This window comes from Orientia tsutsugamushi str. Boryong, assembly GCF_000063545.1.
GTDB classification, from domain to species: domain Bacteria; phylum Pseudomonadota; class Alphaproteobacteria; order Rickettsiales; family Rickettsiaceae; genus Orientia; species Orientia tsutsugamushi_C.
Map to the genome: position 1 here is coordinate 461,373 of NC_009488.1, position 57,671 is coordinate 519,043.

49 protein-coding genes, 2 tRNA genes and 23 pseudogenes (2 of these 74 cut by a window edge) are annotated in these 57,671 nt (G+C 30.5%); 21 read left to right on the top strand and 53 right to left on the bottom strand.

What is annotated here, in order from left to right; all coding sequences use genetic code 11:
- Positions 1 to 382 carry the 3' portion of an HD domain-containing protein gene (locus OTBS_RS02240; protein ID WP_041621046.1) on the top strand. Its footprint begins 206 nt before the window's first position, so only the last 382 of its 588 coding nucleotides appear in the window; its start codon lies off the left edge, out of view; it ends in the stop codon at positions 380 to 382.
- A 121-nt stretch (positions 383 to 503) separates the two neighbouring features.
- On the top strand, positions 504 to 1,454 hold the full coding sequence (locus tag OTBS_RS02245) for an Rpn family recombination-promoting nuclease/putative transposase (protein WP_011944508.1): 951 nt from the start codon (positions 504 to 506) through the stop codon (positions 1,452 to 1,454).
- A 78-nt stretch (positions 1,455 to 1,532) separates the two neighbouring features.
- Here the strand turns inward: OTBS_RS02245 and OTBS_RS02250 are convergent.
- Together OTBS_RS02250 and OTBS_RS02255 are read right to left on the bottom strand one after the other, a co-directional pair.
- Positions 1,533 to 1,787: pseudogene (locus OTBS_RS02250) on the bottom strand (conjugal transfer protein TraD); the annotation flags it as partial.
- Between the two features lie 346 nt (positions 1,788 to 2,133).
- The gene (locus OTBS_RS02255; protein WP_050897503.1) at positions 2,134 to 3,270 is read right to left on the bottom strand and encodes a reverse transcriptase domain-containing protein; all 1,137 of its coding nucleotides are present in this window, start codon (positions 3,268 to 3,270) and stop codon (positions 2,134 to 2,136) included.
- A 684-nt stretch (positions 3,271 to 3,954) separates the two neighbouring features.
- On the opposite strand from OTBS_RS02255, the gene OTBS_RS02260 reads away from it, so the two are divergent.
- Positions 3,955 to 4,932, top strand: a complete 978-nt coding sequence (locus tag OTBS_RS02260) for an ankyrin repeat domain-containing protein (protein ID WP_011944509.1) — start codon at positions 3,955 to 3,957, stop codon at positions 4,930 to 4,932.
- Here the strand turns inward: OTBS_RS02260 and OTBS_RS17830 are convergent.
- From OTBS_RS17830 to rpsD, 6 genes and pseudogenes are all read right to left on the bottom strand, one after another.
- A pseudogene (locus OTBS_RS17830) lies at positions 4,858 to 6,199 on the bottom strand (TraC family protein). The gene OTBS_RS02260 and the pseudogene OTBS_RS17830 sit on opposite strands and share 75 nt — an antisense overlap.
- On the bottom strand, positions 6,180 to 6,509 hold the full coding sequence (locus OTBS_RS02270; protein WP_011944510.1) for a hypothetical protein: 330 nt from the start codon (positions 6,507 to 6,509) through the stop codon (positions 6,180 to 6,182). Before OTBS_RS02270 ends, OTBS_RS17830 begins: the two are co-directional and overlap by 20 nt.
- Complete coding sequence (locus OTBS_RS02275) at positions 6,509 to 6,886, bottom strand: TrbI/VirB10 family protein (RefSeq protein WP_011944511.1); 378 nt, start codon at positions 6,884 to 6,886, stop codon at positions 6,509 to 6,511. The genes OTBS_RS02270 and OTBS_RS02275 overlap by 1 nt, the downstream gene beginning before the upstream one ends.
- Before the next feature lie 50 nt (positions 6,887 to 6,936).
- Positions 6,937 to 7,133 (bottom strand): annotated as a pseudogene (locus OTBS_RS11275) (hypothetical protein); the annotation flags it as partial.
- A 170-nt stretch (positions 7,134 to 7,303) separates the two neighbouring features.
- The gene (locus OTBS_RS02285) at positions 7,304 to 8,206 is read right to left on the bottom strand and encodes a tyrosine-type recombinase/integrase (RefSeq protein ID WP_410517960.1); all 903 of its coding nucleotides are present in this window, start codon (positions 8,204 to 8,206) and stop codon (positions 7,304 to 7,306) included.
- A gap of 564 nt (positions 8,207 to 8,770) precedes the next feature.
- Positions 8,771 to 9,394 (bottom strand): 30S ribosomal protein S4, encoded by a 624-nt coding sequence (gene rpsD / locus OTBS_RS02290; protein ID WP_011944513.1) that lies wholly within the window; start codon positions 9,392 to 9,394, stop codon positions 8,771 to 8,773.
- Positions 9,395 to 9,571: 177 nt separating this feature from the next.
- Here rpsD and OTBS_RS02295 point away from each other — a divergent pair, with 177 nt between their 5' ends.
- The gene (locus tag OTBS_RS02295; RefSeq protein ID WP_232488869.1) at positions 9,572 to 10,282 is read left to right on the top strand and encodes an RsmE family RNA methyltransferase; all 711 of its coding nucleotides are present in this window, start codon (positions 9,572 to 9,574) and stop codon (positions 10,280 to 10,282) included.
- A gap of 41 nt (positions 10,283 to 10,323) precedes the next feature.
- On the opposite strand, the pseudogene OTBS_RS13830 reads toward OTBS_RS02295, so the two are convergent.
- Positions 10,324 to 10,419 (bottom strand): annotated as a pseudogene (locus OTBS_RS13830) (IS5/IS1182 family transposase); the annotation flags it as partial.
- Positions 10,420 to 10,581: 162 nt separating this feature from the next.
- Between OTBS_RS13830 and OTBS_RS02300 the strand changes: the two are divergent.
- Both OTBS_RS02300 and OTBS_RS02305 read left to right on the top strand, forming a co-directional pair.
- Positions 10,582 to 11,370 carry an MlaE family ABC transporter permease gene (locus OTBS_RS02300; protein ID WP_162097314.1) on the top strand — a complete coding sequence of 263 codons (789 nt, stop codon included), beginning with the start codon at positions 10,582 to 10,584 and terminating at the stop codon, positions 11,368 to 11,370.
- Positions 11,371 to 11,398: 28 nt separating this feature from the next.
- Positions 11,399 to 12,154, top strand: coding sequence for an ABC transporter ATP-binding protein (locus OTBS_RS02305; RefSeq protein ID WP_011944516.1), 756 nt, complete (start codon positions 11,399 to 11,401; stop codon positions 12,152 to 12,154).
- 170 nt (positions 12,155 to 12,324) lie between these two features.
- On the opposite strand, the gene recJ is transcribed toward OTBS_RS02305, so the two are convergent.
- The 4 genes from recJ to ccmE all read right to left on the bottom strand — a co-directional run bounded on the left by recJ (position 12,325) and on the right by ccmE (position 15,905).
- Complete coding sequence (gene recJ, locus OTBS_RS02310; RefSeq protein ID WP_011944517.1) at positions 12,325 to 14,085, bottom strand: single-stranded-DNA-specific exonuclease RecJ; 1,761 nt, start codon at positions 14,083 to 14,085, stop codon at positions 12,325 to 12,327.
- A gap of 13 nt (positions 14,086 to 14,098) precedes the next feature.
- Positions 14,099 to 14,572, bottom strand: a complete 474-nt coding sequence (gene ruvX, locus OTBS_RS02315) for a Holliday junction resolvase RuvX (RefSeq protein WP_011944518.1) — start codon at positions 14,570 to 14,572, stop codon at positions 14,099 to 14,101.
- Positions 14,569 to 15,375 (bottom strand): DUF1189 family protein, encoded by an 807-nt coding sequence (locus OTBS_RS02320; protein ID WP_232488870.1) that lies wholly within the window; start codon positions 15,373 to 15,375, stop codon positions 14,569 to 14,571. The genes ruvX and OTBS_RS02320 overlap by 4 nt, the downstream gene beginning before the upstream one ends.
- A 134-nt stretch (positions 15,376 to 15,509) precedes the next feature.
- Positions 15,510 to 15,905, bottom strand: a complete 396-nt coding sequence (gene ccmE, locus OTBS_RS02325; protein WP_041621126.1) for a cytochrome c maturation protein CcmE — start codon at positions 15,903 to 15,905, stop codon at positions 15,510 to 15,512.
- A gap of 299 nt (positions 15,906 to 16,204) precedes the next feature.
- Between ccmE and OTBS_RS02330 the strand changes: the two genes are divergently transcribed.
- Both OTBS_RS02330 and OTBS_RS13835 read left to right on the top strand, forming a co-directional pair.
- Positions 16,205 to 17,368: a zinc-binding dehydrogenase gene (locus tag OTBS_RS02330; RefSeq protein WP_011944521.1), complete on the top strand. Its 1,164-nt coding sequence runs from the start codon at positions 16,205 to 16,207 to the stop codon at positions 17,366 to 17,368.
- 305 nt (positions 17,369 to 17,673) lie between these two features.
- A pseudogene (locus OTBS_RS13835) lies at positions 17,674 to 17,790 on the top strand (transposase); the annotation flags it as partial.
- A 669-nt stretch (positions 17,791 to 18,459) separates the two neighbouring features.
- Here the strand turns inward: OTBS_RS13835 and OTBS_RS02335 are convergent.
- The 7 genes and pseudogenes from OTBS_RS02335 to OTBS_RS02345 form a co-directional block, all read right to left on the bottom strand.
- Positions 18,460 to 18,795: a hypothetical protein gene (locus OTBS_RS02335; protein ID WP_011944246.1), complete on the bottom strand. Its 336-nt coding sequence runs from the start codon at positions 18,793 to 18,795 to the stop codon at positions 18,460 to 18,462.
- A 91-nt stretch (positions 18,796 to 18,886) separates the two neighbouring features.
- On the bottom strand, positions 18,887 to 19,588 hold the full coding sequence (locus OTBS_RS10165) for a tyrosine-type recombinase/integrase (RefSeq protein ID WP_162097315.1): 702 nt from the start codon (positions 19,586 to 19,588) through the stop codon (positions 18,887 to 18,889).
- Positions 19,513 to 19,899 carry a phage integrase central domain-containing protein gene (locus OTBS_RS15910; protein WP_050897507.1) on the bottom strand — a complete coding sequence of 129 codons (387 nt, stop codon included), beginning with the start codon at positions 19,897 to 19,899 and terminating at the stop codon, positions 19,513 to 19,515. Before OTBS_RS15910 ends, OTBS_RS10165 begins: the two co-directional genes overlap by 76 nt.
- Before the next feature lie 33 nt (positions 19,900 to 19,932).
- Positions 19,933 to 19,992 (bottom strand): annotated as a pseudogene (locus OTBS_RS18190) (DUF4102 domain-containing protein); the annotation flags it as partial.
- Between the two features lie 29 nt (positions 19,993 to 20,021).
- Positions 20,022 to 20,174, bottom strand: a complete 153-nt coding sequence (locus OTBS_RS15915) for a hypothetical protein (protein WP_232488819.1) — start codon at positions 20,172 to 20,174, stop codon at positions 20,022 to 20,024.
- A gap of 441 nt (positions 20,175 to 20,615) precedes the next feature.
- A pseudogene (locus tag OTBS_RS18195) lies at positions 20,616 to 20,951 on the bottom strand (transposase); the annotation flags it as partial.
- Between the two features lie 549 nt (positions 20,952 to 21,500).
- Positions 21,501 to 21,731, bottom strand: a complete 231-nt coding sequence (locus tag OTBS_RS02345) for a hypothetical protein (RefSeq protein ID WP_232488871.1) — start codon at positions 21,729 to 21,731, stop codon at positions 21,501 to 21,503.
- Positions 21,732 to 22,838: 1,107 nt separating this feature from the next.
- On the opposite strand from OTBS_RS02345, the gene OTBS_RS13850 reads away from it, so the two are divergent.
- A complete protein-coding gene (locus tag OTBS_RS13850; protein WP_157866317.1) occupies positions 22,839 to 23,009 on the top strand; it encodes a hypothetical protein in 171 nt (56 codons plus the stop codon).
- A 220-nt stretch (positions 23,010 to 23,229) separates the two neighbouring features.
- Here the strand turns inward: OTBS_RS13850 and OTBS_RS13855 are convergent.
- Both OTBS_RS13855 and OTBS_RS15920 read right to left on the bottom strand, forming a co-directional pair.
- Positions 23,230 to 23,325, bottom strand: a pseudogene (locus OTBS_RS13855) (IS5/IS1182 family transposase); the annotation flags it as partial.
- 39 nt (positions 23,326 to 23,364) lie between these two features.
- A pseudogene (locus tag OTBS_RS15920) lies at positions 23,365 to 23,768 on the bottom strand (hypothetical protein); the annotation flags it as partial.
- On the opposite strand from OTBS_RS15920, the pseudogene OTBS_RS11300 reads away from it, so the two are divergent.
- The 3 genes and pseudogenes from OTBS_RS11300 (at position 23,760) to OTBS_RS02370 (ending at position 25,550) form a co-directional block, all read left to right on the top strand.
- Positions 23,760 to 24,558 (top strand): annotated as a pseudogene (locus OTBS_RS11300) (IS5 family transposase). The pseudogenes OTBS_RS15920 and OTBS_RS11300 sit on opposite strands and share 9 nt — an antisense overlap.
- Complete coding sequence (locus OTBS_RS02365; protein ID WP_011944524.1) at positions 24,545 to 25,084, top strand: TraE/TraK family type IV conjugative transfer system protein; 540 nt, start codon at positions 24,545 to 24,547, stop codon at positions 25,082 to 25,084. Before OTBS_RS11300 ends, OTBS_RS02365 begins: the two are co-directional and overlap by 14 nt.
- Before the next feature lie 133 nt (positions 25,085 to 25,217).
- A complete protein-coding gene (locus OTBS_RS02370) occupies positions 25,218 to 25,550 on the top strand; it encodes a hypothetical protein (RefSeq protein ID WP_011944525.1) in 333 nt (110 codons plus the stop codon).
- 105 nt (positions 25,551 to 25,655) lie between these two features.
- Here the strand turns inward: OTBS_RS02370 and OTBS_RS18200 are convergent.
- From OTBS_RS18200 to OTBS_RS02385, 4 genes and pseudogenes are all read right to left on the bottom strand, one after another.
- Positions 25,656 to 26,600, bottom strand: a pseudogene (locus OTBS_RS18200) (hypothetical protein); the annotation flags it as partial.
- 531 nt (positions 26,601 to 27,131) lie between these two features.
- Positions 27,132 to 27,227, bottom strand: a pseudogene (locus tag OTBS_RS13860) (IS5/IS1182 family transposase); the annotation flags it as partial.
- Between the two features lie 426 nt (positions 27,228 to 27,653).
- Positions 27,654 to 28,940 carry a sodium:solute symporter gene (locus OTBS_RS02380; protein WP_232488872.1) on the bottom strand — a complete coding sequence of 429 codons (1,287 nt, stop codon included), beginning with the start codon at positions 28,938 to 28,940 and terminating at the stop codon, positions 27,654 to 27,656.
- Positions 28,941 to 29,072: 132 nt separating this feature from the next.
- A complete protein-coding gene (locus OTBS_RS02385) occupies positions 29,073 to 30,335 on the bottom strand; it encodes an MFS transporter (protein ID WP_011944527.1) in 1,263 nt (420 codons plus the stop codon).
- A gap of 649 nt (positions 30,336 to 30,984) precedes the next feature.
- On the opposite strand from OTBS_RS02385, the gene OTBS_RS15930 reads away from it, so the two are divergent.
- Together OTBS_RS15930 and OTBS_RS17475 are read left to right on the top strand one after the other, a co-directional pair.
- On the top strand, positions 30,985 to 31,137 hold the full coding sequence (locus tag OTBS_RS15930; RefSeq protein ID WP_232488819.1) for a hypothetical protein: 153 nt from the start codon (positions 30,985 to 30,987) through the stop codon (positions 31,135 to 31,137).
- A gap of 122 nt (positions 31,138 to 31,259) precedes the next feature.
- The gene (locus OTBS_RS17475; RefSeq protein WP_269763908.1) at positions 31,260 to 31,388 is read left to right on the top strand and encodes a hypothetical protein; all 129 of its coding nucleotides are present in this window, start codon (positions 31,260 to 31,262) and stop codon (positions 31,386 to 31,388) included.
- A 124-nt stretch (positions 31,389 to 31,512) separates the two neighbouring features.
- Here OTBS_RS17475 and OTBS_RS17480 read toward each other — a convergent pair whose 3' ends face one another.
- From OTBS_RS17480 to OTBS_RS14845, 3 genes are read right to left on the bottom strand one after another with little or no spacing between them, the layout of a single operon-like run.
- Positions 31,513 to 32,991 (bottom strand): AAA family ATPase, encoded by a 1,479-nt coding sequence (locus tag OTBS_RS17480; protein WP_050897508.1) that lies wholly within the window; start codon positions 32,989 to 32,991, stop codon positions 31,513 to 31,515.
- Positions 32,976 to 34,082 carry a MobA/MobL family protein gene (locus tag OTBS_RS17485; RefSeq protein ID WP_269763898.1) on the bottom strand — a complete coding sequence of 369 codons (1,107 nt, stop codon included), beginning with the start codon at positions 34,080 to 34,082 and terminating at the stop codon, positions 32,976 to 32,978. Before OTBS_RS17485 ends, OTBS_RS17480 begins: the two co-directional genes overlap by 16 nt.
- Positions 34,060 to 34,293 carry a hypothetical protein gene (locus OTBS_RS14845; protein WP_162097307.1) on the bottom strand — a complete coding sequence of 78 codons (234 nt, stop codon included), beginning with the start codon at positions 34,291 to 34,293 and terminating at the stop codon, positions 34,060 to 34,062. Before OTBS_RS14845 ends, OTBS_RS17485 begins: the two co-directional genes overlap by 23 nt.
- A 274-nt stretch (positions 34,294 to 34,567) precedes the next feature.
- Here OTBS_RS14845 and OTBS_RS02395 point away from each other — a divergent pair.
- Positions 34,568 to 35,022 (top strand): annotated as a pseudogene (locus OTBS_RS02395) (conjugal transfer protein TraD).
- A gap of 87 nt (positions 35,023 to 35,109) precedes the next feature.
- Positions 35,110 to 35,682 carry a hypothetical protein gene (locus OTBS_RS02400; RefSeq protein WP_011944529.1) on the top strand — a complete coding sequence of 191 codons (573 nt, stop codon included), beginning with the start codon at positions 35,110 to 35,112 and terminating at the stop codon, positions 35,680 to 35,682.
- Between the two features lie 85 nt (positions 35,683 to 35,767).
- On the opposite strand, the pseudogene OTBS_RS02405 reads toward OTBS_RS02400, so the two are convergent.
- Positions 35,768 to 36,055: pseudogene (locus OTBS_RS02405) on the bottom strand (bifunctional (p)ppGpp synthetase/guanosine-3',5'-bis(diphosphate) 3'-pyrophosphohydrolase); the annotation flags it as partial.
- A 58-nt stretch (positions 36,056 to 36,113) separates the two neighbouring features.
- On the opposite strand from OTBS_RS02405, the pseudogene OTBS_RS11330 reads away from it, so the two are divergent.
- Positions 36,114 to 36,937, top strand: a pseudogene (locus OTBS_RS11330) (IS5 family transposase).
- Positions 36,938 to 37,031: 94 nt separating this feature from the next.
- On the opposite strand, the gene OTBS_RS02415 reads toward OTBS_RS11330, so the two are convergent.
- From OTBS_RS02415 to OTBS_RS02505, 20 genes and pseudogenes are all read right to left on the bottom strand, one after another.
- On the bottom strand, positions 37,032 to 37,304 hold the full coding sequence (locus OTBS_RS02415; protein ID WP_011944530.1) for a Panacea domain-containing protein: 273 nt from the start codon (positions 37,302 to 37,304) through the stop codon (positions 37,032 to 37,034).
- A 227-nt stretch (positions 37,305 to 37,531) separates the two neighbouring features.
- Positions 37,532 to 38,224, bottom strand: a complete 693-nt coding sequence (locus tag OTBS_RS02420) for a tetratricopeptide repeat protein (protein ID WP_011944531.1) — start codon at positions 38,222 to 38,224, stop codon at positions 37,532 to 37,534.
- Between the two features lie 252 nt (positions 38,225 to 38,476).
- Positions 38,477 to 40,174, bottom strand: a pseudogene (gene traN / locus OTBS_RS18205) (conjugal transfer protein TraN).
- Positions 40,171 to 40,491: a type-F conjugative transfer system pilin assembly protein TrbC gene (gene trbC / locus OTBS_RS02435; protein WP_011944350.1), complete on the bottom strand. Its 321-nt coding sequence runs from the start codon at positions 40,489 to 40,491 to the stop codon at positions 40,171 to 40,173. Before trbC ends, traN begins: the two are co-directional and overlap by 4 nt.
- Positions 40,492 to 40,571: 80 nt before the next feature.
- Positions 40,572 to 41,395 (bottom strand): annotated as a pseudogene (locus OTBS_RS02440) (TraU family protein); the annotation flags it as partial.
- A 52-nt stretch (positions 41,396 to 41,447) separates the two neighbouring features.
- Entirely contained in the window at positions 41,448 to 41,738 is a 291-nt protein-coding gene (locus OTBS_RS02445) for a hypothetical protein (RefSeq protein ID WP_011944249.1), read from the bottom strand.
- Positions 41,738 to 42,202 carry a TrbI/VirB10 family protein gene (locus OTBS_RS02450; protein ID WP_011944248.1) on the bottom strand — a complete coding sequence of 155 codons (465 nt, stop codon included), beginning with the start codon at positions 42,200 to 42,202 and terminating at the stop codon, positions 41,738 to 41,740. The genes OTBS_RS02445 and OTBS_RS02450 overlap by 1 nt, the downstream gene beginning before the upstream one ends.
- 111 nt (positions 42,203 to 42,313) lie before the next feature.
- On the bottom strand, positions 42,314 to 42,715 hold the full coding sequence (locus tag OTBS_RS02455) for a hypothetical protein (protein WP_011944247.1): 402 nt from the start codon (positions 42,713 to 42,715) through the stop codon (positions 42,314 to 42,316).
- Positions 42,712 to 43,236 carry a type IV conjugative transfer system protein TraE gene (locus OTBS_RS02460; RefSeq protein WP_232489035.1) on the bottom strand — a complete coding sequence of 175 codons (525 nt, stop codon included), beginning with the start codon at positions 43,234 to 43,236 and terminating at the stop codon, positions 42,712 to 42,714. The genes OTBS_RS02455 and OTBS_RS02460 overlap by 4 nt, the downstream gene beginning before the upstream one ends.
- 26 nt (positions 43,237 to 43,262) lie before the next feature.
- Entirely contained in the window at positions 43,263 to 43,598 is a 336-nt protein-coding gene (locus tag OTBS_RS02465) for a hypothetical protein (RefSeq protein ID WP_011944246.1), read from the bottom strand.
- A 91-nt stretch (positions 43,599 to 43,689) separates the two neighbouring features.
- A complete protein-coding gene (locus OTBS_RS10190) occupies positions 43,690 to 44,391 on the bottom strand; it encodes a tyrosine-type recombinase/integrase (protein WP_162097315.1) in 702 nt (233 codons plus the stop codon).
- Entirely contained in the window at positions 44,316 to 44,702 is a 387-nt protein-coding gene (locus OTBS_RS15955) for a phage integrase central domain-containing protein (RefSeq protein ID WP_050897507.1), read from the bottom strand. The genes OTBS_RS10190 and OTBS_RS15955 overlap by 76 nt, the downstream gene beginning before the upstream one ends.
- A gap of 33 nt (positions 44,703 to 44,735) precedes the next feature.
- Positions 44,736 to 44,795, bottom strand: a pseudogene (locus tag OTBS_RS18210) (DUF4102 domain-containing protein); the annotation flags it as partial.
- A 29-nt stretch (positions 44,796 to 44,824) separates the two neighbouring features.
- Positions 44,825 to 44,977: a hypothetical protein gene (locus OTBS_RS15960; RefSeq protein ID WP_232488819.1), complete on the bottom strand. Its 153-nt coding sequence runs from the start codon at positions 44,975 to 44,977 to the stop codon at positions 44,825 to 44,827.
- Positions 44,978 to 45,554: 577 nt separating this feature from the next.
- Positions 45,555 to 45,630 (bottom strand) — tRNA-Val (locus OTBS_RS02475).
- A 102-nt stretch (positions 45,631 to 45,732) separates the two neighbouring features.
- A tRNA-Gly gene (locus OTBS_RS02480) sits at positions 45,733 to 45,804 on the bottom strand.
- Between the two features lie 1,428 nt (positions 45,805 to 47,232).
- The gene (locus OTBS_RS02490) at positions 47,233 to 48,399 is read right to left on the bottom strand and encodes a reverse transcriptase domain-containing protein (RefSeq protein ID WP_080571808.1); all 1,167 of its coding nucleotides are present in this window, start codon (positions 48,397 to 48,399) and stop codon (positions 47,233 to 47,235) included.
- A 468-nt stretch (positions 48,400 to 48,867) separates the two neighbouring features.
- A pseudogene (locus tag OTBS_RS11360) lies at positions 48,868 to 49,664 on the bottom strand (IS5 family transposase).
- A 227-nt stretch (positions 49,665 to 49,891) separates the two neighbouring features.
- Positions 49,892 to 50,714, bottom strand: a protein-coding gene (locus OTBS_RS11365; RefSeq protein ID WP_157866319.1) for an IS5 family transposase whose coding sequence is annotated in 2 segments (ribosomal slippage) — positions 49,892 to 50,327 and positions 50,326 to 50,714 — 825 coding nt in all. Because the reading frame shifts where the segments join, the coding sequence is not laid out codon by codon here.
- Between the two features lie 140 nt (positions 50,715 to 50,854).
- A pseudogene (locus tag OTBS_RS02505) lies at positions 50,855 to 51,451 on the bottom strand (IS110 family transposase); the annotation flags it as partial.
- Between the two features lie 64 nt (positions 51,452 to 51,515).
- On the opposite strand from OTBS_RS02505, the pseudogene OTBS_RS11370 reads away from it, so the two are divergent.
- Positions 51,516 to 52,338 (top strand): annotated as a pseudogene (locus tag OTBS_RS11370) (IS5 family transposase).
- On the opposite strand, the pseudogene OTBS_RS02520 reads toward OTBS_RS11370, so the two are convergent.
- Positions 52,301 to 52,732: pseudogene (locus OTBS_RS02520) on the bottom strand (IS110 family transposase); the annotation flags it as partial. The pseudogenes OTBS_RS11370 and OTBS_RS02520 overlap by 38 nt on opposite strands.
- A gap of 534 nt (positions 52,733 to 53,266) precedes the next feature.
- On the opposite strand from OTBS_RS02520, the gene OTBS_RS02525 reads away from it, so the two are divergent.
- Both OTBS_RS02525 and OTBS_RS02530 read left to right on the top strand, forming a co-directional pair.
- Positions 53,267 to 53,698, top strand: a complete 432-nt coding sequence (locus OTBS_RS02525; RefSeq protein WP_050897511.1) for a site-specific integrase — start codon at positions 53,267 to 53,269, stop codon at positions 53,696 to 53,698.
- Positions 53,677 to 54,171, top strand: coding sequence for a peroxiredoxin (locus OTBS_RS02530; protein ID WP_232488874.1), 495 nt, complete (start codon positions 53,677 to 53,679; stop codon positions 54,169 to 54,171). The genes OTBS_RS02525 and OTBS_RS02530 overlap by 22 nt, the downstream gene beginning before the upstream one ends.
- Positions 54,172 to 54,567: 396 nt before the next feature.
- On the opposite strand, the pseudogene OTBS_RS13865 reads toward OTBS_RS02530, so the two are convergent.
- Positions 54,568 to 54,657, bottom strand: a pseudogene (locus tag OTBS_RS13865) (IS5/IS1182 family transposase); the annotation flags it as partial.
- 1,086 nt (positions 54,658 to 55,743) lie between these two features.
- Between OTBS_RS13865 and OTBS_RS15965 the strand changes: the two are divergent.
- Positions 55,744 to 55,986 (top strand): hypothetical protein, encoded by a 243-nt coding sequence (locus OTBS_RS15965; protein ID WP_041621134.1) that lies wholly within the window; start codon positions 55,744 to 55,746, stop codon positions 55,984 to 55,986.
- A gap of 326 nt (positions 55,987 to 56,312) precedes the next feature.
- Here the strand turns inward: OTBS_RS15965 and OTBS_RS02540 are convergent, their stop codons facing one another.
- Positions 56,313 to 57,671: the 3' portion of an Npt1/Npt2 family nucleotide transporter gene (locus OTBS_RS02540; protein ID WP_041621135.1), read on the bottom strand. The gene runs 117 nt beyond the window's last position; only the last 1,359 of its 1,476 coding nucleotides appear in the window; its start codon lies beyond the right edge, outside the window — the gene reads right to left on this strand; the stop codon is at positions 56,313 to 56,315.

Consider the following 57,671-nt stretch of genomic DNA (forward strand, 5'->3'; position numbering starts at 1 on the left):
CACCTTTAAAACTGATATAATTATTACTGCAATATTACACGATGTAATTGAGGATACAAAACTAACCAAAGAAAAGATAGCAATGGAATTTAATAATAACATTGCCGAGCAAGTTCTAGCTCTTATAAGAAACATATGTGGTAAGAAAACCAGTTCCATGAAAATGATTAAAACATTAGTGAATCAAGATAAAGTAGAGCTATTACTAATCAAACTATTGGACAGATTGGATAATATTAAAACTATATTCATAAAGCCAGCCAAAAGAAGACAAGAAATCATACTAGAAACGCAGCAAGAATTTATACCTCTTGCTGAATACCTTAAATTACCAGAGATTGCTATAGAGCTAAATAAATACTGTGAGCTTTATGCTACCTAATAAACTAAAGTTTAATAGGGGGTTAATGTAGTGAATTGCAGAAATTAAAATTCAATAAGAGAATGTTCATGTAAGTTATTTTGTTGTATAATTTAAAAAGAATAGAAAATATGAAAAATATATGCATTTATCAAGATTTTTAGATCCAAAGAATGATGTAGCATTTAAAAAGATATTTGGATCAGAAAAAAACAAGGACATACTAATACATTTTCTGAACGATATATTATTGTTTGAAGGGAATAGAGAAATAACAGAAGTAGAGTTTTTAGGTACGATATTAGACGCTGATATAGCGTCCAAAAAAGAATCAATAGTAGATGTTTTGTGTAAAGATAAAAACGGAGCGCAATATATAATAGAAATGCAAGTAGATCCTACACAAGGATTTGAAAAAAGAGCGCAGTATTATGCAGCAAAAGCATATGGTAGGCAACCAAATAGAGGAAAGGAAGGAAAATACTCAGACCTAAAGGAAGTTATATTTATAGCTATAGCAGATTATAAATTGTTTCCAAACAAAGAAGACTATATATCAAGGCATGTAATATTGGATAAAAAGACATATGAGCATGATCTAAAGGACTTTTCATTTACCTTTATAGAATTACCAAAATTTAAAAAAAATAGAGTGGAAGAGTTAAGTGATATAACAGAGAAGTGGTGCTATTTTTTTAAACATGCAAAAGAAACAACATTAGATGGATATCATAAAATAATAGGTGAAGATTTAATAATCAAAAGAGCGTATGAGGCATTAGATCAGTTTAATTGGAGCGAAGACGAACTAATAACCTATGAACAAGAGTTAAAGCGTATATGGGATAATAAAGCAGTAGAAGATTATAAACTCGAACGCGCTAAAGCTGAAGGTATAAAGCTCGGTGAGGCTAAAGGCATAAAGCTCGGTGAGGCTAAAGGTAAAGCTGAAGGTAAAGCTGAAGGTAAAGCTGAAGCAAAAAAAGATTTTGCAATAAAATTATTGAAATCTGAATTATCAGTTGAGACAATTGCTGAATATACGGATTTATCAATACAAGAAGTATTAAATTTAAAAAATAGCGTAAAATAATAAGAAATATACAACATACAAAATTTTACCTTTAATGTGTTGTATGCTATTTCTATTAAATCATATAGATGCCTTATATCACACTACAAGTTCTATACTATACTGAACATTGAGAAGGGTATTCTTTAAGGCCTCAATATCTTTAACATGGCCGCACCATTCTTGACGAAAGCTATTCCATTTTAAGCCATGAAGGCGAATGTGGCGCTTAGTGTTTTCATCTAGTTCAGAGGAAAATTTTAAAATCACAGCAGCTTTATTTTGCTGTTCCTTATCAAAAATATTTTTACCGATTGTAGTCCAATGATTCTGAACATTTGGATGTAAAGATAGCTGGTTCAAAAAAAAGTAGCGTTATTTTTTGAACTCTAAGATTTATGTGAGTAGACCTAACCAATTGCTCAATTAGGCCCCTCCTCAGAACCGGACTTGCAGAATTACCGCATCCGGCTCTCAAAAATAAGATAAGCATTATGCCTTATTTGTTTTCTAGAACATTGAGACAATCTTTCCAATTTTAGGAAAATTTACTTTTTTAAGTATCTCGGTTAGTCTTTTCCAATTCATCTTACGTTTTCCTCCCATTCTATTAAACCAGTTATATATTGCACGTGTACTTTGGTTGATAAATGAACTTACTCGTCTTTTGTTATCCGATATACCATGATAGTTGATCCATTCACCTAATAACTCTAATGACTTGTGATAATGTTTGTGTTTTATCTTGCTTGTTTAGCTGACTACGCAAATATTTTCTCAGTCCTTTCAGTTTCTCAGTAAAACGATCTCTCCTTGAGGTATATTTTAGTCTCCATGTTATGCCAAATCTTGATTTTCTCCAATAGCAAGTAAATCCAAGAAAATTATAACTTGAGATCTTCTTGTCTTGTTTGGCTAAATTTGCAGCATGGTCTCTACCAGATTTAATCATTTGTGATTTAGCTTCATTGATATTTAGCCCATACTTATTTAACCTTTTAGGCAAAACATCATAAAACCTTTTCGCATCTGTTTCCTTTTCAAAGACAAATACCATATCGTCGCAGTACCTCACCATTCCTGTTTGTCCCATTAAGTTTTCTTTGCTGATTTTTGCAAACCAGCTATCTATAACATAATGCAGAAAGACATTTGCCAGAATTGGTGAAACTATTGATCCTTGACGACAACCTTCTTTGTTAGTAACTATAGTACCATTTTCTATGATTGGTGTTTCAATCAGTTTCATAACTAGTCTTAGAAATTCCATCAACTCACAATGCTTGATTGTATTGAAACACTTTGTTATATCAATCTCTACTATAGCCCCTTTATTGAAGTTATACGTAAGTCTATTTAACTCCCTTAAAGCGTCGTGTGCATTTAATTTAGGTCGAAATCCATATGAATACTTTAAGAATATTTGCTCAAACACAGAGTTTAGTATCTTGCTTACTGTAGACTCGATTATCTTATCTTCAAAACATGATATTACCAAATGTCTTTTGCCTCCATCTTCTTTTGGAATTTCTGTTATTCGTGCAGGTTTAGCCTGATATTTCCCATTGCAAATTCTAGTAAGAAGCGAGAGCAGATTTGCTTTCAACTTCTTACCATAATCCTCTTTGGTTATACCATCTATTCCTATCGCTTTCTTGCTATCGAGTTCCTTATATTGTTCTTCTAATATCTTTAAATCAATGATATGTCCAAGATTATTAAACTTTATGTCTTGATTTAGATTATTAAACTTTATGTCTTGATTTTTCGATGATAGCAACTTTATACGCTCAAGTTTCGTTAACCATGTATTTCTGTCTATGCTGTGTACAGCCATTGTTTCCCTCTTGCATTCTTACTTTTCTGCTAACCCTTTGCTCCACCCACATTACTAGGTTTCATCACTACTATGGCTAACTCAGCCATCCTTACACCATCTCCAAAGCCTTATGTTTCATCACTTGTACTTTGAATACTTACTTAATTACGTAAGAGTTATAAGGACTTCTCAAGTTGTGTCATTAATCTTTACAAACTCGCTGACGCCTGCGACCCCGGTGGTTGAAAATTTTTGGATTTTTACTAGTTTGACCTCCAATCTTCTTTTGCCTACTATGTGCTAGAACATATCGGCTTCCACTACATCTCACTTTCAGGGCTATCACGTTCACCATTTGGTTTCGGCTCGAATGTTTCACTGTCTACGCTTTACTACTGTCGTTACCTTCAGCAGCACAAGACTCGCTATATGGTGGATCTAGCTTCTCCTTCCATAACTGGACTTTCACCAGTAAGATTAATTCACCTTTTCTTGACGCACAGACCGAATCTTTTACGTCTATTTCGATATTTGTCAGCAATAATTTTGAACTACGTCAACCAGTTTCGAAAGAGATCTATTAATAAGGTAAGAGGTTTAAGTCAATTTTAAGTTGTGTTACTATTCATTTAATACATAATAATATCAACATTTAATGTGTAATAACTTTTGAAAGTATAATATAATTTTAGTAGAAGAATTATGTATAAGTTTTTACCGCTTCGTGCTCGTTTATTATATGCTACTGCAAGGAATACTTTTAGTATTCGAAATAAGCATATCTTGCCTTATATTGCTAGCCAAGGCGATATAGAATTATTACAGCATCTCATAGACCATGGAATCGATGTTAATACTACAAATCACTGGGGCAACACTGCGTTACATGTTGCTTCTAACAATAGAAACATACCTATGGTCAAGCTTTTATTAGATAATAATGCTGATCCAAATCTACAAGATTGCAAAGGTAATACTCCATTACATTTAGCCACTGCCAATGGGCACATTGATATTATACGTCTTCTGTTAAATCATGGACCTGATGTTAATTTACTAAGTGGAACTAATGACACTGCTTTATGGATAGCTTGGATTAAATTTTCTGAGAATCCAAGGCAATATTTCGAAATAATAAGATTATTAATTAGTCGCAGTGCTATAATTGAACATCTTAAGTTAGTAGATACTAATTCACAAGGTTTTTTACAAAGTAAAAGCCTTATTAGTGAAATAAGTTCTTTAAATGCATTCGAACAGCAATGTCATGCAGAAATAAAACAAATGAAGTTTTTCTGTGTTGGCTCAAGTGGTTTTTCTTTTTTTGATATGTTTGTTCTGAAAAAAGATATAAATACAATAGCAAGATGTGCTAATAATCTTGCTATTGTAGAACATATGTATAAATTTGACATGCACTTTTCCTTAATTGAAGAAGCTGTTGAAGAAGGAAAAGTAAGAGCTAAGATGTTACATGGAGCAGTTGAATCAATAGATGAGATATTTGAATCCAATCAGGATAATCGTCAAGAAAGTCCTACATCTTGGCTTCAATTGCCACCAGAACTAAAGTTGATGATATTAGAGAATTTAAGTAATAATGATTTAATAAAACTTCAACACACTAATGAAGTAGAAGCAGAAGCAGGAGGAGCACATGCTATATATGAGAAAGAATAGCACAGATATTAAAGCCATCTGTAGCATTGGTTGTTGCAAATCGCTTGTTCCATACTGTGGAGCTGCCATAGTAGCTAAAATAGACGGAAAATTAGATAAAAAGTCGGATCTAGCCTCTATAGACTTTGCACTATCATCTTCTGGTACTTCGGAAAATGGATTAATTGATACAGGATTTTTCATGTCAAATTCTATGTAGCTACCGCCTAGAATCAAGCATGTACGCTTAAATGATCTTCCGTAATCAAGAACAAAAACCTTACCACCAACTCCTAGAACCGATAGCATTAATTCTTGCATAAAAACAGATTTTCCAGACCCTGGAACTCCAGCTATACAAAGGTTAAAGTTCTCATTTGGAGCTACTCCATGCTTATTTAATGTAGGTAATAAAGCTCCACCAAAAGGTGACCAATACATTATTTGTCCTCGTCTACCATCTAGTAACATACCTGGAGAGCTTAAATCACCTTTCCATTCACCAATGATTGGCAATAATACTTTACTCTCTACAGAAACAGTTTTTATGCCTCTAACTAAGCTAGAAAGCGCTACTCCAACTCCTGCTGTTTGCAGATAATTTCCACTCTGCAGGCCTCTTTCTTGCTTCTAGGCTGATAAATATTTGATCATCATTTACATTTACGCAATCATCATTCTCAAATAACGAAAAATCTCCACTTAGAATTTGTTCAGACAATATTTCATACTGGTTAATATTTGAATGTTCTTCTTCAGGCCAGCCAAATATTACTCTCAAAAACTTTAATAATTGCTGTGCATTCACATTTTCAGTACTTAATCCAATGGACCTAAACGTATCTTTTAAAGCATCCCGTCTGCGAATCATATCATCTATATTTGCATTTAAATTAGGTATAGTTACTGAAATCAACAATACTATATCCTTTACAGAGCCTGACTTTTGAGCTTGATCACGCAAAAACTCTGTTCTTTTATTTGCTAACTCAATAAATATCTCTCCTTTACGATATGACTGCCAGTTGCTTAAAAAATTCTCTATATTATTACTACCAATCATCAATACTTGCAGGCTACTTTCAGCAGGTAAATTTTCATCGCTTTTTAGAAATTCAGCAATTTCATTTTGAGCCGAAACACTAGCTTCAGCCAATGGGCATGCAAGCAATACAAAGCCTATTGAGCTACGATTAAAGAATAGCTGAGTCTCCTCATCATACGATTCATAAACAAAATGTTTAGAGAATCTTTTTCGATCAAAATCCTTATGTATGCTTGCGTTCACCTTGGCTCTGTTTTGGTTTAAATAAATTAATAAGATATTTTTTTGATTTTTTCGGTGAAGTGTTAACAACAGCTACACCTTGAACTGCTTTAGCTCGCTTACAGTATAGAACACAACGCCTTTTTGATTTAACTTTTGATGTTTCAACTTTCTCAACATTATCAGGGTCAAAAACTCCTTGAGCAGCCATTTTCTTTATTTCATATAAAGACTTACATTTTTGCCCTTTAGGAATTTTACAATCAAAATTACTTTCGAAAAAGAAGCTGGTTAGGCTCATACAGCCCAATAGCAATAATAAAAGCTTCATTATAAATGCTCCTCTAACTTTTGTGATTGGTTAAATTGATTATGAGAATTAACTTTTTCATGGCTAGTTGATGGTACATAAGTTGAATTTTTTAACTTCTTTTTGTGCTCGCATAAGTCAAAACCTTTTTTAAACACAACATCTATGACTCTACCTGAGGCAACAACAATGACTGGGCTCATGGAATCAGCTCGTTTTATAGCAAAATCAGCCAACTTATCAAAAGCATTGCTAGCTCCAGAGTAAGCTCCAGACTGAAGCGCATCTCCAACACTTAACTCTATATTCAACATTGTAGCTGTTGTCATATCAGGCTTAATAGCCTTAGCCTGAAGAAATTTAGCGATACTACTAAATACTCCATTTAATGCTGCCATTCTTAACTAGCACTTTAAGCTAGTTTTATTTTTTTCTTAGTATTTCTACTTTATTTTTTAGAAAGTTTCGCTGTTAATTCTTTTGTATTAACGTCATTACTGAACAAATTGTTATTGTTTTGTGTTCTCCTATTACCGTTAAATAAAGCTTGTTTTCTTCTTCTCGTGGAGCAATAAACAAAAATCCAGACTCATGAACTACAACTTCAGCTGCATTTTGAGGGTACATAAAAATATCATTATTTTTGATTTTGCATAATTACCTTCAGCCACAATTGTAGCACGAGATTTCTCATTCTGCTATTATAATGTTTAAATTAGCTAAATATCTTCAAACACAGATTTTGCCTGCAATAATTAGTTTACATACATGCATTTCTTACTCATGCTAAGTTTCATGTTATTTCAGTATTTATTTCAAATATCAATTCTTGAACAGTCTCTTATCATTTGTGTCACCTTAGACATATATTGTCTTACTGGCTCTAAACTAACTTTGGTATAAATACTCGTTGATTTTATGTCACTATGATTCAATGCTGCACTAATTATATACTGACCAGCGCCTGCATCCCCCATACAACTTGCAAACGTCCTTCTTAGATCGTGTATTCTGAAATTTTTTATGCTTGCCTTTTCACAAATTATCTTCCATGCGGTATTTGGATGCGATAAGTGTCCGCTTTCGCTAGTAGAACTTGGTAGTACCCATTTACTTGTAGATATTAATTTTCTTGCTTGCAATATTTCCATTGCCTCATCTGTTAATGGTATATTTTGCGCCTTTCCGTTCTTAGTTTTTGGTATATGCCATATTTTTCTTTCAAAATCTATATTGTCCCATTCCATCTCTAACACATTACTTTTTCTAGCTCCAGTATATAACGCTAGTAATGCAAAATCTCTTATCAATGGACTTGCTTCTCCGCATAATACTTGTAAAAATCTACCCATTTCATCGTAACTTAGACGTCTCTCTCTTGCTTGCAGTTTATGCTGCTCTATCCCTAGAGTAGGATTGTTTTCTATTAATCCCCATTTTATTGCCTTATTAAATATAGTGCGTAAGGTTGCTAGCAATGCATTTGCTGTGGCATATTTTCCCTCTTTGCTGATATCATTGAATATTGGTTCAATATCACTCATTCGAATCTTGCTTATCTTTTTTTCATATAATGCTTGTGCATAAGTATGTACTCTGTCAGCATTCTCTTTCCAGTTTATAGTATATATTTTGGCATACTCTTCAATATACTTATAACACAGCTCTTTGAATGTAATCTCTTGTCTTTCTTTTATACGATTCTCATTTTCTTCTATCTGTTGTTGACATTTTTATCAACCTTGAGTTGGTATGTATTTTTCAACCATCATCTTAACCTTTAGATTGAAAACTGGCCCCCAATTTCCTGAATTTTTTTTCTACCTATTTTCTACCTTTCTCCTTAATTTTTTTGTTATATTGACAAATATAGTTAAAGTTGAAGCTTGATTAAAAATATTAATAAAAGTTAACATAAGTTAATAGTAGGTTCTATAAAGTGTAGAAGTTAACAAAAATCAACTTTTCTTCTTCCTTATACTTGATCTGCTTTTGCGCCTTGACCTAGTTATATCTGCAAACTTATTGGTCTATATAAAGAAGTGATTTGATGATGTATAAAGCAAGTAATATGCTCAGCACATTCAAAGCTAGTTCATTTATGCTTAGTTGTATAGGTGGGTAGTATGGGCGCATGTAAAAATATGATTGTGTAAGCGGCTTTTTATTATTGCTACTAGCTTACTTTCCAGAAGAAATCAATTAAATTAGTTTAGAGCCAGTAAGACAATAATAGAATTTTCTAAACTTATATATTTTTTAGATTTATACATATTAATCTGCTAAGCAGAATAAAACTCAACAACTAAATTTATTTGCGGGTCAAAAGGATATGGTACTTCACTAATAGAAGATGGCATACGAATAAAATTACCAATGAATTTTTCATCATCAAAAGCCAAGTATTCAGGTATTCTTCTTGCCTTCTTTGAAATTGCTCCTATTACTATAGGAATTTGTTTAGCTTGCTCGCTTAACTCAATAGAATCACCAGCTTTAACCCTATAACTTGCAATATTAATTTTTTTGCCATTAACTTTAATATGCTTATGGCTCACCAACTGCCTTGCAGCAAAAATTGTTGGAGCAATGTTTAACCTGTAAACTACAGCATCAAGCCTTCTTTCAAGCAACCCAACTAAATTCTCAGCTGTGTTTCCACTCTTTTTTCTTGCAATCTTGAAAGTATTCCTAAATTGCTTCTCTGATATACGGCCATAATGAGACTTCAATCTTTGCTTTGCTATAAGATGCTTACTATAATCTGATGGCTTACTGATACTTGAAGAATTGCCTTGTTGGCCAGGTTTATAATTTTTATTATTAATTGCATCCTTCTCATGCCCCCAAACACTAGTACCTAGCCGCCTACTAACTTTATATTTAGATTTAATAACCTTAGTCATTAATTACACTACCCCTATAGTATAAAATTTTAATTGCTTGAGCAGATAATAATTTAAAAAAATAAAAATGTCAAATATCGATTGATTAATTTATATTATCAATATTTAATACATTTCAACATTCCAAATTAGAATATGAAACTTAAAAAATTACACAGGATATATAGCAGTATACCATTGAGTAAAGCTGGTACTATCAAACTCTCAAGAGAGCAAGCTAACTACATAATCAATGTACTAAGGTGTAAAAACAATGATCAAATTAGAGTATTTAATGAACTAAATGGAGAATATTTAGCTATTATTCATCATAATAACAACAAAGAAGTATTATTGCAAATTATAAATCAAACTAAAGTAGTTGCAAAAGAAGTTGATGCAAATAACTCGCATTTAGTTCTTGCTCAGTGTATTATTAAACCAGAAAGAATGGCCAGAGTAATTGATATGGCAACTCAAGTAGGAATAACAAACATAGTACCAATCATAAGCGAATATTCTCAACATCTAAAATTTAACACAGAAAAATATAATAAAATCATCATAGAATCTTGCAGACAATCAGAACGATTAACCATACCTATTCTATCATCTCCAGTAACATTATTGCATTTTTTAAGCCAAAGTAACTCCGAGTGCATATTATGTGCTAATGAACAGGAAAAAATACAACAAATACATCATATTCCGGCATCAATACTTTCTAAAGCTTCAATTCTAATTGGGCCAGAGGGCGGTTTCTCTGAACAGGATCAAAGCATATTAAGGAAAGCAGGAAGATTAATAAAATCGATAAGCATTGGAAGAAATGTTTTAAGATCTGAAACTGCTGCAATATATCTTTTATCGCAGTTACAATTATTAAAAATTATGCACGTGCGTGCATAGTAATTACGAAGATATTAATATTAGACCTCTTTCGAAACTGGTTAACGTAGTTCAAAATTATAAATGCCAGAGGTCAAATTAAATCTAAGACCGAATCTTTTACGTCTATTTCAATATTTATCAGCAATAATTTTGAACTACGTTAACCAGTTTCGAAAGAGGTCTATTAATAAAGTTCTCAATTGATTTGGTTATTTCAAAAATTATATATACCGAAGAAATCAGAGTGCTGTTGCTTTTTTCAAACTTCACTTATATCATTTACAATAAACTTAATATTACATCTTAAACATAAAATGATGAATATAATTTTAGCTTTAAAGGTAATTGGGCAAAGAACTATTAAAATATTTTATAATATAATTCTATTTCAAAATTTTCTCTTTGCATCAATAAAAGGAATTTTTACTCTTCCTTATTATTTCAATATTACAATACAAGCAATAATTAACATTGGCTTCTATTCTCTGCCAATAGTCGCAGCAACATCACTCTGTTCTGGAGCGGTATTAGCACTACAAACATATGAAGGAGTAGTGCGTTCGTCAGCTATACATGCCATCCCCATGATAATAGTAACATCAATTACCAGAGAATTAGGGCCTGTAATAGTAGGACTTATTGTAGCAGGAAGAATTGGTGCTTCTATAGTAGCAGAAATAGGCACTATGAGAGTAACGGAACAAATAGATGCATTATTTACACTAGCTACTGATCCAATAAAATATCTAGTTACTCCTAGATTAGTAGCGACAACATTGTCTTTACCATTTCTTGTGCTTACTAGTGATGTTATTGGAGTATTTGGTGGATATCTAGTTTCAGTATATAGACTTAACTTCAATAGCTACGAGTATATTCAAAGCACAATTCATCACTTAACATCAACCGATGTAATTTCTGGATTAATTAAAGCAATTGTATTTGGTATGATTATTGGAATAACAAGCTGCTTTCATGGCTACTATTCTGACAAAGGAGCAAAAGGAGTAGGAATTGCTACAACTTATGGAGTAGTTCATTCATCTATATTAATACTATTAAGTAACTATATAATGACAGAATTATTACTTTCTCAATATATATAATATAAAACAATACTGTAAAAAAAGCTGCATGAGTATAATAATTAAAAACCTTTGCAAGGCGTTCAAATCGAAAATAGTACTAAATAAAATAAATCTTGAACTTAAATCCAAGCAATCTATAGCTATTTTAGGAAGATCTGGCTCAGGAAAATCTATATTAATAAAAACAATAATTGGCTTAATTAAGCCAGATGCTGGAGAAATTATTATTGATGGTCAAGATATAACTAAATTATCCTTGAGTGAGAAATTCAAGTTAATGCCAAGTTGTGGGTTTTTATTTCAAGGTAGCGCATTATTTGATTCATTATCAGTAGAAGATAATATTACATTTTATGCTCAAAGATTGTATAAATTGTCTAAATCAGAAAAAAGGCAACTAGCAATAGAAAAATTAAAATTAGTTGAGCTATCAGAAGATATAATAAATCTATATCCTTTTCAACTGTCAGGAGGTATGCAAAAACGCGTTTCTTTTGCAAGAACAATTTGCACTAACCCTAAAATAATTTTTTTAGATGAGCCTACTACAGGGCTAGATCCAATTATGGTTAATATAATTAATAATCTAATTATTAAAATACAACAAACTCTAGAATCAACTACTATTATTATTACTCATGACATAAATAGCGCTTATAAGATTGCCAACAATGCCGCAATGCTTTATCAAGGGCAAATAATTTGGCATGGGGAAACACAAGATCTTAAAAATTGCAATAATGAATTCGTACAACAATTTATTTATGGTAGTACCACAGGCCCCATCAAATACGATAGCTAAATTAATAATATTAAAAATTAAAATTAATAACAATAATTGTTATATAGGTTACACTTTACAATGCTAAAATTATAAAAGCTAATAAAAGTGATCTATCTGTAGCTTTAGTTATTGCTAAAAGCTTATCGGATAAGATGATAAAGCTTACATATCAAAAAAGCGTTATTTTATCAACTGATAAGCAAGTCCATTATTGCAAATTGTATTTCTTCTCTACCACGCCAACGATTAACCTTGATATTACCTATTATATCAATTGGTTTAGTGTAAGTGCTTAACAAAGCATCAAATAGCTGAGTTCTAGGGTTAAAAGCAATTGCTTTAGTTGTTTTAACTGCATTAATATTTCCCCACTCAGATAAAACACAGTGAACATGTTTGTTAGACAATTGGCTTGCATATTTTAATTTAATATTAGTTAGCTTAAATATTGGCTCTGGATTGCCATTACCAAATGGAGCAAGTTTTTGAATTTCATGAACAGTGTTAATGTTCAAACTTGCAATTGAAAGATCTATAGCATAATTTCTAATGTTATGACCAGTTAAATTTTTTATATCAAGTGCTAATTCTTGATTTAAAAAATTTTTTAAATCACCAATAAGATCGCGTTTAATAGTAAATCCAGCAGCCATAGCATGTCCGCCGCCAGTAATTAATAATCCTTTCAGCTTTGCTTCAGCAATTTTGCTGCCAATATCTATTCCCTTAATCGATCTGCATGATGCACGTCCTAAAGTATCGTCTAAACTTATAACAACTATTGGTTTATGGAATAAATCTTTTAATCTGCTAGCAATAATACCAATAACTCCAGGATGCCATTTATGATTAGCAACAACAATTACATTATTATCTGCTTGTTCACGAGCTATAGTTACTGCTTCTTCAAGCATAACTTTTTCTATTAATTTTCGTTCAGAATTATAATTTTCTAATTCAGAGGCAATATTGTATGCCTCTATCTGACATTTTGTAGATAATAATTTACTACCTAGATCTGATTTTCCAATACGTCCACCTGCATTTATTCTAGGTCCTAAAACAAAGCCTAAATAGTAACAGTCAGAAGAAAATTCTGCTTCACTCATATAACCTAATGCTTTTATGCCAACATTTTGATGTTGAGCCATTATCTCAAGTCCTTTAGCTACGAACGCTCTATTTAAACCAATTAATGCCATAACGTCACAAACTGTACCAAGTGCTACTAAGTCTAAATATTTAACTAAACTTGGCTCAGACTTATCAGTAAAATAATGTAGTTTACGCAATGCAGATCTAAGAGCGACTAAAAACAGAAATGATACTCCAACTGCTGCAAGATAGTTATATTTGCTTGTTTCATCTAACCGATTAGGATTTATTATTGCAACAGCATCAGGTAACTGCTCAACACTTAAATGATGATCAATAACGATAACATCTATATGCTGTGCTTTAGCTTCAGCTAAAGCTTCATACGCACTAGTACCACAATCTACTGTAATAATTAAACTAATACCAGCAGACTTAAGCTTTTTAATAGCTGATACTGATGGTCCATAACCTTCAGTAAGCCTTTCAGGTATATATATAATTGGTTCTATACCTAATTCGCAAAAATAGTTTTTCAATAAAGCTGAAGAAGTAGCCCCATCAACATCATAATCTCCAAAGATGCATATATGCTCCTGCTGGTTAATTGCGTGAATAACTCTATTAACTGCCTTATCCATATCAAGTAAATGAAAAGGATCAGGTAAAGCATCCTTAATAGTTGGAGTTAAAAAGTATGATATTTGCTCTAAATCAATATTTTGGGCATATAATAATTTTGCTAAAAAATCACTTACTCCATGTTTTTGCCTAATAGTTTCTATGATATACTCATCAAACTCAGTTTTATTCCAATAATTACCAAGTACAGATTTTTCATTTATGGTATTCATAGTTTATGTTTTCTTAAAAATAACTTTTAGAATTCTGCATTCGTTTTAATGCGCCTTCAAGTATAATACTTGCAGCAACTCTATCATCTATAGCATTACGGACTTTTCTCTTGATATTCCCTATTTTAAGCAAATTATTTGCAGCCTTCGATGTTAACCTTTCATCACATAAAAATATTGGTAGTAATAATTTATTAGCTAACTTATTAGCAAAGTCCTTCACTCTGTGAGTTTGACTAGTTTCAGTACCATCAAGCTTAAATGGCAGACCAATCACTATAGCTCCAATGTTATAAGCTACAGCAATTTCTTGTATTTTATTAACACGATCCTGGTTAGTAGCAAGTATAGTTTGTAATGGCATTGCAACAGTATGCTCAATATTAGAAATAGCAACTCCAACTTTTTTTTCACCAAAATCTATACCTAAAATTTGCTTTTTGATATCAGCAGCTTGAAGAAACTCACTTATGCTATTAATAATCATACAGTTGTTTTTTCTGATTTTACTAGACTTGAGATTGCAATAAAATTACACCAAATTTGTACATAATCACTAATCCATAAATATTTTGGATTAAAAGCAATTATCATAATAGCAATTAATATTGCTGGAGCTGAAGAAAAGGCTCCAAGCCTACAGATATCTTTAAATGAACAACATTGTATAAAAAAATTAATTAAAGTGCCAATAGTTACTATGATTATAATTTTTTTAAATGCTATAAATATTAAAAAACCTAGCACAACTAATGGGTATAGCATTAGAATACATAATAAGATTATATTATATTTTTTTTGTAAAGCTTCAGTTAATAAGTTTTTAACATATGAGCTATCTATTAGCAATTTTCTATTGCCTAAGATTGAATTATAAAAAATCTTAGTAGTACGGCCAGTTGAATGATCTACTATTTGAATATTATCTTTAGCCATAACAATCAAGATATTAGATATTTCAGCTCCTTTCATCTTCGACTCAGGATCAATAGCAATCAATATTGTACGATTGTCGTCTTCAATCAAATATGGCGTAGGTTCAAGTAATGAAATTTGTTGATTATCATAGTATATTTCTGGCCACTTGCTAAGTATATTAGCAATTATTAACCCTGTTTGTGAATCTAATTTATTTTTGGTTAAATAATCATTAACATCCTTAAACATGCTTAATTTAACAAATAACCAAGCTATTGCTCCTAAACATACTATTGCTGTAATATAACGAAATCCATAACCAATATATCTTTTCCTAATATCATTATAGAAATGCAGATTCCAAACTGCCATATAAAGGTTATATATAATGAGTTTTATTGGATTTATTATATTACTAATAAAGTTAGTTATCATAAGACAATAGTTTATTAAATACAGCTTAATGCAAAAACATATCATTATAAAAATAAATATTAATTTAATATTTACTCACTTTCAGGAGGCCTATATCTCTCATCATGTTTTGCTAACAAATCATCAGCTATAAATAGTTTTTGATTCATATATCCTTTAGCAACTACTTCTTGCCCTTCTTTAAATAAAGGAGGTAATATTCCCTTAAAATAAACTTGCAACTCACTTGTGTTATCTGTGATTATAAATTTATTTTCATTAGGAGAAATTTTATTAACTGATCCATGTTTAACCTTACCACCAACTCGAATGACTACTCCTTCCTTGCTCTGCGAAAGTATTACTGTAGGAGTATAGAAAAAAATTATGTTCTGAGAAAATGCACGTAAAATTAAAAATACACCACAACTAATACTTAAAATAAGCAAAAAAACAATTCTAAACCTAGAATTTATTTTGAAATACATTTAATAGTTTCCAAATATCGACTAAATGAAGCTATAAATAAAATAACTAATATTGTAAAACTAATGCCATAAGAAGCTACTATATGAATCATAAATGTATAATAAATTGATACACAATGCTAATAATATATATATTATTGAACAAGCTAACAACATATATTTGATATTTCTATATGAACACGTAAAATGTTTGCATATCAAATGGTAATTATCGAAAGCAATAATTTTAAGCACACTATTCTCTAAAATTAAAAATATTTAATTACAAAAAGCAAATTAATAAATTAAATTTTAATATTATGCATAAACAAAAATTATATCGTATAACTTATGGTAATAGTAATCCAAGGTTTGAATTAGTTGAAGCAGATATTCCTACTCCAAAAGATGACGAAATACTAATTAAACACACTGCTATCGGAATTAATTTTCAAGATTATGAACATTATAAAAAAACTCTAGTTTCTATATCTAAACCAGTTATAACAAATAATGAGAAGTCGTTTGGAGTATACAGCAACATCAAGCAAGCAATTAAGTCTTTTTTACATAATCCTTCTAATCAAGCTACTCAGGCTACTCAGGCTACTCAGGCTACTCAAGTAAGCAGTGATAATAATATTGCATCAAATAATACATTTAGTAATATTGTTACAATCACACCTGGCATAGAAGCAGTTGGTATAGTGCATAAAATAGGAAAATTAGTTAAAGATTTTCAAGTAGGACAACGAGTTGGCTATTGTACCGTTACAGATGGAGCATATAGCCAATATAGAACAATAAATTCTAACTATGTTTTTAAAATTCAAGATTCTATATCTGATGAAGCAGCAGCAGCAAATTTAGTTAAAGGAATGACTGCTCATTATTTGATGAGAAGAACTTTTTATGTACAGCCAAATATGACTATACTAATTCATGCTGCTAGTAGCGCTGTTGGCCAAACAATGCTTAGACTTGTAAAAGAATATAAAGCTACAGCAATAGCTACTATAGGCAATGATGACCAAGAAAAGAAATCTATTCTTCAAAATCTTGAATGTGAATATATATTAAATTATAATAATCCAGATTGGGTAAATCAAGTAAAAGAAATTACTAATAATAAAGGAGTTAATGTAGTTTATGATTGTTTAGGACGGCAAACTGTTTTAGAATCTATTGACTGCTTAATGCCGTTTGGATTAATGGTTCTTTTGGGTCAAATTACCGGTAGCGTTAATACAATTGATCCGCAATTACTAACTCAAAAATCTTTATTTTTTACAATGCCACAATTACAGTATTATAAACAAGATAATATAGAGCTTTTGCTTAGTGCTCTGGAAGTATTTGCTCTAATAGAAAAAGGAGTATTACCTAAAAAAGCAAATCAAATTTACAAATTTGATAACGTAGTACAAGCAATGCATGATATAGAAAATCATAGAAATTTAGGCACTAAAATTGTACTGTTATAAAATAAATTATTAATCGTTAAAATTATTTTATTAATTGCATATTTTATTCGCTAATACTTTTTTGGTAATTATTATATAATCCTATCTTCTAATATAGCTAAACTATTATAATTGTTTTATAGTAGGTGTTAGCTATATTAGGGTATTTGCCGATTATTATCCTGATTTAAATCCTATTGAGAAAAAATTGTTTTAAGCTAAATCAAGAAGAATGAAATATTACTGTTCTAAGACTTAGATGCCCTTTTCAAAAAGGATATAACATAACTGTTTTATACTAGGTTAATTGTATCATTACATCGTACAATCTTTGTAAAGATATGAAAACATATTTATTAGATATAGAAGATAAGTATTTATTGAATAAATTTTCCTTAATTGAGTCTGTATTTAATGTATTAAAAAAACATCTGTATTTAGATCAGTTATTATTTTTTTAGTAAAAAAGGATAACTTAAAAAAAGAAGCAGAAAAAGTTAATTTTTCTTAACTTGCAAACTTTGTAAAATCTGCTATTAGCGTGTGTGTTAACTTATTTAGTTAATATTCGATCGTTAACTGTAACTGTATAAGAATTATTTCAATATTGCTAAATTGCTAATAGACTAAAAAACACAAGCAATATCACATCAGAAAATTTAAATCCAGGAATTGATTTTCAACTTAATAACTGAAATTTAGAATTGATAAACTGTATTCAACTTTAGATTGGATATAGTGTTATTTAACTCAAACTAAAATGTTACAAAATTATTTACCATAAAAAAAGTCATAATATACATAATATATGTCAATATTTAACTGAATATTAAAATTAATAGGCTAAGTTATTATAAGTTGATTATTTTGTCCAAAACATATGGGAGTTGAGTATTGCAGCAATATTTATTAAGATTTACAATAGTAGTGTTAAGAAAAATTAAGATTCCAAGTGAAGGTAGAGTGATATATAAAGATAAATATGAGAGCAGCTAATATAATATAATGGCTGCAATTATATTAGCTGCAGCTAGGCAATATAGTTACTGAAAGTAAGCATTTATTATATTTAACCAGCTCTTGTATAGCATTTTACTTAAAGAGATGATTCATTACTTGCCAACTTTTTTGCCCAAAAGCCTTGGATATCCTAATGGAGCTGGCAATAAACCTTTAGCTACTAAAAAACTTTTTAGCAAAAAATTCTCAGATACCTTCTTAATTTTCTTAAAGCAATAACATAGAGCAATTCCTCCAACCATAAAGGCTAGGCCTAATTTAGCATGCCTGCTGTTTAGTAGTACAATTCCTGGAGCTACTCCAGCTAGCACTACTCCCCATTCGTCAATGCTCAAACCCATATACTTCAACGGCCTCGATAATGCCCAACATAATTTTTGATTTTGTATAATCACCTTCAGCCTCAATTGTAGCATGAGATTTCTCATGCTACTACTGTGATTTTCAAAAATTTACAAAATCTAATGTAGAGTAACTACTTAGCTAAGTTGTTGTCAATTTTTCTTCTCCGCAACTTAATTATGGCACTATTCCAGATAGTATCTCGTTCAAACAAACATTGGTACCGAATATACTCAGCATATTTTCGACAACTTTATTTGTAGCAATTGTTGCCTTATCTAAACTATGTATAGTATAAATTTTAGTTATATTAGTATTACTATGTCCTAATATTTGAGATATTGTATCTAGTGTTTCACCATTATTTTTCATCCAAGTTGCAAACGTTCTTCTAAGATCATGTATTGTTACATTCTGTATTCCGGCTTTTTTTCGAATCTTAGCCCATGCTCGATGCATTGTTGAACTTGATATGTGTTTACTATTGTCTGCTGAACTTGGCAATACCCATTCACTTTTTGAGCATAGTTTTCTGGTTTGCAATACTTCTATTAATTTATCAGCTAACCCTATATATAGAGTTTTACCATTTTTACTCTTAGTTTTTGGTATACACCATATTTTTTCGCTAAGGCTTATCTCGTCCCATCTCATTCCTGATACATTACTTTTACGTGCTGCAGTGAATAAACTTATAAATGTAAAAATTTTTCCTGATCGTTCTGCTCGCTTTTGCGATTCTGTTAATTGACTATTTCCCTTTTCTTTTAGCACGGCCATAAGTCTTCTCATTTCTTCATTTGTTACATATCTAGATCTTGATTCTTGTGCTTGTGCCTTTTTATTCCACATACAGGATTCTTTTCTAATAATCCCCACTCTATAGCCTTATTAAATATAGGGCTTAACAGTTTTAGAATACTGTTTGCTGTTACATAGTGTTTCTTTGCTGTTTTTTCGTCAAAAAGCTTCTGAATATCTTCTTTGGTAATCTCAGATATCTTTGTATTGTATAAAGATTCTAGATATCTCTTTACTCTTTGAGCCATTATTTTCCAACTTTTATGATAAAGACTACTATATTCAGTATATTTTACATGCACCTGTCCGAATGTTAGTTCATTCTTTAATTTAAGCCTCTTCTCTCTTTTTTCTCTTCTTTCTTTATTTATCTTCCGTCTTTCATCCATTGGATTTATTCCTTTAGCAATATCACTTTTTAACTGCTGTATCTTTTTTCTAGCTTCTGCTACCGTTAGATCTGGAAAATCTCCTATTTTTATTTTTTATAATACATGCCATTAATGTTTATTCATAAATATAGTCTTCTAAATCCAGTATATGATATTATAAACAGTAAGTTCCTTTGTGTTATATCTCTAAACTTGATTATTTTTTCTTCTTTGGTTGGTACTTTTATTTTATTTAATGCTGCTTGTGTAAATTTAAATACTTTTACTGGCATATTTATCACCCTTCATTAATTTAAAATTGAAGTAATTAAATAATAACTTATTAATTTTTAAAATTAGCTTAAACTTATAGTCTGTAGTATGGTTTTTATTGAATAGCAAATACTTTTGTAAAAATAAAAAATATTTTTAAGCGACGTTATCAATTGAAGGTTACTCTAAGCTTATCAACTATAAATTCAAGTTGCTGGATTAAAAATTAGCACTTCAACTAGCCAAATATTAGACATAAATTTACGTTATATTTCCGCAATTAACATCAAGATATTATTGTCATATTGACAAATAATATTAATACAGCTACAGTTAAATTCATGTATCAACTCAAACGAGAATAAACTACATAGCAGATTTTATAAAGCTTATAAAGCTCATAATAGCTCTTAATCTAACTTATTTCTTCTAGTTAGTTAAATCATCTTAAACATGAAAGGTATGTAATATATACCAGTCTCATCTCCTTTCAGATAATGCATTAATATGGCTAATGGTAGCAACATTCTAGGTAATAGTTGTATTATTCTACTATAGCTTGGTAAGCAAAAGTATCCTTTATACTTATAACTCAAGTAATATAGATAATAATTTTTACAATCCTTGCATGGAGATAAATAAAAATATATCGCTATTGTTAATAACTCAGCTAAGGACAATTTCCCATCTTTGTTCCTTTGATTACTACTTGGTATTGATCTCTTTCTCTCCCACTCTTGATATATCTTGCAAAAATTGTCTATTAAATAGTATACTGTTATAATACATTTTTTTATGTTGGGTTATTCCTTGTTTATTTAAATTTTTTTTATAACTCAACATTCTCTCTTTGTATACCTCTTATTCTCTACATTTATCCTAATTTGGCGTTTCAAGATAAATTAAGCAGAATGAAATATCACTGTGACTTAGACATGCTTTTTAAAAAGTATCTAACATAACTGTTTTATACTGGTTTAGCTATATCATGCAAACGATTATATATCTTGAGCGCATTGCATTAATTTGGCACAAAGCTGTTCTGACTAGCAAAGTATAGATTGACTCTAACACCTATTACAACACTAGATAGACCATAACACAGTTCTCTTCTTGTTTCTTTTTATTAGCTCTAGTAGTTTTAATATGCCTTATTTTTAGTGTTAAACTATGGTTATAATCCTTACTCTTACTACCTATGCGATATTTCTTGTATCAAATTCTAGGTAATAAAAGCCTTTTTTAGATTTAAGGATACATGCATAATTATTGGTAATAGTATAGTAAGTAAGGTTACAACTAGTGCATAAGATGAGTTCTTACATCTGCTGCAAGTTTTTATATTCTCAAATTTTTATCTTCAAATTGAGTTTTTTTTTGTTAAGCTTAATGACTTCTTTAGCAATTTTAATAACAAAATCAGGTTCTAATCTTGCCTCATAACATATTCTCTGAAAATAATTTGAATTGCTGAATATCCATATTCTAGCTTCATGCTCATACTTTTTAGCCTCAGATGCTGCTGAAATATTAGAAGCATCAATGATAGCTTGTAGAATTATTGCTCGTCTAAGCAAGATATCAGGATTGTCAGAAAAAGTCTTTAAACGTTCAAAGGGAGCTTGGAATTTTATTACATAATTCATAAGTGATTTATTAAAACCTCTAATTTAGAATTTATGTTACTATATAACACGCAATACTATAGGCACTAATACCAGAAAAAATTAACAAATATGTCAAAAAAATAGTTAATATAATATAAGTATTTAGCAAAAAAGTCGTATCTCTAATTTGTATTGTGGAATAGTTAATAATCTTAATACTTAGTTATAAGTGAGGTCTAATAGAGCAAATTATGTTAATGCTATATTATATCACCATTATTTAGTGCAACTTTAGGATTGTAAAATAATAATTATTTTTTAGTAAACTGAAATATTCAAACTTAGTTATTATTGTTTTAGAGATATTATTTAATATCTCTAAAACAATAATAAAAGCAATCCTATCCATAGCTAAAAAAGTTAATAAATCAAAAAATTATGAATAATAAAGTATTCTTATTTAATTGAAAAATAAAATTAGTTAAAATTAAAAGTTATTAATACAATAAATATTTATTGTATTAATAACTTTTACTAAGATAATTGCGTTATTTTTAACACATTAGATTATATACAGCATAATATAGATGGTTACACTTTACGAAGTGTAACAGACAATATCAAAACAATCCTTAAATAAGTAAGCTCTTAAGTATGTCATTTTCAACTTTAAGCAAGTAATGCTCAATAACAAAAAAATTAAAGCGAAAGGTAGAAAATAGGTAGAAAAAAACTAAGAAATTGTGAAGCAATTTTCAATCTAAAGGTTCAACTAATGATCTAGCAAAGTATGCAACCTAAGATTAATTAGGTGATTTTCAAGTTATACGTATCATGAACAAATTAATACAAAAAATTTGCTATATAATAGACTTCTTTCGAAACTGGTTAAAGAGTTCAAAATTATAAATGCAAGAGATCAAATTAAATCTAAGACCGAATCTTTTACGTCTATTTCGATATTTGTCAGCGATAATTTTGAACTACCTTAACCAGTTTCGAAAGAAGTCTAATATAGACCCGCTATTTAATTAAATATAATACTTTAATAATAAACATTAATATTATGTGGTAATTATGCCTTCAATATCATTAAAGTTAACAAATAGCTTACTAAGAAAAATAAAAATTCCGAATGAAGGAACATTAATCATCAATGATTTAGACGAACTTTCACTTAAACTAAGAATATCATGGACAGTAAGAAAAACATGGTCTGTTGAAAAAAATTTAGAAAAGATGGGCTAAAAATAAAGATAGGGCTACATCCATATTTATCTATAAGAAATTTAAGAAGGTATCGGAGAATTTTTTGCTAAAAAGTTTTTTAGTAGCTAAAGGTTTATTGCCAGCTCCATTAGGATATCCAAGGCTTTTGGGCAAAAAAGTTGGCAAGTAATGAATCATCTCTTTAAGCAAAATGCTATACAAGAGCTGGTTAAATATAATAGACCTCTTTCGAAACTGGTTAACGTAGTTCAAAATTATAAATGCCAGAGATCAAATTAAAACTAAGACCTAATCTTTTATGTCTATTTTGATATTTATTAGCAATAATTTTGAACTACGTTAACCAGTTTCGAAAGAGGTCTATTGATTTGTTTCTCTGTGAAACAGTTTTAGGTTGCTCAAATGGTGTAACTTGTAATTCTTGAATCTCGTATCCATATACATTTTGTACATTTGTAATATCTTTGATTTATCACATTCTGTTAGTGTAATATTCTTAAGTAATTTAACAAAAAAACTAGTTCGAACTGCTGGTCCAAAACTACAAGTAGTTAGTAATTCATTTGCTAAGGCTTTTGCCATATGGTTTAGCACTGCTATCTTATTTGCAAAATGACGGTTTGGATATTTATTTGATAATTTCAGCAGTAATTGATTTATGAAGTATATGTTGAAGCTTTTGCTAGCCATTGAATGCAGTATAATTGCATCTTCTTGTGTTAGTGGATAATATAACTCTGCTAATTTTTTTCTTTTGAGCAAGCACTCATTAGACTTCTAGAGGATGAAAAATTTCATCGATTAACAGGAGTAAGGAAGGGAACATTCTCAAAGATGGTGGATATTTTGAGACAAGCTGATGGTCTTAAGAAATCAAAAGGTAGGGGTAAAAATAAGCTCAATTTCGATGAACAGTTGCTGATGGACTTAGAATACCTTAGAGAATACCGTACTTATTTTCATATAGGTCAGAACTATGGAATTAGTGAAAGTTCAGCATATAAAGCTGTTAAATGGGTAGAAGATACACTAGTTAAACACCCAAACTTTGCTGCTCTTCCAGGTCGTAAAGCTCTAATGAAGAGTGATATGAATTATGAAGTAGTCTTGATTGATGCTACTGAGACTCCTATAGAAAGACCTAAAAAAACAAAAATTCTATTATTCAGGAAAGAAGAAAAGGCATACACTAAAAACTCAAATAGTGGTAGACAAGAAAACGCACCAAGTAATATGTACAGATTTTTCTAACGGTAAAAAACATGACTTTAGATTATTTAAGAAATCCAAAATTCTTATCCATCCTAAGGTTAAAGCGATTACTGATACAGGATATCAAGGTATACAAAAAATTCACAATAATTCTGCATTACCAAAGAAAAAAAATTCTTTAACTAAAAATGATAAAAAGAATAATCTTGGTTAGCAGGATAATGAGTTGTTAATGAAAACGTTATTGGTATGCAAACGGTTCAAAATTATTGCTGACAAATATCGAAATAGACGTAAAAGATTCGGTTTTAGATTTAATTTGATCTCTGGCATTTATAATTTTGAACTACCTTAACCAGTTTCGAAAGAGGTCTAATAAATGCTTACTTTCAGTAACTATATTGCTAGCTGCAGCTAATATAATTGCGATAATGGCTGCAATTACCAAAGAAGAAAAGTGGTTGTTAATTCCAGCAATAGAGCCTGATCGTAAAATGACGGTTTCATCGAAAAATTACCATGAAACCTATTTAAAGGAATGGGCAATTTATGTGACGAAACTCTTATTTACTACTTCTCCAAATGAGGTAGAAAGACAAATAGCAGACATGAAAGTGGCATCTAGTAATACTGAATCTTTAAATAAATTTTTTCATGATCACTTGCAATTTGTCAAAGGTTCAAATGTGTCTTCAGTATTTTTTCCAAAGAAGGTTGAGGTGATGAAAGATGGAGTATTAATTAGTGGAACGCTTCGCTACTGGTTTAGCGATAGTAAACATATAGCTATCGATAAGACTTACTTTCTGACTTACAAGCGAAGTCCTAATTACCTTTTGTTATTGAGTGGTGTTAATAAGAAAAAAATAAAACTGGCTTAAAATGCTAGTTTTTACTTCAAAGACTTAAAGTTCTGGAAGGAACGCTGAAACTCACTTCAAAGTAAAATTTTATTCAACATGGAATTCACTAGCACTAGGAAAATAATGCAAAATTTACTAATAAGCAATAACAATGTTCATATATCAAAAATCTCAACTAAATATGCTAAAACCTACATTTGGAATACAGTGGAATAATGTAGTTGTAGGACTGTTAATTATAATTACTGCTTGTGTTTTTTCTTTTGAGCCAGCATTAGCTGATACTCTTGAAGGACAGCTTAATAAAATAGACGGACTTTTTAGTGGAAAGCTAAAAACAATAGGTATATCAAGCGCAACTATTTTATCATCGATTTGGGCTGTAGCAAGAGGTAATATAAAGCTTGCAGGAGTAATGGTAGCAATTGGTGTTATTTTAGGCTTTTTCCTAGATTGGATTGCTGGTGGTATGAAAATAAATTAGCATAAATTAATTTATTGATAAGGTAGAAATATCAACACTCAAAAAGCGGAGGAATAGTGCAACAGGACAATTCAGACAATGATAATACAAAAGAAGAAGAAGATCTTTGTTATTAACACTATCTTCATTTATAACCTTTAATGGACTAAACCATGATTTATCGATAGCTTGACCATAACTTTTAATCAAAGATTCTCGCACTTTGTACCAAATTGACTTAGAATCCAGTTGTTTACTGAGATTCAAGAGATACTCTTCTTCGTTGATTTGTTTCTGTGAAACAGTTGTAGGTTGCTCAAATGGCGTAACTTGTAATTCTTGAATTTCATATCCATATATATCTTGTACAGCTTGTAATATCTTTGATTTATCACATTCTGTTAGTGTAATATTCTTAAGCAACTTAACAAAAAACCGAGTTCAAACTGCTGGCCCAAAACTATAAGAAGTCAAAATTTGATAAGCCATAGCTGCTTCAAAAGAACCAGCAATTTTATGCTTCAACTGGCTTTCCTTACTAAGATTTGTGCTTGTTTCAATATATGTCCCTGAAAAAAGTTTCAGGTTGACCTGAAATTTCTTTCATGTTGGAGCGAAATTTTTTTTCTGGTAAGGCTATATTTTCTTCTTTTCCTTTTTTACTATAGTGCTGAAAATTTTTCAGAATTTTTATGCAAGGGACATTACGTAACTTAACATTGTCTTTAATTATTGTTCTATTTTCAACTTCAATAAAACCTGCATCTCTTAATTCTACTAAGCATTGCCTAACTCTTCTTTGACCAACATTTAGCTTATCCTCATAAAGCTGATAACTTTCCTGTAATTCATCTATATCTTTGTTGTAATAGATATATAGTCTAAATACTATAAATGATAAAGGCTGTTTAGATGTCTTGCTTAATGCTTTTCCATTATCTCCAGTTAACTTTCTCCACTCTGGTGGAATGATATTTTCAATAAAGTTATAAAATATTGTTGCATTATTGCTACTGTTTTTTTAATAATATTACAACTATTAGTTAAGAAATCGAATACTACAGGTCGCATTTTTCATCTCCAAAAATACAGCTATAGTATGTGTTTTAGAAAATAATTTTTTTACAAATTACCATCAAATTTTTATGCAAAAGGTAGAAAATAGGTAGAAAAAAATTTTTATGCTAAACCTATATATAGTCATTTACAATGAAGTTTGCATTATCCATCATAACTACAGAATTATTAGGTAATTTCTGAATTAAATCCTATTCTATCCAACAGTTAAAAATAGCAGTATTAACATTGCAGTCAAAAATTGATACGGTTAGTAGAGATTTGTCTACTAATGCTCCTATAACATTAGTTCTCTAACTGCTTTCATCTGTAAAGACAATGACTTTTCCTTTATCTTTATATCTTTTTATCTTATCATTAATTTCTAATCTTGATTCTTTTTTTGCATTTAGATGTTTTAAAGCTTTTTTTGTATGTAATATTTAATCTCTTTAATGCTTTTTGTACACCCAACTTACTTACCCATAGTCGTTCAGCTCTTTCATATTGGCATGCATCACTATATTAGACCTCTTTCGAAACTGGTTAAGGTAGTTCAAAATTATAAATGCCAGAGATCAAATTAACTCTAAGACCGAATCTTTTACGTCTATTTCGATATTTATCAGCAATAATTTTGAACTACCTTAACCAGTTTCGAAAGAGGTCTATTGTGTCGCATCTTCTTTTAGTTTATCAATAGAGATTTTTGTTGGATCTCTGTTTCTGTTTTTTTTACGCAATATATTTTTACTCCATACAAATACTGTATTCTTTCTTATTCTAAAATGTTTTAATACTGATTCAAAACTGATATTTTTTCTCTGGACTTTATCGTTAGCACTTCCTTCCGAAAATCTATAGAATATGTCATACTAATTACTTTTTCATTACATTTTAACATCTTATTATTATAATTGTTTTATGTTTAGCTATATTAGAGCATTTAGCACATTATTCTCCTGATTTAAATCCTATTGAAAAAAAATAGTTTCAAGCTAAATCAAGCAAAATGAAATATCACTGTGACTTAGATACCATTTTTGAAAAGTATATAACATCACTGTTTTATAGTGGCTTAGCTATATCTAAGATCCATTTCTTATATCGAACTTTGGTTAATTTAACTAAGATAAAGCATAAAAAGTTAGCAATAGTACCAATTAAGCCACCAGACACGCCAAAAATTGATGATAAGCTATAATATTCCCATATAATGAACAGCGATAATCCTAATAAGCTGCTGCATATGAAAGCTTTAGTACTAATTTTTATATCAAATAGTCCTAAAATAATTGGTACTAATAAAGGAGCAGTCCAGAAACCACTCATGAATATTACAAGATCAATTACACTATAAAAATTTAGTGCTATGCATATAGAAATGCTACCACTAATTATAGTAATAACTTGTGTTAGCAAAAATGATACAGTTGCCTTATTAAGGCGAATTAATGGATTGATTATGTCATTAACCATACTAATTGATATAACGCTAAGATTAGTTTGAGCTGTAGCAATAGTGATAGATAATAATCCTACTAGTAAAATTCCTTGTATTGTTGGTGAAAAAAAGCTGTCAAGCATAATTAGCAAAGGCATAGGAGCTAACTGTGGTGATACAACACAAAATGTTATCAAGCCATTAACTGCAATGCAGATTATAAAAAATATATATAAGCAAGATTTGATAATAATTGCATGCTTAATTTCTGTTGTACTACCATTTGCTAATACTTTTTGAATCAGGCTTGGCTGAAACCCCATAATAGAAAAACATAAAGCTATTTTAATAGTACTCCATACTAATTCTGAATTGTATAAAGAATATTTTATCGGTAAGATTTGATTTACTATATTGTCAATGCCTAGTCTGTAACTTCCTATAGCAGGAACTACAAAAATTGCTAATACCATAGCTACAAACCGTAACAGGTAAGTAGTGGTTACAGCTTTACTTCCTTCAACAGCAGTATAAATGATAATTATTAGATAGCTTAATATCAAACTTTCTGAGCATTTAATTCCAAATATAAACTCAAAAATCTTTCCGCTAACACTAATTTGCGCAGCGAGATATCCTATTGCGCATAAAACTGCTCCAATTCCAGTAATAATCCGTCCGTAGTTACCATAATGTTTATATGTAATATCGCCAATGCTAATAAAGCCATGATGATGGCTGAATTGAGGTATAACTAGTAATGCTATTAAGATATCAGCTACTACTGCAAATATTAGACCATATCCCCATGCACAACTATCACTAAAAGTTTTTTCAGCAATGCCAAATATAGTTCCTCCTCCAACTGAAATAGTTAAAATAGCAGCAACAAGTAGCAATTTATTATTCATTGTTTTGCTAATCTTTGCAGCACCAAAATCTTCTAAAGAATGGAATTTGGCTCTGTAATAAATGCTTACTCCAATTGTTATCAATAAATAAGTTATAACTATAGATTTAGTAATCATATAACTATTTTATAATCAAGTTTTTAAAATTTTTGCTAGCAATTTAGCTAGTATGACAGCTAATATAGCATTAATTGTTACGATAACAAAGAACCATCGCCAACCTATAGCTTCAATTATGTACCCAGCTATGACTGGAAAAATTCTTGATATTCCCATCATAGAACTTAGAAAAGAATATTGAGTTGATCTATAATAACCTTTGCATAATGAACTAATTAAAGCAATATAACTAGACATTACCATGCCTCCAGTCAAGCTTTCAAATATATTAACTATTACCAATATACTTAAATTTTTGCCAAAAACATCTAAAATAATGAAACAAGAATGAGATATAGCATGTAAAAATCCAAAATAAATTAGACCATCTAATATTGTTATTTTATGCATAATACGACTAGCTATTAGTCCACCACAAATAGCGCTAATTGTTCCTAAAAATTTTCCAGCAAAGGCTATTTCCTTAGCCGTAAAACCTATCTCTAAAAAAAAAGAGCTTAGCATAGTCCAAATAAAGTTATCCGGTATTCTACAAACAATTAAAAACACTAATAATACTAGTACTGTTCTAAATGAACCTATGTGCTTAGTTAGCTCAGTAAAAAAAAAAGCTAATGACATAGAAGATTTATTTATTTCCAATTGTGTATTTTTGATTTGAAGATTGTTTGAATCTGTATTGTTGAATTCTTTAGCAAAGACTATTAGTATTATAGAAAATAATATAATTATTAAAGAAAAAATCTGATAGATGCTTTTCCAGCTTATAACTGTTGAATAGTACATTGCTCCTGATCCAGAAATTATCATGGCAACTCTATAACCAAAAATATATACTCCAGAAAATAGTCCTTGTTTATTACTTTGCACTATTGAAGATCGAATTGCGCCTAATATTACATTTTGCGTTGAACTTAAAACTGAGATTATAAACGCTACTATACTGATCATATATAGTTCAGTTGCCGGAGATAAATGACTCATAATAAATATGCTTATAGCAAGCAACAACTGAATAATAACTAACCAGCTTATTCTATGCCCTAAAAGAGATGAAAGGCAAATTATCTTTTTTGAGTCTAGTAAAGGCGCCCAGAGAAAATTTATAGAGTAGGGTAAAAATATGATCGAAAATAGTCCAATATTTGATTTGCTGATACCTTCTGACGCTAGCCAAAAGTTTAGTGTATTGCTATTAATTAGTAGAGTAAAGCCGCTAATAAATCCTAGTAACCAAATTTGCAATTGCGGATTTTTTTTTGTTATCACTCCCATTTTTTCCTCAAATAATAATGTCTAAAATATTTAGACAGCATACTTAAACACAGTGCTGCTATTAATATAATATATTATTCTAAGTTGTGCGATATGAGAAGTTATGTATCTGATTGTTTGACTATGAAAATAGATTAACTATGTTGTTCTGCCAACAAGAAGTCTAATGGTACATGCAATGGAGGAAGTAATCCTATATATGAAGCTATCAGGACAATACATTAATGGTTTAAGAAAAATTAACTAACTAGAAGAAATAAGCTAGAGTAAGAGTTATTGTGAGCTTTATACGCCTTATAAAATCTGCTATTTAGTTTATTCTCGTCTGAGTTGATATATGAATTTAACTGTAGCTGTGTTAATATTACTTGTCAATATGATAATAATATCTTGATGGTAATTGCACAAATATATGTATGATATTTAGCTAATTGGAATGCTAATTTTTAATCAAGCAACTTGAATTTGCAGTTGATAAGCTTAGAGTAACCTTCAATTGATAACATCGCTTAAAAATATTTTTTATTTTTACAAAAGTATTTGCTATTCAATAAAAACCATACTACAGACTATAAGTTTAAGCTAATTTTAAAAATTAATAAGTTATTATTTAATTACTTCAATTTTAAATTAATGAAGGGTGATAAATATGCCAGTAAAAGTATTTAAATTTACACAAGCAGCATTAAATAAAATAAAAGTACCAACCAAAGAAGAAAAAATAATCAAGTTTAGAGATATAACACAAAGGAACTTACTGTTTATAATATCATATACTGGATTTAGAAGACTATATTTATGAATAAACATTAATGGCATGTATTATAAAAAATAAAAATAGGAGATTTTCCAGATCTAACGGTAGCAGAAGCTAGAAAAAAGATACAGCAGTTAAAAAGTGATATTGCTAAAGGAATAAATCCAATGGATGAAAGACGGAAGATAAATAAAGAAAGAAGAGAAAAAAGAGAGAAGAGGCTTAAATTAAAGAATGAACTAACATTCGGACAGATGCATGAAAAATATGCTGAATATAGTAGTATTTATCATTAAAAAGTTGGAAGAAAAGCTATGTAATAGTAAAGAGTTATACAGCACCTTTATACCATAAAAAGATATCTGAGATTACCGAAGAAGATATTCAGAAGCTTTTTGACGAAATAACAGCAAAGAAATACTATGTAACAGCTTTCATGATTTCAGGTATCACAAGCTCCTTAACAGCTGTGGCTCCTTTATTTTTTAGCATTTCGTTAAAATCTTCACCTTCTGAAGGAACTACGATGCTAGTGATTGCTCCTTTACTTTTCAGTACTTTTGCAGCATCGTTTATAGTGCTTACATATTCTTTATTCTGTTTATCATTATTTGCAGCTATAAGAATCTTTTCTCCTTGAAATGGTTGATAGTACTTCAAATTATTAACATTTGAGCTATATACCATTCTGCTATCAATGCCAGCTTCCTGAAAACTTGATATCGTTTTTCCTTCTGCAGACAAAATGGTTACATCATAATTGTACTGTCTTTGTTCTTTGATTTGCATAAACAATGGAGTAGAAATATCTTTGGTGGTACATTGCTTTATGCAATTCTCTTGCTGGACTCTTTCTACTTTAGCTTCTTGCTCTGGTTTAGCAGTAAAGTGATAATATTCTTCATTCACATGAGATCTATCATTGATATCATTGATTATAGACTTAAACCAGTTTTCGATTTTACTAAAAACAGTTGTCTTTGTCCGTGCTTTCTCCAAATCATGAGCAGTTTTCAGAGTTATGCTAGCTGATTTATCATTTGGTCTGCTAAGCTGATTTATTAAGCTGTTAATGCTTCTAGTTGCTTCCTTATTGCAATATAGCTGTAATTTCTCTATATGCCTTGTCATAGCTACGTATGAGCTGCTTATATTACTTACTCCATTATGTAAAACGTATACATCTTTTATAGAAGCTCCCTGGGCCTTATAAACAGTACTTGCATAACCATGTTTAAATTGTATTTTGCTTGGGTCAAAACTCACATCTTGTCCTGCATCTGTCTTAGCTACAAATTCATTTTTATTAACCGAAGTTAAAGTTGCAAATTCACTATTTTGTATTTGTAAATCCTTATCGCTTTTTTGAAATACAATTCGATCTCCAGCCATGTAGGACTCTTTCCTTCCAGCTATTGAACGCCTATATTCTGTGCCTTGTAGCGTGCCATTAGCTTTTAACAAAGATCTAATACTTGAATTAAGAATGTCTACCTCTTTATTACGTACTGTAATTACCAATTTTTCATGTAGCTTAAACTTGCTTAGACTCCAGTTGTATCTTAACTTACTCATTGAGTCCTGCAACGTATTATCAAACTTAATACATTTATTTTGTCTCAGTAATGTTATACCGCTTAAAATATTACTCTCAGCAAACTTTGTTGCTGCTTCTCTACTCCAGTTTTCACTTTGTCTTCGAATATTCACTAAAACATGTGAACTGAAAATATTACTCAGCATCTCAAACATTCCGCCTCTTTCTATTGAAGCTAACTGCTTTTCATCTCCAGCAAGTATCAGTTGACAATTATTGTTTCTAACTACTCTAAACAGCTCTGCATATTCTCTAGTAGCAACCATTCCAGCTTCATCTACTACTATTAACCTATTTTGCATAAAAATTTTTTTTTTCGATTATACAAAAATCCTTTTACTGTATAGACTTCCTTATAACCTTTGCTCCTCAGCTCTGATACCGCTTTATGAGTAGGAGCAAGTCCAATAACATTTTGTCCACGATTTGTTGCAATTTTATATGCTTTTGCTAAAACAGTGGATTTACCTGTTCCAGCTCTTCCTCTTAGTACTCTAACTCCACTAGTGCTAAGCAAAATATGCCTTAGAGCTTGTTTCTGTTCTTCACTAACATTTGCTAGACCTTCTATATCACTTTTAAGATTGTAAATATCGTTGTAATAAACTTGATTATTGATTTTATTAGCTATTCTTATTATTCTTACTTCCTCGTCTCTAACATCAGTTGTAGTAAAATATTTGCTACTTTCACCATCATCATGATATAACTCTAGTATTCTATTTGAACTGAACACTTGCTGAACTAACATTCCCCTTTCTGTTAGGTCTGGTATATCTTTTACTGCTTTTTCAATATCCTGCTTAGTAAAAATAGATTTGTAATGTGTTATAGCATCCGTTATTACATCAACATCCTTAATAATTTTTAAATTAGCCTCTTTACGTAACTCATTTTCATTTGCAACTTCATTAATTAAACCCCTAATTCTAGTAGGGCCAATATGCTCTTGCGGTACTGCACTTATCTTATCAACTCTATTTGTTAAGCCTAATTTAGCAAAATATGCATTAATTATTTCCTTCACTTTTTCATGAATCATCTCGGAATCTCGAATAACAAACTTTTTGCCATTAACTGTTCTGCATTTGGGGTTTAAATTTACTGCTTTATCTCCTAAACCAGTTCCATCTTCTCTAAATCTTCTTGTAGTAACCAATATATGCGCATGCCAGTTTTTATCTCCTCTATGAGGCTTATGAATGTCTATCTGTACTCCAAGACCATTTTGCACCCATTCCCCCATTGCATCAACTATTTGATGAGTTATTTCTATTCTATGCTCTAAATTCAATTCCTTATCGTCTGGCAGTGCTATTACGATATCCTTCAATAGCTGACTGTTTCTTCGTTTTTCTGTTTGTTCAACCTCATTCATTAATTGTTTGGACATTCTTGAATTTTTGATTTACATAAGCTGGTATCAGCACTGTATGATATACGTTATCTTTTTTACAAGAGAAGTTATAACTTACATTTGTCTTCTCGTTTTTAACAATAGTTCTTGCATTATACGCTGCCTTACGACAACTATCTCCTCCTTTGATTCTACTTAAAAATTCAATCCTTGCAAACTGTATTGCCATTTCAACTCCAATCCTCACCTGAGTTTCAGGTTAGCATGAGTTTTTTGATTTTGCCAGTACAAACTGCTTTTTTTAACACTCAATCGGCTAATTGGCACCCATTTTTTAGCAGTAAACTTTCAAGTTTACATATTGCGTATAAGCTTATTCTTTAATGAAGCTTCTAACCTGAATTCACGTTTTTTTGACTATAATTATTTGATGTTGGTTTGGCAGGTGCGGTTTTTTTCTTTACTGGAATTTTATTTTGATATATTCTTGCCTGATTTTTTTATCTTTCTGAATTACTAACATGGCAAATCTTATGCAGCAAAAAATTACTCTCCAACAAAAAAAGCTAAGCTAATCATGGATGAGGTTAACCTCAAAATCAAAGAACGTAAAATGCGTACTCGACGTCTTATCGAAATGGGTGGACTAGTCGCTAAGGCTAAGCTTGATCACTTACAGACAAACACTTTATTTGGTGCAATTGTTTCACTAAAAGAAACTTTAACACAACATCCAAATGTTCAGAATCATTGGACTACAATCGGTAAAAATATTTTTGATAAGGAACAGCAAAATAAAGCTGCTGTGATTTTAAAATTTTCCTCTGAACCAGATGAAAACACTAAGCGCTACATTCGCCTTCATGGCTTAAAATGGAATAGCTTTCGTCAAGAATGGTGCAGCAATGTTAAGGACATTGAGGCCTTAAAGAATGGCCTTCTTAATGTTCAGTATAAACTTGAGCTTGTGTCTTAGTTTTTTAATACTTATACAACAAACACAGCTTGATAATTCAGCTAATGTAATTTATAAATCATGAGTGTAATGCAATTTTAAATATATATGGTGGTTATGCGAATCAGTGATACTAGTGATTCTATCCAAATCTTGCCTAACAGCAATACTTTATCTGAGTTAACAAAATTAGTTTACAATTGTATATTTAACCATAAAGGTTATAATATTTTGCTCTTGCTTGGATGGGATAACAGCACATATCGAGGCATTCAAGATAAAATTGTGCAGCTTCGTAATACTGAAACAGAAGCAATTATGCTACTTACTAAAGACGATCTTCCCACATGCTTAGAATATTATTGTATGGAGCAAGGTAAACTAAATGTATTATATACACAAGTAGATTTTGCTTTTAATACCCTAAGATTAATAGTAGAAGAGTATTATGATTTATCTATACGGTTCCAACATTACAAATCTAACCTAACTATTGTATACAATAGTCACAGTGAAAATTTACAGAAACAATTAGATGATTTTTTTACTCAACAATGCATGAATCACAATGAAAGTAGCAAATGCATCCATCACAGTGAAAGTAGCATTAGTGTTTTAGATATTGAGCAATTTAGAGATTTTGTAGGTGATATATTATTAATTGATGATCCAGAACGATAATCTATGTATGCCAAGCAGCTATACTCCATTGTGCAAGTAGAAATATATGTAATGCTATGTATGCTAGTTAGAAAAAGCTTGTATTCTAACTAGCATAAAGCGTACAGTATTTATTTAGCTCTATGGCAATCTCTGGTAGTTTAAGGTATTGAGCAAGAGGTATAAATTCTTGCTGAGTTTCAATGACGATTTTTTGTCTTTTTTCATAAGGTTTTATTGATATAGTCTGAATATTATGGAATCGGTCGAAAAGCTTAATTAATAATAGTTCTGTTTTATTTTGGCTATAAAATGTTTGAATCATTTCTCTAGAACTGATTTTTTTATTACCATTAATTCTGGTAAGGTCAAAAACCTGTTCTGCAATAGACTTCTTTCGAAACTATACAATGATGTAAAATGGTGTTATAAAAATCTGATTTGAAGTAATAATGAAATTAGATCAGATTAAAGAGTTAAAGGATGAAAAATTTCGTCGATTAACAGTAGTAAGGGAGGGAATATTCTCAAAGATGGTGGATATTTTGAGGAAAGCTGATGGTGTTAAGAAATCAAAAGGAGGGCGTAAAAATAAGCTCAATTTGGAGGAACAGTTATTGATGGCCTTAGAATACCTTAGAGAATACCGTACTTATTTTCATATAGGTCAGAACTATGGGATTAGTGAAAGTTCAGCATATAAAGCTGTAAAATGGGTAGAAGACACCTTAGTTAAACACCCAAACTTTGCTCTTCCAGGTCGTAAAGCTCTAATGAATAGCGATATGAATTATGAAGTAGTCTTGATTGATGCTACTGAGAGTCCAATAGAAAGACCCAAAAAAAACAAAAATTCTATTATTCAGGAAAGAAGAAAAGGCATACACTAAAGACTCAAATAGTGGTAGACAAGAAAACACACTAAGTAATATATACAGATTTTTCTAACGGTAAAAAGCATGACTTTAGATTATTTAAGGAATCCAAAATTCTTATTCATCCTAAGGTTAAAGCGATTACTGATACAGGATATCAAGGTATACAAAAAATTCACAATAATTCTGCATTACCAAAGAAAAAAAGCAAGAAAAATCCTTTAACTAAAAATGATAAAAAGAATAATCGTAGGTTAGCAGGAAAAAGAGTTGTCAATGAAAACGTTATTGCTATGCTAAAACGGTTCAAAATTATTGCTGACAAATATCGAAATAGACGTAAAAGATTCGGTCTTAGATTTAATTTGATCTCTGGCATTTATAATTTTGATCTACCTTAACCAGTTTCGAAAGAGGTCTAATATTTTTTATATGATTTTTAAAAAATATTCTCATCTCTTTTTTAGTAATCACACGGCTAGTGCGTATAATGGCTTATTGCCAAATAGAATGCAAATGTGTTAAGTCACGTAAATAAGATGCTGTATGTTCACCATAAGAAGAATATATTTTATAAATTAACTCTTTTTGTTGATTAGTATAAATACTGAAATCTATTTCTCCTGGACCAGGAATTGCATTAGCTTCAAAGCTGCCAAATATCGAACGTAAATGCCGTACTACAGGTCCATTTTGCCATGCTTCAATATCTTCTTTAAAAAGAGGCTTATCAAATAAAGCTAGATGCACACCTTGGGAAAAATACACTAATTTTTGCAATTTCAATTAAGTTATTACATCTCCTGCTTCTCTATCAACCAATACCAGAAAATAGCTAGCAACATCAAAACAACTCAATAACTCACCCTTTTGTTGTATAGTCATGATTTTATTATTATATCTTATGACTATTTTATAACAATTTGTATCACAAATAAATCATGATAATGCCTTATAATACCTGCTTATCACAGATACCGTATTAAAAATCAAGATTACTTTTTAATACCTGCAATTTTGCGTTTGAGTATATTTATCAACTGGCATGCTTCTACATTATTAGGATCATATTTAATAGCTAGATTACAACTTTCTATTGCTTCTTGAAATTGTCTTAATTCACATAAACAAACCCCTTTATTGAAATAAGCTTTTGCCAAATTAGGTTTATATTTAATAGCTAAATCAAAAATTTCGATTGCTTTCTGAAATTGTCCTAATTTACCCAAACAAAATCCTTTATTGAGATAAGCTTCTAAATTATTAGGGTCATTTTTAATAGCTAAATCAAAATTTTCTATCGCTTTCTGAAATTGTGCTAATTCAAGTAAACAAACTCCTTTATTATAATAAATATTTACATTATTAGATTTATACTTAATAGCTAAATTATAATTTTTTATTTCTTCTTTATATCGTTCTAAGTTGCCTAAACAAACTCCTTTCTTATAATAAGCTTCCGCATAATTAGGTTTATATTTAATAGCTAAATCAAAATTTTCTATTGCTTCTTGATATTTGTTTAACTCAAGAAATGAAATTCCAACATTAAAATGTTTTTCTGCTAATATAGCTTTATCCTGAATTAATTTCTGTTGTACAGGTTGATTGTTGTTTTGTTTTGATGCAATGGTTGTATTTAACAGCGTTAATAATAAAACAGCTGTTATATATTTTACAAATTTCATATGATTATTAATTACCCTTTAAATTTTTGATTAGCTACTGAACACCAAATAATTACTAAATTATAGGTGTTACAATTAATCCTTCTTTTATATTTTTTTTCAGTCTTATCAATAAGACTATCAGAAATTCTATTAATATTCTTTATTTTTTATTATTACAACCAGTTATAACAAATGATGTTGCATTAAATACGTGTGATTTTCTATAGGTAAAGGCATTGATATAAAGTCAATAGGAACTAGCTATAGTATTTAATGATGACTTTGTTGCATACGATGAACTTTATCTTTGATTCCTGCAATAATGTCTTTGTTCATGCTGTTTTGAGCCTTAGTGAGTATATCTCCAAATAGTTCATCCATATTGATTTTAGTGAAATCAACTTTTTGTAACTCTTCAACAGTAAGGCCTCTACACTTTGGACATTCAGGTGTACCGAAGTCTATTTTTAGCTGCTTTCTTGCTTCTTCCTGAAAAATTCTTGCAAGTTTTGACTGAAAGCAGCAATAAGTAGACTTTCTAGCTAGGCAAATACCCAATATCGGAATTCTTGAAGAACAATAGGTTCCAATGTAATAGCAGTAACCTTTTTTTCTATATAGAGCTAATTCTTGTTCCTTAGATTTGCATTGCGATAAGCCTATATCACGCCCCCAGCCAGTCATTGAAGAGCAGCAATTCAAAAAACTAAATACATCTTTTTTGCATTTTCGATGTTTACCTGAAAATACAGAAACGGGATTTGTTTTAATGTCCTTGCTCATCTGATTTAGCATTGCTAGATGAGCTACTTTAGCTATATCTCTATTTGGTATAATAGTTGGAGTGTTGCAATTACCTCCTAAACAAAAAATTGAGTTATTACGCAATGATGAGTGTAGCATTGTTTGCTTCTCAGTTGAACAGCTATAATCGTGCTGCCATAGTAAACAAATATTTGCTACTGATTTTTGGCAAGTGCTGTTTTTAATTCACAATTTTGAATTTTAAGGTGTTTGCAACCATCTTTTGGATCGCTAGTACATGAAAAAACAATCTTTTGTTTCCAATATGAACGATTGACTCTAAACTTGTCAAAAAATACTCTATCACCACTCTCATAGTTGAGTCTATTCGCCTCATAGCATTCATTACTTTCTATTAATTGTTCAAGTTCAGGCTTTACAACTTGCCAATATTCTGCTACTTCCCTTAGTTCTTGAGTCTTATCTCTGTAGTCATAGCGAAGTATACATATTTTACCTCTTTTTGATATAATATAAACTTTGTTCCAATATGCTCTATAGATACGCCAAGCCTATCAGCAACAGCACTCCTCATTCGTCTTGCAGCCATTTGGCTATCACCTGCTAACTTGTATATTTTTTCATTATTTTTATCTACGTCATGGAAATCTGCACGACCATTAAGCCAATTACTATGATTCTCTACTATTTCTTCTGTTGCAAATTCCATTTGCCGGTTTTGCCAAGAAAGCCATACATTCTCTAATCTGCACTCAACATTTAATTCTCGAATAAGTTCAATGTTAAAATTACTACCTTCATTACAACTTTGAATAATTTCAGTATTAGTTTTACTTGTCTGAGTTACGAAGTTACTGCTATCAAGGGCACTTAAAGGATCAGATTCAATTCTCATTGAATTAGCTATCATATAATTTTGATCGTTGATATTATGTTGAGTTAAGGCATTGTTTTTACTGTTTTCAGCTTGAAATAACATTGCCCCACTTTCTGTACCAAGCTGATTACGGCCATGGTAGGTTAAATCCTCATCATTGTTAGGATAATTGACATTACTACCTTGATGAAATAATTCTTGTGTATTTGAAGAATTTCCAAGATTTACATTATAGTTGCTAGCTTCATTATAACTGCTTTGCATTGAAGCTAAACAACAGCTAATATTGAGCACTATCAAAAAGTTAATATAGATAATAATCTCATTGAGTATTCTCATTCATAATTTCTAATGCTATTGCTAAAGGAATATGGCCAGTTAATTTCTTGGTTAATCCTCTTTTTTCATCATCTATTACTATCACAGGAACAACATCAATTTTATATTGTTCAAACAAGCTAGGATCTATATCGAAGCTAATACCAAGCTCCATAGTTTTATTCTTTGTTTGTGTAAATGAGTTATTAATTAACCCACGCATAATCAATTGAGCTCCAGCCTTTTGAGATTCAGCAAAATAGCTTTTTAAAGCCTCATCACTCATTGAAAATGAGACAAAAATAAAAGTTTTTTGCTGGCCCAAAAAAAAGCATTAGCATTATTAACAAATAATAAAACCATCAACATCATTACTCGTATAACCATATTCCTCTCTAACCCTTATCAAAGCAAACAACAATCTCTTTTTCGCCAAATCAAGTAACCAAAATCTTCACCATTAACTGGAAATTCTCTTCCAGCCTGCCATGTAGCTTCTGTTTGGCCTATGCTCTTGCAGGATCTGGTTTCTGGAATCGGATAAGTCATTTGTAGTCGATACTGACTTTTCTTCATAATAGGCATGGGATACTTGCCACATAAGCCTTTATAACCATAATATCCCCATAACATCAGTTGCCTATGCATTCTAGCCATAAACTTACTTACCATTAATACAGATGTTCCAACTCCACCATTATGCGCCGCAGCTGTTCCAGTAAAAGGGTAAAGCATTCCTTGACATTCAGCACACCAAAAAGCATAATCACTTGCTAATAAACCAGCGCCACAACTCATGCAATCAGCTATACATGCTTGATAAGCAGCTACATTTTGAAACAACAGCGTTTCTGGATTTAAAATCGCAGATTTAGCGTCATCACTCCATAATGGATCAAACTCTGTTAAATATGCTATATCGACTGCAGCCATTTCCAGACAAATAAAATCAAGCAAAATTTCCAGCCAATAAATCACAGGATAGACATACCAATGAATGTGATAAAAAGCACTTCCTTCAGCCTCATCTTTCATGCCTTTTTGAGTAGCACTTCCAAATGACAAACCTCCAAGACTTACCATACACATTGGCGACTTTGTAACATCTACAAGGCGTACTGGCTCCCAAAATCCTACCGGAATATACCAGGTACAGGTATTGGAATCCCTGGCTTAGGACAAAGACATATAAGTCTACCAGAAGCATTAGTATCAGGCATTGAAGTGTTTGTAAAGTACAGAGATATAGTAATTTAACCTATATTATCACATAAATCATTTTTAAGTTGCAATATCACTCATTTTTGGTTTTTTAGGTGAAGTGTTAACAACAGCTACACCTTGAACTGCTTTAGATCGCTTACAGTATAGAACACAACGCCTTTTTGATTTAATTTTTGATGTTTCAACTTTCTCAACATTATCAGGGTCAAAAACTCCTTGAGCAGCCATTTTCTTTATTTCATATAAAGACTTACATTTTTGCCCTTTAGGAATTTTACAATCAAAATTACTTTCGAAAAAGAAGCTTGTTAGGCTCATACAGCCCAATAGCAATAATAAAAACTTCATTATAAATGCTCCTCTAACTTTTGTGATTGGTCGAATTTATTATGCAAATTAACTTTTTCATTGTTAGTTGATTGTGAATAAGTTAAATTATGTGGCTTCTTCTTGTGCTCACGTAAGTCAAAACCTTTTTTAAATACAACATCGATGACTCTACCTGACGCAATAAGAACGACTGGGCTCATAGAATCAGCTTGTTTTATAGCAAAATCAGCTAGCTTATCAAAAGCATTACTAGCTCCAGAGTAAGCTCCAGACTGAAGCGCATCTCCAATCTGAAACTCTTGTTGTTGATGACCTCCAGCTACTAGGTTTAAAGTTGGTAGCATATCAGGTTTAATAGCCTTAGCTTGTAGAAACTTAGCAATATTGCTAAATACTCCATTTAATGCAGCCATGCTTGCTATGTTAGACGATTTATCTACCACGATTCCTTTAATTCCAGAACGTCCATCTTCACCTATCAACCAGCCTTCCGCCTTGTTTTCAATAATATCTCCATAATGAAATTTTACTTTGAAGCAGTTTTAATATGCTTGATGCTGAGCTTAACAAGCTTTAAAGTAAAAACTAGCATTTTAAGCTAATTTTATTTTTCCTTTTGAATTATCCTTTTCAGCTTCTTCTGTAGCAGCATTAATAAGCGTTACATGGCTTGGAGTTTTTGGAGTAAAAGTTAACATTAAATCTTGAATTGTTTTGTGTTCTCCTATTACTGTTAAATAAAGCTTCTTTTCTTCTTCTCGTGGAGCAATAAACAAACATCCAGACTCATGAACTACAACTTCGGCTGCATTTTGAGGATACATAAAAATATCATTGATTTTTTCATCTTTAAGATTAATTCTTGTTGGCCCACTATCAGAAATCTCAAGCTTCAGCAAATTATCAACTTCTAACTCATATTCTACCGCATATACATCACTAAACTTGACTAAAGCAATAAACCCTATCATAAACCTCAAAATTCTAATACTCATTTTTTTATTCCATTCTCTTTAACGCCAGTTAACAACAAAAGGTAATTAGGACTTCGCTTGTAAGTCAAAAGGTAAGTCTTATTGACAGCTATATGTTTACTATCGCTAAACCAGTAGCGAAGCGTTCCACTAATTAATACTCCATCTTTCATCACCTCAACCTTCTTTGGAAAAAATACTGAAGACACATTTGAACCTTTAACAAATTGCAAGTGATCATGAAAAAATTTATTTAAAGATTCAGTATTACTAGATGCCACTTTCATGTCTGCTATTTGTCTTTCTACCTCATTTGGAGAAGTAGTAAATAAGAGTTTCGTCACATAAATTGCCCATTCCTTTAAATAGGTTTCATGGTAATTTTTTGATGAAACCATCATTTTACGATCAGGCTCCATTGCTGGAATTAATAACCACTTTTCTTCTTTGGTAATTGCAGCCATTATCGCAATTATATTAGCTGCAGCTAGCAATATAGTTACTGAAAGTAAGCATTTATTATATTTAACCAGCTCTTGTATAGCATTTTACTTAAAGAGATGATTCATTACTTGCCAACTTTTTTGCCCAAAAGCCTTGGATATCCTAATGGAGCTGGCAATAAACCTTTAGCTACTAAAAAACTTTTTAGCAAAAAATTCTCAGATACCTTCTTAATTTTCTTAAAGCAATAACATAGAGCAATTCCTCCAACCATAAAGGCTAGGCCTAATTTAGCATGCCTGCTGTTTAGTAGTACAATTCCTGGAGCTACTCCAGCTAGCACTACTCCCCATTCGTCAATGCTCAAACCCATATACTTCAACGGCCTCGATAATGCCCAACATAATTTTTGATTTTGTATAATTACCTTCAGCCTCAATTGTAGCATGAGATTTCTCATTCTGCTACTGCGATTTTCAAAAATTTACAAAATCTAATGTAGAGTAACTACTTAGCTAAGTTGTTGTCAATTTTTCTTCTCCGCAACTTAATTATGGCACTATTCCAGATAGTATCTCGTTCAAACAAACATTGGTACCGAATATACTCAGCATATTTTCGACAACTTTATTTGTAGCAATTGTTGCCTTATCTAAACTATGTATAGTATAAATTTTAGTTATATTAGTATTACTATGTCCTAATATTTGAGATATTGTATCTAGTGTTTCACCATTATTTTTCATCCAAGTTGCAAACGTTCTTCTAAGATCATGTATTGTTACATTCTGTATTCCGGCTTTTTTTCGAATCTTAGCCCATGCTCGATGCATTGTTGAACTTGATATGTGTTTACTATTGTCTGCTGAACTTGGCAATACCCATTCACTTTTTGAGCATAGTTTTCTGGTTTGCAATACTTCTATTAATTTATCAGCTAACCCTATATATAGAGTTTTACCATTTTTACTCTTAGTTTTTGGTATACACCATATTTTTTCGCTAAGGCTTATCTCGTCCCATCTCATTCCTGATACATTACTTTTACGTGCTGCAGTGAATAAACTTATAAATGTAAAAATTTTTCCTGATCGTTCTGCTCGCTTTTGCGATTCTGTTAATTGACTATTTCCCTTTTCTTTTAGCACGGCCATAAGTCTTCTCATTTCTTCATTTGTTACATATCTAGATCTTGATTCTTGTGCTTGTGCCTTTTTATTCCACATACAGGATTCTTTTCTAATAATCCCCACTCTATAGCCTTATTAAATATAGGGCTTAACAGTTTTAGAATACTGTTTGCTGTTACATAGTGTTTCTTTGCTGTTTTTTCGTCAAAAAGCTTCTGAATATCTTCTTTGGTAATCTCAGATATCTTTGTATTGTATAAAGATTCTAGATATCTCTTTACTCTTTGAGCCATTATTTTCCAACTTTTATGATAAAGACTACTATATTCAGTATATTTTACATGCACCTGTCCGAATGTTAGTTCATTCTTTAATTTAAGCCTCTTCTCTCTTTTTTCTCTTCTTTCTTTATTTATCTTCCGTCTTTCATCCATTGGATTTATTCCTTTAGCAATATCACTTTTTAACTGCTGTATCTTTTTTCTAGCTTCTGCTACCGTTAGATCTGGAAAATCTCCTATTTTTATTTTTTATAATACATGCCATTAATGTTTATTCATAAATATAGTCTTCTAAATCCAGTATATGATATTATAAACAGTAAGTTCCTTTGTGTTATATCTCTAAACTTGATTATTTTTTCTTCTTTGGTTGGTACTTTTATTTTATTTAATGCTGCTTGTGTAAATTTAAATACTTTTACTGGCATATTTATCACCCTTCATTAATTTAAAATTGAAGTAATTAAATAATAACTTATTAATTTTTAAAATTAGCTTAAACTTATAGTCTGTAGTATGGTTTTTATTGAATAGCAAATACTTTTGTAAAAATAAAAAATATTTTTAAGCGACGTTATCAATTGAAGGTTACTCTAAGCTTATCAACTATAAATTCAAGTTGCTGGATTAAAAATTAGCACTTCAACTAGCCAAATATTAGACATAAATTTACGTTATATTTCCGCAATTAACATCAAGATATTATTGTCATATTGACAAATAATATTAATACAGCTACAGTTAAATTCATGTATCAACTCAAACGAGAATAAACTACATAGCAGATTTTATAAAGCTTATAAAGCTCATAATAGCTCTTAATCTAACTTATTTCTTCTAGTTAGTTAAATCATCTTAAACATGAAAGGATGTTAGGATACATTTCTAATTTTGTTCTTTCAACAGCCAGCTCATTTATTCTTCATATCTCACACAAAATCAAGTATTACATTTAATACAAAGTACAATATTATGAATGCTAAGATACAACTAATGATAGTATTATGGTGGGCGATGACAGACTTGAACTGCCGACTTTCTCGGTGTAAACGAGATGCTCTACCAACTGAACTAATCGCCCATGTACTAAAGTGACTTTTGTGATAGCTTTAGCAATAAAAACCTTCACAAAACCTCAATACTGCTAATTGTATGGTTTAATACAGAAATCTAGTTAGCACGGAGCGGATGATGGGAATTGAACCCACGACTTTTACCTTGGCAAAGTAACGCTCTACCACTGAGCTACATCCGCATTCTAATGCATAATGCCATAAGAATACAGACAAGTAGTAGAAAGTGCAAGTAATAAAAATAATTTTATACATAAATTTAGAATAATGAATACTTGCTGTTACACGATAATACTATTTTCCGGTTATAATATGATATAATTATGTAAGAATATATTAAGATACTATAAACAATTATATTATACCTGTCTCGTCTTTTTTCAGATAATGCATTAATACAGCTAATGGTAGCAACATTCTAGGGCACAGTTGTATTATTCTACTATAGTAGTATCCTTTATACTTATGACGCATGTAATATAGATAATAATTTTTAAAATCCTTGCATTGTAACAAATAAAAATATATCACTAATTGTTAATAACTCAGCTAAGGATAACTTTCTATCTTTGTTTCTTTGATTATTACTTGGTATTAATCTCTTTTTTCAACTTTCTTGATATATCTTGCATAAATTATCTATTAAATAGTATACTGTTATAATACATTTTTTCATGTTGAGTTATTTTATTTTTATTTAAATTTTTCTTTATAACTCAACTGGTTATAAAGTTATTTTTTTGCTACCTTATACTAATGATCATTCCTAGCTAAAGAATTAAAAATCAAACCAAGCATCTTTTTTATCTAAATCATTCTTGATATATAGTTCTTCTTTTAAATGTTATATGAAGAAATTGAGTTTCCAACTATGGTGCTCTATAACTCTATACCTCTACTATAAGAAAACTCTCTTGCTAATTTTGGAGCAAATATATACTCCTATACTTAACTCTTGCAAAGCATTTGTACCGTAAATAAAATTATATTCTTTTTCCTCCATTCTTTCACCTAGCATTCTTTGATATAAGCCATATTCACACATTCTAAAAGAATGATCATAAAGATCAAGAGATTTATCCATAAGAATTAAAGGTTTAGTTTCATAAAACTTATTTGATAATTTTTTGTTTTTTTTTATTATTTTATATTCTTATATTATTTTGCTTTGTTAAGTTTAATACTTGCATCCTTTATAACTCTTCTTAAGTCCTACATCAAGTCATATACTGCTTTTCTATATTAGACCTCTTTCGAAACTGGTTAAGGTAGATCAAAATTATAAATGTCAGAGATCAAATTAAAACTATGTGAGTAGACCTAACCAATTGCTCAATTAGGCCCCTCCTCAGAACCGGACTTGCAGAATTACCGCATCCGGCTCTCAAAAATAAGATAAGCATTATGCCTTATTTGTTGTCTAGAACATTGAGACAATCTTTCCAATTTTAGGAAAATTTACTCTTTTAAGTATCTCGGTTAGTCTTTTCCAATTCATCTTACGTTTTCCTCCCATTCTATTAAACCAGTTATATATTGCCCGTTTACTTTGGTTGATAAATGAACTTACTCGTCTTTTATTATCAGATATACCATGATAGTTGATCCATTCACCTAATAACTCTAATGACTTGTGATAATGTTTGTGTTTTATCTTGCTTGTTTAGCTGACTACGCAAATATTTTCTCAGTCCTTTCAGTTTCTCAGTAAAACGATCTCTCCTTGAGGTATATTTTAGTCTCCATGTTATGCCAAATCTTGATTTTCTCCAATAGCAAGTAAATCCAAGAAAATTATAACTTGCGATCTTCCTGCATTGTTGGGCTAAATTTGCAGCATGGTCTCTACCAGATTTTATCATTTGTGATTTAGCTTCATTGATATTTAGCCCATACTTATTTAACCTTTTAGGCAAAACATCATAAAACCTTTTCGCATCTGCTTCCCTTTCAAAGACAAATACCATATCGTCGCAGTACCTCACCATTCCTGTTTGTCCCATTAAGTTTTCTTTGCTGATTTTTGCAAACCAGCTATCTATAACATAATGCAGAAAGACATTTGCCAGAATTGGTGAAACTATTGATCCTTGACGACAACCTTCTTTGTTAGTAACTATAGTACCATTTTCTATGATTGGTGTTTCAATCAGTTTCATAACTAGTCTTAGAAATTTCTTGTCAGATATTCTCTTTCTTAGAAATTCCATCAACTCACAATGCTTGATTGTATTGAAACACTTTGTTATATCAATCTCTACTATAGCCCCTTTATTGAAGTTATACGTAAGTCTATTTAACTCCCTTAAAGCGTCGTGTGCATTTAATTTAGGTCGAAATCCATATGAATACTTTAAGAATATTTGCTCAAACACAGAGTTTAATATCTTGCTTACTGTAGACTCGATTATCTTATCTTCAAAACATGATATTATCAAAGGTCTTTTGCCTCCATCTTCTTTTGGAATTTCCGTTATTCGTGCAGGTTTAGCCTGATATTTCCCATTGCAAATTCTAGTAAGAAGCGAGAGCAGATTTGCTTTCAACTTCTTACCATAATCCTCTTTGGTTATACCATCTATTCCTATCGCTTTCTTGCTATCGAGTTCCTTATATTGTTCTTCTAATATCTTTAAATCAATGATATGTCCAAGATTATTAAACTTTATGTCTTGATTTAGATTATTAAACTTTATGTCTTGATTTTTCGATGATAGCAACTTTATACGCTCAAGTTTCGTTAACCATGTATTTCTGTCTATGCTGTGTACAGCCATTGTTTCCCTCTTGCATTCTTACTTTTCTGCTAACCCTTTGCTCCACCCACATTACTAGGTTTCATCACTACTATGGCTAACTCAGCCATCCTTACACCATCTCCAAAGCCTTATGTTTCATCACTTGTACTTTGAATACTTACTTAATTACGTAAGAGTTATAAGGACTTCTCAAGTTGTGTCATTAATCTTTACAAACTCGCTGACGCCTGCGACCCCGGTGGTTGAAAATTTTTGGGTTTTTTTTTACTAGTTTGACCTCCAATCTTCTTTTGCCTACTATGTAGTCTAACATATCGGCTTCCACTATATAAGCCTTTCGGGGATATCACGTTCACCATTTGGTTTCGGCTCGAATGTTTCACTGTCTACGCTTTACTACTGTCGTTACCTTCAGCAGCACAAGACTCGCTATACGGTGGATCTAGCTTCTCCTTCCATAACTGGACTTTCACCAGTAAGATTAATTCACCTTTTCTTGACGCACAGACCGAATCTTTTACGTCTATTTCGATATTTATCAGAAATAATTTTGAACTGTTTTAGCATACCGATAACGGTTTCATTCACAACCCTTTCTCCTGCTAATCTAGGATTATTCTTTTTATCATTTTTAGTTAAAGGATTTTTCTTGCTTTTTTTCTTTGGTAATTCAGAATTATTGTGAATTTTTTGTATACCTTGATATCCTGTATCAGTAATCGCTTTAACCTTAGGATGAATAAGAATTTTGGATTCCTTAAATAATCTAAAGTCATGCTTTTTACCGTTAGAAAAATCTGTATATATTACTTAGTGTGTTTGCTTGTCTACCACTATTTGAGTTTTTAGTGTATGTCTTTTCTTCTTTTCTGAATAATAGAATTTTTGTTTTTTTTAGGTCTTTCTATAGGACTCTCAGTAGCATCAATCAAGACTACTTCATAATTCATATCGCTCTTCATTAGAGCTTTACGACCTGGAAGAGCAAAGTTTGGGTGTTTAACTAGGGCATCTTCTACCCATTTTACAGCTTTATATGCTGAACTTTCACTAATCCCATAGTTCTGACCTATATGGAAATAAGTGCGGTATTCTCTAAGGTATTCTAAGACCATCAGCAACTGTTCATCCAAATTGAGCTATTTTTACACACACATTTTGATTTCTTAAGACAATCAGCTTGCCTAAAAATATCCACCATCTTTGAGAATGTTCCCTTCCTTACCACTGTTAATCAACGAAATTTTTCATCCTTTATAATTTTTAATCTGATCGAATTTCATTATTACTTCAAATCAGATCTTTATAACACTATTCTACATCATTCTCTAGTTTCGAAAGAAATCTATTATATTTTACACAAATAGCTATAAGTAAAATAAAGCCATAAAAAGAAAAAAGAGATGTGTACAGAGATACTAAAGACAAAGATTTATTTCTATAAGAAGTATTGTGTGGCGGGACTAAAACACTTTATTTAGGAATAACAATAGACCTCTTTCGAAACTGGTTAAGGTAGTTCAAAATTATAAATGCCAGAGATCAAATTAAATCTAAGACCGAATCTTTTACGTCTATTTCGATATTTGTCAGCAATAATTTTGAACCGTTTTAGCATAGCAATAACGTTTTCATTGACAACTCTTTTTCCTGCTAACCTACGATTATTCTTTTTATCATTTTTAGTTAAAGGATTTTTCTTGCTTTTTTTCTTTGGTAATTCAGAATTATTGTGAATTTTTTGTATACCTTGATATCCTATATCAGTAATCGCTTTAATCTTAGGATGGATAAGAATTTTGGATTCCTTAAATAATCTAAAGTCATGTTTTTTACCGTTAGAAAAATCTGTACATATTACTTGGTGTGTTTTCTTGTCTACGACTATTTGAGTCTTTAGTGTATGCCTTTTCTTCTTTCCTGAATAATAGAATTTTTGTTTTTTTGGGTCTTTCTATTGGACTCTCAGTAGCATCAATCAAGACTACTTCATAATTCATATCGCTATTCATTAGAGCTTTACGACCTGGAAGAGCAAAGTTTGGGTGTTTAACTAAGGTGTCTTCTACCCATTTTACAGCTTTATATGCTGAACTTTCACTAATCCCATAGTTCTGACCTATATGAAAATAAGTACGGTATTCTCTAAGGTATTCTAAGGCCATCAATAACTGTTCCTCCAAATTGAGCTTATTTTTACGCCCTCCTTTTGATTTCTTAACACCATCAGCTTTCCTCAAAATATCCACCATCTTTGAGAATGTTCCCTTCCTTACTACTGTTAATCGACGAAATTTTTCATCCTTTAACTCTTTAATCTGATCTAATTTCATTATTACTTCAAATCAGATTTTTATAACACCATTTTACATCATTGTATAGTTTCGAAAGAAGTCTAATTAAAGATACCGTGTTAAGAATCAAGAAAAGAAATAATAATTTTATAAAAAAGATGTAAGTTTTTATAAAATTATTATTTTTGCTGGATTGAAACATTAGGATTAAAAGGAGAATTATGCTTCAAAACGCCATAAATAATATGTAGTAACTTACGCATAGCAGCAGTAAGGATAAGCATTTTGGGTTTACCAGTGTTAGATAAACGTTGAGAAAAATGCTTGATAATACAATTATGTCTTAAGGCAGACATAGCAGGCATATAAAAAGACTTACGTAGATCTGAATTACCAGTTCTAGAGATTCTACTAGCGCCACGCACAGAACTACCAGATTGACGATGCTTAGGATTAAGACCTACAAAAGCTACAACTTGTTTAGCAGAACTAAATTTCTCAATATCTGCTAAAAAAGCCAGAACTATAGCTTGTGTTTTTGCTCCTATACCTGGTATTGATTCAAGTAACATAGCTTTATTGTGAAGATCTTTGTTATTTTTAATATGGTCATTGATTAGTTGTTCAATTTCTTTAATTTGTGTTCCAAGAAATTCAATGTGCATTTGAATATTATTAGCAATTGCTTTAGAAGCTCCTTCTAATCTATTTGTTTCTTGTGTTTTATGCTTAATTAAAACATTCAGGCGATTAACCAGCTGCTGTAGTTCTTGAATAGACTTCTTTCGAAACTATACAATGATGTAAAATGGTGTTATAAAAATCTGATTTGAAGTAATAATGAAATTAGATCAGATTAAAGAGTTAAAGGATGAAAAATTTCGTCGATTAACAGTAGTAAGGAAGTGAACATTCTCAAAGATGGTGGATATTTTGAGGAAAGCTGATGGTGTTAAGAAATCAAAAGGAGGGCGTAAAAATAAGCTCAATTTGGAGGAACAGTTATTGATGGCCTTAGAATACCTTAGAGAATACCGTACTTATTTTCATATAGGTCAGAACTATGGGATTAGTGAAAGTTCAGCATATAAAGCTGTTAAATGGGTAGAAAACACCTTAGTTAAACACCAAAACTTTGCTCTTTCAAGTCGTAAAACTCTAATGAAGAGTGATATGAATTATGAAGTAGTCTTGATTGATGCTACTGAGAGTCCTATAGAAAGACTCAAAAAAACAAAAATTCTATTATTCAAAAAAGAAGAAAAGGCATACACTAAAAACTCAAATAGTGGTAGACAAGAAAACGCACCAAGTAATATGCACAGATTTTTCTAACGGTAAAAAACATGACTTTAGATTATTTAATGAATCCAAAATTCTTATCCATCCTAAGGTTAAAGCGATTACTGATACAGGATATCAAAGTATACAAAAAATTCACAATAATTCTGCATTACCAAAGAAAAAAAGCAAGAAAAATCCTTTAACTAAAAATGATAAAAAGAATAATCGTAGGTTAGCAGGAGAAAGAGTTGTCAATGAAAATGTTATTGGTATGCTAAAACGGTTCAAAATTATTGCTGACAAATATCGAAATAGACGTAAAAGATTCGGTCTTAGATTTAATTTGATCTCTGGCATTTATAATTTTGAACTACCTTAACCAGTTTCGAAAGAGGTCTAATATAATGCGGCTGTGGATACCATGCTTCCTGTTTCATTGCTTTGCAAAAATCTGCTATTAATACACTGTCTGCTTTATCTGTTTTTGTACGACTAAGTTTACTCATTGCAAAACCTTTAATACGAGCAGGATTTACTACACTCACTTTATAGCCATAATCGTACAGATATTTCGCTAAGCTTTTCCAGTAGATACATGTTGCTTCCATACAAACATGTCCAGTTTCTCTGCTTTTTAACCATGTTACTAATTTGTTAAATCCTTCAGAATTATTATTAAATTTTCTTGTTTGAACTTTATGATTAATTAACACAGCGGCATCAAATGTCTCTTTAGAAATATCAATTCCTACAATTATACTATTCATAATCACCAAATTTTATGTTAAATATCTCAAAACCAACCTTGTAAATACAGGCTTTTTTGCCTAAGAATACCGTCCGGTTTTTAGTTAAAAAAGATAGTTACTTATCTAAAATTCAGGCTAGTAGCCTTAGGAGCATAACTGTATACTAGCTTTCTTTTGTGCTATTGCTATAATCTTTTATTTTATTGCAATTTCACTTATTTTTATCATACAAGGAGTATATAGAAAAATTAAGTTATGGGATTTTCCAAATATATCTGTTAATAATGCTAGAAAAAGCGTTGATTTTAAAGGTACAAATTGCTAAAGGAATAAATCCTTTGAAAACAAAGAACACATGAACATTGAAGGAGATGTATGATCTATATATTAATAAGCTAAAACTCAAAGATAGTAGCAAAAGTTTATACAAAGACATTATGAATAAGCATTTTAAATGCTTGCACTATATTTACATTTCTAATATTCAAAAAGAAGATATTTAATAATGCAAATAAAGGTGGTAAATATTCAGCAGCCCGTAGAAATAATGTACTATCAATGCGTTGGCAAAATATAAAACTGAAAGAAGGAGTATTGTATATATCAAAAACTAAGAATTGTGAATCACAAACAGTGCCATTAATAAATTTATTAATAGAAAAATTAAAACAGTATCCATATTCATTAGAAAGTGAATGTGTGTTTCCTGGACAAAGAGAAAATAGTAGACATTTAAAGAACATAAATGTAGCATGGAAAAGAGTTTGTAAAAGAGCTGGATTAAAAAATTTAAGGATACACGATCTTAGAAGAACTGTTGGTAGTTGGATGGCAAAATTTGGAATACCAATAGCTGTAATTAGCAAATTGTTAAATCATAATGACCCTCAATCAACAAAATTTTATATACATCTTAATACAGATGTTGTACGATATGCAATACAAAAATTTGCTAACGAAATTGCTAAGTGCACCAAGTTACGAGACTAGACATGAAAAATTTAACAATTAATGATGATGCACCAGACTTTAATATGATTACTACTAGTAATTCAATTATAAATCTAGGTCATTATGAAGGTAAAAATTTAGTACTATACTTTTATCCAAAAGATAATACTCCTGGGTGTACAATTGAAGCACAGAAATTTAATGAAGCTATTTCTGAATTCAATAAATTAAATACGATAATTCTTGGTGTATCCAAAGATAATATTGCTTCACATCAAAAATTTAAAGATAAGCTCTGTTTAAAATTTGAGTTAGGATATGATGAAACTGGGAAAATATTTGAAGATTATGGAGTCTTAAAAGAAAAATCGATGTTTAAAAATACTTTTTTAGCAATTAGCCGTACTACATTTTTAATCAATCAAAAAGCAAAAATTGCTGCTATATGGCCAAAGGTTAACATAACACAACATAGTAATGAAGTACTTAATATGGTAAAAAACACTATTTAAGAAAATAGATGATTAATCCCCAGATTAAAGGAATATTTTTTGCTAATTTCTGAAAATCACAGTAGTAGAATGATAAGTCTTATTCTGCTACTATAATATGTTAAATATCTTTAAACATAGATTTTACGTGCGATAATTAGTTTACATATATGCGTGTGCGATATAAACTCGCTCAAACAGAGACTTATAGAGATATAGCAACAATGGGCATTTAAACATTAGTTACAGGCTATTGCTGTGCGAGATTGGTAACGGTCTTGTACTAAGCGTGATATAGTGCCTAACAAAAGTACTAATCTGGATGGAAAATATGTGCAAGGTAAAGTTAAAATTGGTTAAACGAAAGTGAATCTTCGTATGAAAAATATTAGACCTCTTTCGAAACTGGTTAAGGTATAGTTCAAAATTATAAATACCAGAGATCAAATTAAATCTAAGACCGAATCTTTTACGTCTATTTCGATATTTATCAGCAATAATTTTGAACTACCTTAACCAGTTTCGAAAGAGGTCTATTGTACATGTAGAAGCAGATACTTCAGATAAATTCTGTTATAACACCAATTTAGGATAAGTGGAAATATGAAAGTTAATGAATAAAAGGTATACAAAGAGAGAATGTACAATTATAATTATGCAATATATTTAAATATAATTTCAATTAATAACGATTTATTGATCATATTTTTACCAGTATTAGTTCATAATACTATACTTAATAACTTAAACATTGACCATTGTAACACTTGTATATTACCTCCTTCTAACTGTTTCTTATTCTAAATTTGCATTTGCAAACATGCAAGCAATAAATAAATACTATTAATTAAAACTATATTTAATATATCATATAATTATAACTCGACATTCTCTCTCTTTTTGTATACCTTTTCTTCACTAGCTTGCATATTTTTCCTTATCCTAATCTGGCGTTTATATGGATAAACCTGAAAAACTCAGCTGTAAGAAGAGATACACAAGCCTTCTTTAAAAATTCCAACTCCTTGATATAAAGAAGATAACCAACTTAACGTATCTCTCTTAACGTATCTCTGATGAATGAAACATGGTAAGCCTATTATTATGCAACTGATAGTGTAGGTCAGAGAATGCTTAGAAAGCTAAATGACAGACTACAAGAATTAATAACTTGGTGTATAAGCATTTATATGCTAATCAGAAATGATACTAACTTAAGACTGGTGATGATTTACCATAAATAGGTAAACAAGATTATGAATTAGAAAAGTTGGATGTTATAGTCATTTACAATAGACCTCTTTCGAAACTGGTTAAGGTAGTTCAAAATTATTGATGATAAATGATAGATGTAAAGGATCCCGCCTTAGATTTAATTTGATCTCTGGCATTTATAATTTTAAACTACCTTAACCAGTTTCGAAAGAGATCTATTTTAATATTTAAGACTAATGTGTTATTATAAGTCTTTCAGAGTGTTAAATTTCGAGTATAGCTACTAAATTGCTATATTTACGCGGTATAAAAACGTGGTTTTTGAAAGCAAAAACCGCTTGAACCACCTGCTATATCTGACATTTTTAGAGGTTAGAAATGGCGCAAAAATTGCGTAATTTTGCAAGCAATAATTGCATTATTGCTAATAATAACAGTAGCAATAATGCAACAATATTTTATAACTTTATTGAAAATATCATTCCGCGTTCAAAAAGCAGAGGAATAGTGCAACATGACAATTCAAACAATGAGAATTCAAAAGAAGAAGATTTAGAGCTAAATGACAAACCAAAAAGTCTGAATCTGCTGTTAGGTCTAATAGCAAGTTATCAGAATTAGCGAGTATTATTCGCTGAAAGCCAGTAATTGCCTTAACTTTTCTTTTATAAGCATCACAATAATGCTTGTGTCGTATTTTTTATCTGAAAGTGGAAAAACGAAAGAATCTAAATGAGGTTTAAGCATAGAAAGAAGCGATAAAAATTAATAGAATCTGTTGGTTATAAAGTTATTTTTTTGCTACCTTTACTAGAGTTGCAAATATACTGGTTTCTACTTGCAAGTCTTTATCGCTTGTATTTGAAATATGATTCTATCTATTGGTTTATTGATTCTTTGATTTTTAAGATCAATCAAGATACTTATCTTGACTGATCTTGTGGATATTAGTTACTAGATATAGCTATTGCTTCAGTATACTTACGATTTAACATTGCAACAGAATAAATCCATAGTATTACTACTAGAAAGAATATAGCACCAAAATAAGGAGAAGCTTCAACAAAACTAAAACTTGGCAATAACATAAAAAAGGTTGATTGTATAACTCCACCGCCAGATTTTCCAAGCCTTCCACCGATAATATCTACAGCTGCTTTTCCTTTAGTTTTTAATTCATGATCAAGAGGAATATATGCCATTTCTTTAGTAGAATCAAACAAAGAGTATTTTGTAGCTTTACTTAGTACGTTTTGCATTGTTCCAATAGCAACTGCAATAGATAGTGGAGCAATTCCAGTAACATATAATGAAATTGAGTCTCCTAGGAAGATAAATCCAAAAAATGCTAACCCTGTAATTAAAATCATTAAAGGAGTAAATATTGCTGCAGTATACCATGATACTTGTCTTAAAATATTGCTACCAACTATCATAAATAATATTGCTACGGTTCCTTGCCATTTTTGAAAATTTCCCATAAACATGCCATATGCTTCTGGCGTTGGGTATAGCTCTCTAGCTTTAGCTTTCCATACACCTTCTACTAAGTTAATTGATATACCATATGAAAGCACTAATATAACTATTAAACCAAGGTATTTTGATGAAAAGATCAACTTGATACTTTCTAGCATTGATAACTTAGCCTTCTTCTTAGTTGTTTTTTGTATTGATGGGTTATATAGCTTAGGATTAGATAAAACATAGTTGTTGATATATGCATAAGTTAATATAATAAATACTCCAGCTATAATACATGTAGTTATTACTGGAGTATATTTAAGCTCAGCCTTAATTATGCTATTTTCGCTTAAAAAATGCTCTAGCATATACCCAGTTAGGAGAAGCGAAAAATTTCCTAATAATCCAAACATTGAATAAAACCTTTTCGCTTCTTCTGTTTTAGTAATTTGATTTGCAAATTGCCAAAAGAGTAATGTAAGCATAATGCTTCCCCATAATTCAGCTATAGTATAAAAACTTGCATAAGTCCATTGTCCTATAATTTTAATAAACCATTGAAAATTTGGATAATTTGTACTAAGTCTTACAATAGTTTCAGGGGCTGGATGTACTAACTGTGTATTAGGATAGAGTACTATAACAAATAAAATTAAATAACCAAGAAAAAAAGATGTGATAGTATAGAATACTTTTGTTACACTCATTACATTGCATAATTTTGTATATATTAACATGGCAATAATAGCTGATGGCAATACTATGTATGTCTTTAAAAAACTAATTACTTCCGGACCAATACTTGTTATTACTAAACTATCTTTAATAGAGCGTAATGCTGA

Bases quoted from the DNA above. Each gene is read 5' to 3' on its own strand.
- OTBS_RS02245 (WP_011944508.1), top strand. From the start codon at position 504: ATGCATTTATCAAGATTTTTAGATCCAAAGAATGATGTAGCATTTAAA.
- OTBS_RS02255 (WP_050897503.1), bottom strand. From the start codon at position 3,270: ATGGCTGTACACAGCATAGACAGAAATACATGGTTAACGAAACTTGAG.
- OTBS_RS02260 (WP_011944509.1), top strand. From the start codon at position 3,955: ATGTATAAGTTTTTACCGCTTCGTGCTCGTTTATTATATGCTACTGCA.
- OTBS_RS02270 (WP_011944510.1), bottom strand. From the start codon at position 6,509: ATGAAGCTTTTATTATTGCTATTGGGCTGTATGAGCCTAACCAGCTTC.
- OTBS_RS02275 (WP_011944511.1), bottom strand. From the start codon at position 6,886: ATGGCAGCATTAAATGGAGTATTTAGTAGTATCGCTAAATTTCTTCAG.
- rpsD (WP_011944513.1), bottom strand. From the start codon at position 9,394: ATGACTAAGGTTATTAAATCTAAATATAAAGTTAGTAGGCGGCTAGGT.
- OTBS_RS02300 (WP_162097314.1), top strand. From the start codon at position 10,582: ATGAATATAATTTTAGCTTTAAAGGTAATTGGGCAAAGAACTATTAAA.
- OTBS_RS02305 (WP_011944516.1), top strand. From the start codon at position 11,399: ATGAGTATAATAATTAAAAACCTTTGCAAGGCGTTCAAATCGAAAATA.
- recJ (WP_011944517.1), bottom strand. From the start codon at position 14,085: ATGAATACCATAAATGAAAAATCTGTACTTGGTAATTATTGGAATAAA.
- ruvX (WP_011944518.1), bottom strand. From the start codon at position 14,572: ATGATTATTAATAGCATAAGTGAGTTTCTTCAAGCTGCTGATATCAAA.
- OTBS_RS02320 (WP_232488870.1), bottom strand. From the start codon at position 15,375: ATGGCAGTTTGGAATCTGCATTTCTATAATGATATTAGGAAAAGATAT.
- ccmE (WP_041621126.1), bottom strand. From the start codon at position 15,905: ATGTATTTCAAAATAAATTCTAGGTTTAGAATTGTTTTTTTGCTTATT.
- OTBS_RS02330 (WP_011944521.1), top strand. From the start codon at position 16,205: ATGCATAAACAAAAATTATATCGTATAACTTATGGTAATAGTAATCCA.
- OTBS_RS02335 (WP_011944246.1), bottom strand. From the start codon at position 18,795: ATGAGAAATCTCATGCTACAATTGAGGCTGAAGGTGATTATACAAAAT.
- OTBS_RS15910 (WP_050897507.1), bottom strand. From the start codon at position 19,899: ATGGATGAAAGACGGAAGATAAATAAAGAAAGAAGAGAAAAAAGAGAG.
- OTBS_RS15915 (WP_232488819.1), bottom strand. From the start codon at position 20,174: ATGCCAGTAAAAGTATTTAAATTTACACAAGCAGCATTAAATAAAATA.
- OTBS_RS13850 (WP_157866317.1), top strand. From the start codon at position 22,839: ATGCCTTCAATATCATTAAAGTTAACAAATAGCTTACTAAGAAAAATA.
- OTBS_RS02370 (WP_011944525.1), top strand. From the start codon at position 25,218: ATGTTCATATATCAAAAATCTCAACTAAATATGCTAAAACCTACATTT.
- OTBS_RS02380 (WP_232488872.1), bottom strand. From the start codon at position 28,940: ATGAATAATAAATTGCTACTTGTTGCTGCTATTTTAACTATTTCAGTT.
- OTBS_RS02385 (WP_011944527.1), bottom strand. From the start codon at position 30,335: ATGGGAGTGATAACAAAAAAAAATCCGCAATTGCAAATTTGGTTACTA.
- OTBS_RS15930 (WP_232488819.1), top strand. From the start codon at position 30,985: ATGCCAGTAAAAGTATTTAAATTTACACAAGCAGCATTAAATAAAATA.
- OTBS_RS17475 (WP_269763908.1), top strand. From the start codon at position 31,260: ATGGATGAAAGACGGAAGATAAATAAAGAAAGAAGAGAAAAAAGAGAG.
- OTBS_RS17480 (WP_050897508.1), bottom strand. From the start codon at position 32,991: ATGCAAAATAGGTTAATAGTAGTAGATGAAGCTGGAATGGTTGCTACT.
- OTBS_RS17485 (WP_269763898.1), bottom strand. From the start codon at position 34,082: ATGTCCAAACAATTAATGAATGAGGTTGAACAAACAGAAAAACGAAGA.
- OTBS_RS02400 (WP_011944529.1), top strand. From the start codon at position 35,110: ATGGTGGTTATGCGAATCAGTGATACTAGTGATTCTATCCAAATCTTG.
- OTBS_RS02420 (WP_011944531.1), bottom strand. From the start codon at position 38,224: ATGAAATTTGTAAAATATATAACAGCTGTTTTATTATTAACGCTGTTA.
- OTBS_RS02445 (WP_011944249.1), bottom strand. From the start codon at position 41,738: ATGAAGTTTTTATTATTGCTATTGGGCTGTATGAGCCTAACAAGCTTC.
- OTBS_RS02455 (WP_011944247.1), bottom strand. From the start codon at position 42,715: ATGAGTATTAGAATTTTGAGGTTTATGATAGGGTTTATTGCTTTAGTC.
- OTBS_RS02465 (WP_011944246.1), bottom strand. From the start codon at position 43,598: ATGAGAAATCTCATGCTACAATTGAGGCTGAAGGTAATTATACAAAAT.
- OTBS_RS15955 (WP_050897507.1), bottom strand. From the start codon at position 44,702: ATGGATGAAAGACGGAAGATAAATAAAGAAAGAAGAGAAAAAAGAGAG.
- OTBS_RS15960 (WP_232488819.1), bottom strand. From the start codon at position 44,977: ATGCCAGTAAAAGTATTTAAATTTACACAAGCAGCATTAAATAAAATA.
- OTBS_RS02490 (WP_080571808.1), bottom strand. From the start codon at position 48,399: ATGGCTGTACACAGCATAGACAGAAATACATGGTTAACGAAACTTGAG.
- OTBS_RS02525 (WP_050897511.1), top strand. From the start codon at position 53,267: ATGCGTTGGCAAAATATAAAACTGAAAGAAGGAGTATTGTATATATCA.
- OTBS_RS15965 (WP_041621134.1), top strand. From the start codon at position 55,744: ATGGCGCAAAAATTGCGTAATTTTGCAAGCAATAATTGCATTATTGCT.